The 57,671-nt window shown below is 61.0% G+C and carries 43 protein-coding genes (1 of these 43 running past the window's edge); 15 read left to right on the top strand and 28 right to left on the bottom strand.

All coding sequences use genetic code 11. The annotated features are described in order from the left end of the window. Window positions 1-473 carry the 5' portion of an epoxyqueuosine reductase QueH gene (locus DWX39_RS05515; protein ID WP_117758770.1) on the bottom strand. It extends 103 nt beyond the left edge of the window, so only the first 473 of its 576 coding nucleotides appear in the window; its start codon is at window positions 471-473; its stop codon lies off the left edge, out of view. A gap of 10 nt (window positions 474-483) precedes the next feature. Then, entirely contained in the window at window positions 484-1,050 is a 567-nt protein-coding gene (locus DWX39_RS05510; RefSeq protein WP_117758769.1) for a DUF3267 domain-containing protein, read from the bottom strand. 133 nt (window positions 1,051-1,183) lie between these two features. On the opposite strand from DWX39_RS05510, the gene DWX39_RS05505 reads away from it, so the two are divergent. Together DWX39_RS05505 and DWX39_RS05500 are read left to right on the top strand one after the other, a co-directional pair. Beyond that, window positions 1,184-3,334, top strand: coding sequence for a methionine--tRNA ligase (locus DWX39_RS05505; protein ID WP_117758768.1), 2,151 nt, complete (start codon window positions 1,184-1,186; stop codon window positions 3,332-3,334). A 36-nt stretch (window positions 3,335-3,370) separates the two neighbouring features. Beyond that, window positions 3,371-4,474 (top strand): RsmB/NOP family class I SAM-dependent RNA methyltransferase, encoded by a 1,104-nt coding sequence (locus tag DWX39_RS05500; protein WP_117758767.1) that lies wholly within the window; start codon window positions 3,371-3,373, stop codon window positions 4,472-4,474. A gap of 24 nt (window positions 4,475-4,498) precedes the next feature. Here the strand turns inward: DWX39_RS05500 and DWX39_RS10990 are convergent, their stop codons facing one another. After that, on the bottom strand, window positions 4,499-4,669 hold the full coding sequence (locus DWX39_RS10990) for a hypothetical protein (RefSeq protein ID WP_158557554.1): 171 nt from the start codon (window positions 4,667-4,669) through the stop codon (window positions 4,499-4,501). A 190-nt stretch (window positions 4,670-4,859) separates the two neighbouring features. On the opposite strand from DWX39_RS10990, the gene DWX39_RS05495 reads away from it, so the two are divergent. Next, on the top strand, window positions 4,860-5,951 hold the full coding sequence (locus DWX39_RS05495; RefSeq protein WP_117758766.1) for a hypothetical protein: 1,092 nt from the start codon (window positions 4,860-4,862) through the stop codon (window positions 5,949-5,951). Between the two features lie 82 nt (window positions 5,952-6,033). Here the strand turns inward: DWX39_RS05495 and DWX39_RS05490 are convergent, their stop codons facing one another. Beyond that, complete coding sequence (locus DWX39_RS05490; protein ID WP_117758765.1) at window positions 6,034-6,924, bottom strand: DegV family protein; 891 nt, start codon at window positions 6,922-6,924, stop codon at window positions 6,034-6,036. 319 nt (window positions 6,925-7,243) lie between these two features. Here DWX39_RS05490 and DWX39_RS05485 point away from each other — a divergent pair, with 319 nt between their 5' ends. The 3 genes from DWX39_RS05485 (at window position 7,244) to DWX39_RS05475 (ending at window position 10,260) form a co-directional block, all read left to right on the top strand. Continuing rightward, the gene (locus DWX39_RS05485; RefSeq protein WP_117758764.1) at window positions 7,244-9,160 is read left to right on the top strand and encodes a fructose-1,6-bisphosphatase; all 1,917 of its coding nucleotides are present in this window, start codon (window positions 7,244-7,246) and stop codon (window positions 9,158-9,160) included. A 78-nt stretch (window positions 9,161-9,238) separates the two neighbouring features. After that, window positions 9,239-9,634, top strand: coding sequence for a GtrA family protein (locus DWX39_RS05480; RefSeq protein ID WP_117758763.1), 396 nt, complete (start codon window positions 9,239-9,241; stop codon window positions 9,632-9,634). A 218-nt stretch (window positions 9,635-9,852) separates the two neighbouring features. Further along, a complete protein-coding gene (locus DWX39_RS05475) occupies window positions 9,853-10,260 on the top strand; it encodes a GtrA family protein (protein WP_022095123.1) in 408 nt (135 codons plus the stop codon). Between the two features lie 159 nt (window positions 10,261-10,419). On the opposite strand, the gene DWX39_RS05470 is transcribed toward DWX39_RS05475, so the two are convergent. From DWX39_RS05470 to DWX39_RS05440, 7 genes are all read right to left on the bottom strand, one after another. After that, window positions 10,420-11,304 (bottom strand): DUF4430 domain-containing protein, encoded by an 885-nt coding sequence (locus DWX39_RS05470; protein WP_233508891.1) that lies wholly within the window; start codon window positions 11,302-11,304, stop codon window positions 10,420-10,422. A 9-nt stretch (window positions 11,305-11,313) separates the two neighbouring features. Next, the gene (locus DWX39_RS05465) at window positions 11,314-15,096 is read right to left on the bottom strand and encodes a DUF4430 domain-containing protein (protein WP_158561621.1); all 3,783 of its coding nucleotides are present in this window, start codon (window positions 15,094-15,096) and stop codon (window positions 11,314-11,316) included. A 431-nt stretch (window positions 15,097-15,527) separates the two neighbouring features. After that, the gene (locus DWX39_RS05460; protein ID WP_117639742.1) at window positions 15,528-17,291 is read right to left on the bottom strand and encodes an AarF/ABC1/UbiB kinase family protein; all 1,764 of its coding nucleotides are present in this window, start codon (window positions 17,289-17,291) and stop codon (window positions 15,528-15,530) included. An 8-nt stretch (window positions 17,292-17,299) separates the two neighbouring features. Next, window positions 17,300-17,716: a hypothetical protein gene (locus DWX39_RS05455; RefSeq protein ID WP_117583986.1), complete on the bottom strand. Its 417-nt coding sequence runs from the start codon at window positions 17,714-17,716 to the stop codon at window positions 17,300-17,302. 99 nt (window positions 17,717-17,815) lie between these two features. After that, window positions 17,816-19,339: a C69 family dipeptidase gene (locus DWX39_RS05450; RefSeq protein ID WP_117758761.1), complete on the bottom strand. Its 1,524-nt coding sequence runs from the start codon at window positions 19,337-19,339 to the stop codon at window positions 17,816-17,818. 354 nt (window positions 19,340-19,693) lie between these two features. Beyond that, window positions 19,694-20,548 (bottom strand): bifunctional 5,10-methylenetetrahydrofolate dehydrogenase/5,10-methenyltetrahydrofolate cyclohydrolase, encoded by an 855-nt coding sequence (locus DWX39_RS05445; RefSeq protein ID WP_117564484.1) that lies wholly within the window; start codon window positions 20,546-20,548, stop codon window positions 19,694-19,696. 2 nt (window positions 20,549-20,550) lie between these two features. Then, window positions 20,551-21,183, bottom strand: a complete 633-nt coding sequence (locus DWX39_RS05440; RefSeq protein ID WP_158561620.1) for a cyclodeaminase/cyclohydrolase family protein — start codon at window positions 21,181-21,183, stop codon at window positions 20,551-20,553. A gap of 550 nt (window positions 21,184-21,733) precedes the next feature. On the opposite strand from DWX39_RS05440, the gene DWX39_RS05430 reads away from it, so the two are divergent. The 3 genes from DWX39_RS05430 (at window position 21,734) to DWX39_RS05420 (ending at window position 25,786) form a co-directional block, all read left to right on the top strand. Further along, on the top strand, window positions 21,734-22,162 hold the full coding sequence (locus tag DWX39_RS05430; protein ID WP_117758758.1) for a hypothetical protein: 429 nt from the start codon (window positions 21,734-21,736) through the stop codon (window positions 22,160-22,162). A gap of 240 nt (window positions 22,163-22,402) precedes the next feature. After that, a complete protein-coding gene (locus DWX39_RS05425; protein WP_117757781.1) occupies window positions 22,403-22,996 on the top strand; it encodes a hypothetical protein in 594 nt (197 codons plus the stop codon). 309 nt (window positions 22,997-23,305) lie between these two features. After that, window positions 23,306-25,786 (top strand): phosphatidylinositol-specific phospholipase C, encoded by a 2,481-nt coding sequence (locus DWX39_RS05420; RefSeq protein WP_117758757.1) that lies wholly within the window; start codon window positions 23,306-23,308, stop codon window positions 25,784-25,786. Window positions 25,787-25,878: 92 nt separating this feature from the next. Here DWX39_RS05420 and DWX39_RS05415 read toward each other — a convergent pair whose 3' ends face one another. After that, complete coding sequence (locus tag DWX39_RS05415; RefSeq protein WP_117758756.1) at window positions 25,879-26,148, bottom strand: hypothetical protein; 270 nt, start codon at window positions 26,146-26,148, stop codon at window positions 25,879-25,881. Between the two features lie 168 nt (window positions 26,149-26,316). Here DWX39_RS05415 and DWX39_RS05410 point away from each other — a divergent pair, with 168 nt between their 5' ends. From DWX39_RS05410 to DWX39_RS05400, 3 genes are all read left to right on the top strand, one after another. Further along, a complete protein-coding gene (locus DWX39_RS05410) occupies window positions 26,317-27,366 on the top strand; it encodes a YhcG family protein (RefSeq protein WP_117758755.1) in 1,050 nt (349 codons plus the stop codon). 63 nt (window positions 27,367-27,429) lie between these two features. Beyond that, window positions 27,430-28,218, top strand: coding sequence for an ADP-ribosylglycohydrolase family protein (locus tag DWX39_RS05405; RefSeq protein ID WP_117758754.1), 789 nt, complete (start codon window positions 27,430-27,432; stop codon window positions 28,216-28,218). Window positions 28,219-28,250: 32 nt separating this feature from the next. Next, window positions 28,251-28,472 (top strand): hypothetical protein, encoded by a 222-nt coding sequence (locus DWX39_RS05400; protein ID WP_117758753.1) that lies wholly within the window; start codon window positions 28,251-28,253, stop codon window positions 28,470-28,472. A 509-nt stretch (window positions 28,473-28,981) separates the two neighbouring features. Here DWX39_RS05400 and DWX39_RS11340 read toward each other — a convergent pair. From DWX39_RS11340 to DWX39_RS05390, 3 genes are all read right to left on the bottom strand, one after another. Then, complete coding sequence (locus tag DWX39_RS11340; RefSeq protein WP_089572150.1) at window positions 28,982-29,152, bottom strand: SHOCT domain-containing protein; 171 nt, start codon at window positions 29,150-29,152, stop codon at window positions 28,982-28,984. Further along, on the bottom strand, window positions 29,079-29,450 hold the full coding sequence (locus DWX39_RS10985; protein ID WP_147338930.1) for a DUF1499 domain-containing protein: 372 nt from the start codon (window positions 29,448-29,450) through the stop codon (window positions 29,079-29,081). Before DWX39_RS10985 ends, DWX39_RS11340 begins: the two co-directional genes overlap by 74 nt. Before the next feature lie 116 nt (window positions 29,451-29,566). Then, window positions 29,567-30,904, bottom strand: a complete 1,338-nt coding sequence (locus DWX39_RS05390; protein WP_117758752.1) for a hypothetical protein — start codon at window positions 30,902-30,904, stop codon at window positions 29,567-29,569. 218 nt (window positions 30,905-31,122) lie between these two features. Between DWX39_RS05390 and DWX39_RS05385 the strand changes: the two genes are divergently transcribed. Further along, on the top strand, window positions 31,123-32,304 hold the full coding sequence (locus DWX39_RS05385; protein ID WP_117758751.1) for a cation diffusion facilitator family transporter: 1,182 nt from the start codon (window positions 31,123-31,125) through the stop codon (window positions 32,302-32,304). A gap of 12 nt (window positions 32,305-32,316) precedes the next feature. Here the strand turns inward: DWX39_RS05385 and DWX39_RS05380 are convergent, their stop codons facing one another. The 12 genes from DWX39_RS05380 to DWX39_RS05325 all read right to left on the bottom strand — a co-directional run bounded on the left by DWX39_RS05380 (window position 32,317) and on the right by DWX39_RS05325 (window position 55,127). Beyond that, window positions 32,317-33,306: a hypothetical protein gene (locus tag DWX39_RS05380; RefSeq protein ID WP_117758750.1), complete on the bottom strand. Its 990-nt coding sequence runs from the start codon at window positions 33,304-33,306 to the stop codon at window positions 32,317-32,319. A gap of 179 nt (window positions 33,307-33,485) precedes the next feature. After that, window positions 33,486-35,153, bottom strand: a complete 1,668-nt coding sequence (locus DWX39_RS05375) for a formate--tetrahydrofolate ligase (RefSeq protein WP_117564492.1) — start codon at window positions 35,151-35,153, stop codon at window positions 33,486-33,488. A gap of 144 nt (window positions 35,154-35,297) precedes the next feature. Further along, the gene (gene ruvB, locus DWX39_RS05370; protein ID WP_117629582.1) at window positions 35,298-36,365 is read right to left on the bottom strand and encodes a Holliday junction branch migration DNA helicase RuvB; all 1,068 of its coding nucleotides are present in this window, start codon (window positions 36,363-36,365) and stop codon (window positions 35,298-35,300) included. Further along, window positions 36,365-36,985: a Holliday junction branch migration protein RuvA gene (gene ruvA, locus DWX39_RS05365; protein WP_117758749.1), complete on the bottom strand. Its 621-nt coding sequence runs from the start codon at window positions 36,983-36,985 to the stop codon at window positions 36,365-36,367. Before ruvA ends, ruvB begins: the two co-directional genes overlap by 1 nt. Further along, window positions 36,985-37,506: a crossover junction endodeoxyribonuclease RuvC gene (gene ruvC, locus DWX39_RS05360; protein WP_035137351.1), complete on the bottom strand. Its 522-nt coding sequence runs from the start codon at window positions 37,504-37,506 to the stop codon at window positions 36,985-36,987. The genes ruvA and ruvC overlap by 1 nt, the downstream gene beginning before the upstream one ends. A 280-nt stretch (window positions 37,507-37,786) precedes the next feature. After that, entirely contained in the window at window positions 37,787-39,772 is a 1,986-nt protein-coding gene (locus DWX39_RS05355; RefSeq protein WP_117637342.1) for a hypothetical protein, read from the bottom strand. Window positions 39,773-39,889: 117 nt separating this feature from the next. After that, complete coding sequence (locus DWX39_RS05350; protein ID WP_117758748.1) at window positions 39,890-40,252, bottom strand: desulfoferrodoxin family protein; 363 nt, start codon at window positions 40,250-40,252, stop codon at window positions 39,890-39,892. A 150-nt stretch (window positions 40,253-40,402) separates the two neighbouring features. Next, window positions 40,403-43,867: an SNF2-related protein gene (locus tag DWX39_RS05345; RefSeq protein ID WP_117758747.1), complete on the bottom strand. Its 3,465-nt coding sequence runs from the start codon at window positions 43,865-43,867 to the stop codon at window positions 40,403-40,405. Window positions 43,868-43,895: 28 nt separating this feature from the next. After that, the gene (gene dnaE / locus DWX39_RS05340) at window positions 43,896-47,699 is read right to left on the bottom strand and encodes a DNA polymerase III subunit alpha (RefSeq protein WP_117758746.1); all 3,804 of its coding nucleotides are present in this window, start codon (window positions 47,697-47,699) and stop codon (window positions 43,896-43,898) included. Between the two features lie 174 nt (window positions 47,700-47,873). Then, window positions 47,874-51,497 carry a UvrD-helicase domain-containing protein gene (locus tag DWX39_RS05335; RefSeq protein ID WP_117758745.1) on the bottom strand — a complete coding sequence of 1,208 codons (3,624 nt, stop codon included), beginning with the start codon at window positions 51,495-51,497 and terminating at the stop codon, window positions 47,874-47,876. Between the two features lie 3 nt (window positions 51,498-51,500). Further along, window positions 51,501-54,671 (bottom strand): PD-(D/E)XK nuclease family protein, encoded by a 3,171-nt coding sequence (locus DWX39_RS05330; RefSeq protein WP_117758744.1) that lies wholly within the window; start codon window positions 54,669-54,671, stop codon window positions 51,501-51,503. Between the two features lie 156 nt (window positions 54,672-54,827). Next, window positions 54,828-55,127: a YerC/YecD family TrpR-related protein gene (locus DWX39_RS05325; protein ID WP_022094855.1), complete on the bottom strand. Its 300-nt coding sequence runs from the start codon at window positions 55,125-55,127 to the stop codon at window positions 54,828-54,830. Window positions 55,128-55,451: 324 nt separating this feature from the next. On the opposite strand from DWX39_RS05325, the gene DWX39_RS05320 reads away from it, so the two are divergent. Continuing rightward, window positions 55,452-55,817, top strand: a complete 366-nt coding sequence (locus tag DWX39_RS05320; RefSeq protein ID WP_055250947.1) for a phage holin family protein — start codon at window positions 55,452-55,454, stop codon at window positions 55,815-55,817. A 142-nt stretch (window positions 55,818-55,959) separates the two neighbouring features. Here the strand turns inward: DWX39_RS05320 and DWX39_RS05315 are convergent, their stop codons facing one another. Then, on the bottom strand, window positions 55,960-56,388 hold the full coding sequence (locus DWX39_RS05315; protein WP_117564502.1) for an Rrf2 family transcriptional regulator: 429 nt from the start codon (window positions 56,386-56,388) through the stop codon (window positions 55,960-55,962). A gap of 253 nt (window positions 56,389-56,641) precedes the next feature. On the opposite strand from DWX39_RS05315, the gene cysK reads away from it, so the two are divergent. Then, window positions 56,642-57,580 carry a cysteine synthase A gene (gene cysK, locus DWX39_RS05310; RefSeq protein WP_117758743.1) on the top strand — a complete coding sequence of 313 codons (939 nt, stop codon included), beginning with the start codon at window positions 56,642-56,644 and terminating at the stop codon, window positions 57,578-57,580. The last annotated feature ends 91 nt before the right edge of the window (window positions 57,581-57,671 follow it).

Genomic DNA, 57,671 nt, shown 5'->3' with positions numbered 1-57,671 from the left:
AGCTCACGCGAACGACGCGTGGCCTCGGGATAATACGGGCGAAAATCGCGAATCACCGGGGTGAGACCGCGGGCGACAGCCAGACGCTCCAAAACATCATTGCAGGTATCGAACAGCTGATACGGCGAGACGGCGAGCGTCGTGCCCACAAACTCAAACCCGCGCTCCTGGGCCACGCGGCACGCCTCGGCCAAGCGCAGGGCATAGCACGCGCGACAGCGACGGGGTCGATCGGCGCCCAGCGGGGCCACGCCGGCCTCCCAGCGCTCGCGGTCCTCCCCCGCTTCGATGAGCTCGATGTCGCCATCGGCACACCACCGGCGTAGCTCGTCCAAGCGGCGCTGCCATTCATCGCGCGGCTGAATATTGGGGTTGGTCCAGCAAATCGTGGGTTCAAACCCCTCTTCGCGCAGCAAGCGAACCGGCTCAAGTGAGCACGGCGCACAGCAAGCGTGCAACAACAACGGCCTCATCAACATCTCCTCACCCGAAAAAGCGCACGCCAAAGGACGTATCCTCGCAGGCGACAATGCGGCGGTCGCGCAGGATGGTCCGCACGTAATACCAATCGCCCACGCAGCCCGACAAGTGCAGACCAGCCGCCAGGTAGCACAGCAGCGGATAGCCCGAGAACGCAAACCCCAGGGCAAACGCCACCGTCAAAACAACCGTCGGCGCCAGGCAAACCGCCATGTACCGCCGACGCGAATACACGACGCCCTCGGCGCAGGCATAGATCATCGCCGTCTCACGATTCGCGCCAAAGGTCACATGCGCGCCCGCAGGCGCCAGCAGCTTAAAAAACACCGCATGCACCAGCTCGTGCACGGCAAACGACGCTGCAGAAACCGCAGCCACACCGACCATCCAGCCCACGACGGTGGTCCAGCCGCCCGCCTCAGCCGCGTCCAAGTCCGCAGGCCCGCCCAACAGCATAAACACCGGCACCAGGCACACGGCAAACACCGCGATCACGGCCATCCCCCACACGAAGCAAGCGTGCAGAAAAACCTCGTCCTCAAACGCATGTATGTTGGAAATCTCATTCATAGCATCTTAGGATAGCGCCCCTGCCACGCACCCGCCCGCATGTGCGATAATGTCGAACGATATGCACGAATTGACCACCGCGCCGCCGAACCCCGTGCCCGGCCGCGCTCTTACCTATATGCGAAGGAGTCCCATGGCATCCAAATACTCCATGAACGACCGTCCCAGCTGGCCGCGCCGCGCCATCGTTACCGCCGGCGAGCCCTACGGCAACAAGGGTCTGCACTTTGGCCACGTCGGCGGCGTCTTTGTCCCGGCCGACTTCTTCGCCCGCTTCCTGCGCGACCGCCTGGGCCGCGAAAACGTCATCTTCACCTCGGGCACCGACTGCTACGGTTCGCCCATCATGGAGAGCTACCGCAAGCTCAAGGAGAACGAGGGCTACGACAAGTCCATCGGCGAGTATGTCGAGTCCAATCACTCCCGCCAGGCCGCGACCCTCAACAACTACAACATCAGCTGCGACATCTACGGCGGCTCGGGCCTTGAGCCGGCGGCCCAGATCCACAACGAGGTGACTGCCGAGATTATCGAGCGCCTGCACGAGCAGGGCACCATCTCCAAGCGCTCCACGCTGCAGTTCTACGATGCCAAGGCCGGCACGTTCCTCAACGGCCGCCAGGTCATCGGCCGCTGCCCCATCCAGGGCTGCAAGTCCGAGAAGGCTTATGCCGACGAGTGCGATCTGGGCCACCAGTTTGAGCCCGAGGAGCTCATCGCGCCCAAGAGCCAGCTCACCGGCGAGGTGCCCGAGCTGCGCCCGGTCGACAATCTCTACTTTGACCTGCCGGCCTACCTCGACTTTATGAAGACCTACACCGCCAAGCTCGCCCAGAACCCGCAGGTTCGCTCCGTGGTCTCCAAGACCATGGAGGAGTGGCTGCTGCCGGCTCAGCTCTACATCCAGAACAAGTTCCGCGAGGCCTTCGATGCCGTCGAGGACCAGCTCCCCGAGCACACCGTGCTGGAGCCCGAGGGCAACAAGAGCAGCTTTACCGTCACCTTCCCCAGCTGGAAGGAGCGCGACGACGCCCACGCGGTGCTCGCCAACGGTGGCGTGCGCTTCCGCAGCGGCAAGGCACTCGTGCCCTTCCGCATCACCGGCAACATCGACTGGGGCGTTCCGGTGCCCGAGGTCGATGGCGTCTCCGACGTCACCTGCTGGTGCTGGCCCGAGAGCCTGTGGGCGCCCATCAGCTATACGCGTACCGTGCTCGCGCGCGATGCCAAGGCCGCCGGCGTGACCGAGGGCGTCGCCGCCCAGGATGCCGCCCTCATGGGCGAGCCCGCCGCCGACTCCACGCAGGTGCCCGCACCCACCTACCAGCACAGCTCGCTCGACTGGCGCGACTGGTGGTGCTCTGACGACGCTCAGATTTACCAGTTCATCGGTCAGGACAACATCTATTTCTACTGCATCGCGCAGACCGCCATGTGGGAGGCCCTGGGCTGGGACCTCACGCAGAGCACCGTCAGCGCCTGCTACCACCTGCTCTACATGGGCAAAAAGGCCAGCTCGTCCTCGCAGACGCCTCCCCCGCCGGCAGACGACCTGCTCAACCACTACACCTGCGAGCAGATGCGCGCGCACTGGCTGTCGCTCGGCCTATCCGAAAAGCCGGTGAGCTTTAGCCCCAAGGCATACGACACGCGTGTGACCGGCAAGGACAAGGACGGCAACGAGGTACGCGCCTGCGACGACAAGCGCGTTATCGACCCGGCCCTTAAGGAGAGCGCGCTGCTGACCGGCGTGTTCAACCGTCTGGCCCGCAGCTGCTTCTACGGCGTCGCCGTCAAGGAAGGCGACGAGAGCCCCTACCGCAACGGCTGCATCCCCGCCGGTGCCGCTTCTGACACCGTGGTCGAAGCCGCCCAGCAGGCAGCCCTCGCCTTTGAGCAGGCCATGTACAAGTTCGAGACGCACCGCGCGCTTGCCGTGTGCGACGACTACCTGCGCGCCGCCAACAAGCGCTGGAGCGACGCTTCCAAGGCCGCCAACAAGCTCGAAGGCAAGCCAGCAAACGCCGCGATGACGCAGGCCCTCGTCGACGCCTTTACCGAGCTGCGCGTGGCGACCGTCCTGATGCACGGTATTGTGCCGGCCGGCTGCGAGCTCATCTGCGAGTACTTTGACTTCGACCCGGTCGCTTTCTTTAGCTGGGATAACATCTTTGCCTCCACGGATGAGTTTGTGGAGAGCCTGGGCGAGAAGCCCGGCGAGCACCGCGTAAAGCCGCTGCCCCCGCGCTTCGACTTCTTTAGCAAGCACGAGAGCCAGTACTAAACACTCGACATGTAATGGAATGGGAAGGAAAGACGGATGTCCAAGCCGCGTCGTCGTAAGCAGAAAAAGCAGGTCAAGGCCGAGCTCAAGCTCAGGCAGTTTGCCGCCACCGAGCTTTCCGACCAGCTTGCCGCCCTTCCTTGCGCCGCCGACCTGCCGCGCTTTATGGTCGACACGGTCGCCGGCGCCTATGCGCCCGCCGATGCCGAGCTCATGATCGAGGGCTTCGGCGCCGCGGCCACACGCCCGGTCACGCTGCGCGCTAACACGCTCAAGGCAACCGCCGAGGACATCGCTGCGGCGCTCGATGCCGCCGGCATCGCCCACAACCCCGTCACCTGGTACCCAGACGCCTTCGTCCTGCCCGAGGCACAGGTTTCCGACCTGTGGGACCTCGACATCTACCGCGACGGCAAGATCTACTTGCAAAGTCTGTCGTCCATGATGCCGCCGTTGGTCCTGGGCGCCCAGGCAGGCGAGGACATCCTGGACATGTGCGCAGCCCCTGGCGGCAAGACGACGCAGATCGCCGCCCTCACGCAGGGGCAGGCGCACCTTACCGCCTGCGAGATGAGCATTCCCCGCGCCGAGAAGCTCGAAGCCAACCTCCACCGCCAAGGCGCAAAAAACGTGCCCGTCATGCGCACCGACGCACGCGAGCTCGACGAGTTCTTCCGCTTTGACCGCATCCTGCTCGACGCTCCCTGCACCGGCACGGGCACCGTCGTCAGCGGCAACGAGAAAAGCCTGCGCGGCCTGACCGAGCAGTTGCTCGGCAAGTGCGCCCGCTCGCAGCGAGCACTTCTGGACCGCGCCATGGGAGCCCTCAAACCGGGCGGCACGCTCGTCTATTCGACTTGTTCGATCTTGCCGCAGGAAAACGAGGACGCCCTGCAAGAGGCCCTCGACAAGCATATGGACTGCGAGCTCATTCCCCTCGACGGCACGCCGAGCGAAAGCGAAGCGCGTCGCGCCCAGGATGCCGGTGAAGAGCCGCGCATCGAGTCCAACGCTCTCACCGAGGCAATCGCCGCGGGTCAGGTATCGGCCATCGCCAACGGCCTGCCCGGCACGCTCACCATTCCGCCCAGCCGCGAATTTGAGGGCTTCTACATTGCCCTGATCCGAAAACGCAGCTAGCGCACGGATCCAAAACTCAACAAGCTATCTCCGTGCGCGTTTGCCCTGCTGGTCGCGATGCTGTTTAAGCATCGCGCGCTCCTTGCGTTCGGCCCTTTTGCCTTTAATGGCCGTAACCACAAAGTAGATGACCGCGGCGGCTACGATTGCGCCCACGCATAGGCCAATCGAGCCCAACATTGCCGAAAATTCCATACCGCGTCACCTCTCTTTTAAACGGGACTTTCAAGATAGCACCTCGATCCCCGCCACCACAGCTCCTTCACGTTCGCCGCCCTTCGGTCTAACGGAGGACGCGGCGGGGAAAAATCAACTCGTCAAACGATTTAGCATTCGCAATTCCGGCTGCATCGCGCCGGCCGTCATCACATAGAATCGAGCTTCCATGGATACCCTCAACGATCTAAATGAGCGCGTCGACGCCTTCGTCGGCACCAGCTCCTTCGACACGCCTGCCGCGGCAAGCGACCAAGCCCCCATCGATGTGCCCGCCGAGGTTCACGAGGACATCGTCGCCTCGGTCGATTTCTCCGAGGTCGAGCTCGCAGACGAGTTCACCGAGCCCCAGGTAGCCGTGACCCCCAACGGACTGCTCCCCATGGAGCCGCTGCCCATCGACGGGCGTTTGCGCAAGGCGGCCCTTCGCATGCCTGACGAGATTGAGGAGGCCAGCGGCTTCACGCTCTTTGGCCGCCGCATCAAGTCGCTCATTTACACCACCGATGTCGCGGTTATCCGCAACTCCAACGCCGATGCCGTCTTTGCGGTCTACCCTTTCACGCCGCAGCCCGCCATTACGCAAGCGCTGCTGACCGTCGCCGAGTGCCCGGTCTTTGTAGGTGTGGGCGGTGGCACCACCACTGGTAAGCGCTCCGTGCAGATGGCAGCCGTCTCCGAGATGCAGGGCGCGGCGGGATGCGTGGTCAACTCCCCCGCCACCGCCGAGATGGTCGAGCACATCACCAACATCGCCGACATCCCCGTCATCGCTACGGTCGTTCGCTGCGACGACGATGTCCACGCCAAGGTGCGCGCTGGAGCCAAGATTCTCAACATCGCCGCCGGCAAGAACACGCCCCAGGTCCTACGCGAGCTGCGCAAGCACTATCCCAACCTGCCGCTCATCGCGCCGGGCGGCAAGACGCCAGAGAGCATCCGTGAAACCATCGCCGCCGGCGCCAACGCCATCATCTGGACGCCGCCTTCGGCCCAGCAGCTACAGACCGACATGATGCAGCGTTATCGCAAGATGAAGGAAGACGCCACACCTGTCATCTCGCACGACGATGTGCCCATTATCGACCAGGTCTCCGCCGCCGAGGTCAGCCAGGTCGAGAACATGAATCCCGACGTGCCGATTCCCGACGAAGTCATCGAGCGCGTCGCTTCGATCCACGAGCGCGTCGAGGAGCATCGCGCCAACCGCGGCCTCAAGCCGTCACTGCACGGCTTCTTCTTCCGCGGAAAGAAACGCTAACCCCCAACAGCAAGGCCCGCCCCACAAACGTGAGGCGGGCCGTTTTCGTTTGAGCAATCATGCAGCGATGTGATGGGGCAAACTAATCCACGCGCTTGTCGCCCATAAAGAAGAGCGCCACCGTACCAGGTCCGGTATGCGAGCCAATCAGAGTACCGATGTTATTGATCTCAATCTTGCCTTTAAGCTGCGGAATCTGTTCCTCGATCAGCGCCGCAACTGCTTCGGCATCCTCGCGGCACGCCGAGTGCGACATGATGCACTTACCCGAATAATCCGCACCGTCCTGCACGTGTGCCATCATGGTCTTAGCCATCTCGGAAATCGCGCGCTTCTTAGTGCGAATCTTCTCACGTGGCGACAGCCCACCTTCGCAATCGACCGTCATAAGCGGGCAAATCTTAAGCGCCGTGCCGATGATCGCGCTCGCAGCCGAAATGCGACCGCCGCGCAGGTAGCTCGACAGATCGGTCGAGAAGAACCAGTGGTGTAGGTTGAGCTTGTGCTCCTCAACCCAGGCAGCCGTCTCGTCGAGCGAAGCACCGCTATCGCGCACGTCGGCGGCATATTCCAGCAACAGGCCAAAGCCCGAAGACGCCGCCAGCGAATCGATGACGCGCACCTTGCCGCCCTGGGGATAGCGGTCCGCGAGCATCTGCGCCGCAACGCAGGCCGATCCATACGTGCCCGAAATACCCGACGACAAGGTCAGGTGCAGCACGTCTTTACCCCCGGCAACGAACGGTTCCCAAAACTCCTCGTACTCACCCACGCTCACCTGAGACGTCTTGGGCATGGCGCCCGCGGCAATCTGGGCAAAAAACTCGTCCGGCGCAATCGACTGATACAGATCGTCCGTATAGACAACATCGTCGATCTCGTAATGAAAACACACGACAGGGATATTGCGCGATTCAAAGAACTCGCGGGTTCGATCGGCGGCGGATTCACAGGTCAGGACAAAATCACTCATATGAGGCTCCTTACTCATTGCTGCGCAAATTATCGCACAGCAAATGTGAATACGGTACAAATGTCCACTATTTACCAAATTGAACCAAAGGTAGTGAACATCTTTACCGTCATCATCTCTATCGATCCCGGAGGCATGCGCCTGCAAAACGACCCCGCGTCTCCATTCAACCGCCATATCCACCTCGACTAAATCGATTTACCAAACCGTTCGGCCAACAATTCGACCTCCCATCTCCAATCGAAACAAAAGCGGCGCATACTGATAAACGTTTGACGCTGTTTTTATCAGTTTTAGCAACCACATCGGAAGGTGCCTCATGGTCGCATTCGATCGCAATCCGCAAGACTTCAAGTATCTGCGCCTGCTATCGAGACAGTTCCCTACCGAGCAATCCGCATTCACCGAGATCATCAACCTCTCGGCCATCCTCAACCTGCCCAAGGGCACCGAGCATTTTATGAGCGATGTGCATGGCGAGTACGAAGCCTTTATGCACATCCTCAACAACTGCTCGGGCGTCGTGCGCGAACATGTCGACGAAATCTTTGGCGACACGCTCTCCTTTGACGAAAAGGGCGAGCTGTGCACGCTCATCTACTATCCGCGCGAGAAGATCGATCTTGTCCGCAGCCGGCGTGAGGACTCGCCCACCTGGTACAAGACCATGCTCGACCGACTCATTGTGGTCGCCCGCTCGCTTTCGAGCCGCTATACCCGCTCCAAAGTGCGTAAGGCCATCCCGCGCGATTACGCCTACATCATCGACGAGTTGCTGCACACGCATCCGGATGAGAACAACTACCGCGTGCGTTATCACGAGCGCATTATCGAATCCATCTTGGAGACCGCCAGCGCCGACGACTTTATCGAGTCGCTCGCCTCACTCATCAAGCGCCTCGCCGTCGACCACCTGCACCTGGTGGGCGACATCTTCGACCGCGGTGGCGGCGCGGCCAAGATTATGGACCGCCTGCTTACCTATCATTCGCTCGACATTCAGTGGGGCAACCACGACCTGCTGTGGATGGGCGCCGCTGCCGGCGAGCCCGCCTGCATCGCCACGGTGCTGCGCAACAACCTGCGCTACGACAACTATGAGATTCTTGAGAACGACTATGGCATCTCGCTGCGCGAGCTTGTCGCCTTCGCCGACGCCACCTATACCGCCGGCGAGTCCATCAGCCCGCTCATCAAAGCCATTAACGTCCTGCTTTTTAAGCTCGAGGGCCAGATTATCCAGCGCCACCCCGAGTTCGACATGGCAGATCGCCTGCTGCTCGACAAGATCGATCACGACGCCAGCACGGTCACGCTTGCCGACGGCAGCGTATGGCCGCTCACGACCAACGACTTCCCCACCGTCGATCCGGCGGACCCCTACACGCTCATGCCCGAGGAGCAGCACATCATCGACAAGCTCGTGTCCGAGTTTGTCACCGCCGATCACCTGCATCGCCACATCGATTTCCTCTATACCCACGGCTCCCTGTATAAGGTCGCCAACGGCAACCTGCTCTTCCACGGCTGCGCGCCGCTCAACGAAGACGGCACCTTTAGCAGCATGAACTGCCTGGGCACCTGGCACGCCGGCCGCGATTATTTTGATTTCTGCGACCATATCGCCCGCCGCGCGTGGCGCGTTGGCGACCGCGATGCCCTCGACTGGATGTGGTACCTGTGGATCGGCTTTAACTCACCCGCCAGCGGACGCGTGGTGCGCACGTTCGAGCGCGCCTACCTCGCCGACAAGAGCACGTGGGTCGAGCCGATGGACCCGTACTATACGCTCACCACATCCTCGTCCGTTTGCGACGACATCATGCGCGAGTTTGGCGTCGCCCCCATGGCTTGCTCGCCGACGGGCCACATCATCAACGGCCATACGCCCGTTAAAACCACCAAGGGTGAGCAGCCCATCCGCGCCGAGGGCAAACTGCTGGTCATCGATGGCGGCTTCTGCCGCGCTTACCATCCCAAGACGGGTATCGCCGGCTATACGCTCATCTCGAGCTCGCGCGGCTGCCGCCTCAAGTCGCACCGGGCCTTTACGACGGTTGCCGAGGCACTCACGCGCAACGTGGACATCGAAAGCGAGACCAACCGTTTTGACCAAGCAGACCGTCGCCGCATGGTGAGCGACACCGATTCCGGAGCCAAGATCCGCAGCCAGATCCAAGACCTGCGCCAGCTGCTCGATGCATATAGAAACGGTGCTATCGAGGAGCGCGCCTAGCACCACCCGTGGGGATTGGCTAAACTTGCTGAGTTTGTCATCCCCGCGGCGCCCCGGCGCCACCATAAGGCAGGTACCATGCAAAAGCTCCTTGCGCAGATCATGAAATTTGGCGTCGTCGGTGTCATTGCCACGGTTATCGACTTTGGCATTATGAATCTGCTCCACTACGGTCTGGGCCTCAACATCCTAATCGCCAATACCAGCGGCTTTATCGTCTCACTCATCTTTAACTACCTCGCAAGCATGAAGTACGTGTTTGCGCACAAGGAAGGCATGAGCCGCCGCCGCGAGTTCATTATCTTTGTCGTGCTGTCCGTGATCGGCCTGGCACTCAACGACGGCATCGTGTTGACACTCAACGCCGGCCTGGGGCTCGAGGCCAATATCGCCAAGATTTGCGCCACCGCGCTTGTCATGGTCTACAACTTTGTGACCCGAAAGATCTTCCTGGAAGGCGATGAGACCAAGTAACTCGCAACCTTACAGCTTTACAATGCCCACGGATGACGCGCGTCGTGCGCTGTGTTGTTCGTGGGCATTGCTCGTTTACGGGCAAATTTTCAACGTTTGCGGATTAGCACTTGATAATTTGGCGAGTTCGTATAGTTCTTGGCAAAGACCTTACGTTTCCCTTGCAAAAGCTCTAAAGTATCCTCTGCTCGATTCATCAACGCATTGGATGTGATTACGTGCGCAAGGCACTGGCACAACCTCATACTAAGCAGTTCCTCAAGTTCGCTGTCGTGGGCCTTATCTCCTTTGGCATCGACTGGGGTATGCTCATTGCGCTCGTCGAGCTGTTCCACCTCGACTTTTTGATGAGCACCACGGTCTCGTTCATCACGTCCGTCGTGGTCAACTACTGGCTCAGCATGAAGTACGTGTTCGACCATCGCGAGGGCATGAGCCGCAAGCGCGAGTTCACGATCTTCACCATCCTGTCGGTGATCGGCCTGGGCCTCAACGACCTGTACATGTTTGTGGGCGTCACGTTTTTGAGCATCGGCTACCAGGCCATGAAAGCGATCGCTACGTTCCTCGTCACCTGGTACAACTACTTCAGCCGCCGCTTCTTCCTCGAGGGCGCACGGTCGTAGTCGATTCACTATTTGCTTGAATGTATAACCGGTTGGAATTCCCGTTCCAACCGGTTTTTTGTTTGCCGAGAGACCCGGCGACCCAGTCCTCTACGCATGAAAAACGGGTGGCCCGGATGCTTATCCGAACCGCCCGTTTGGTGCGATATGTCGAGGCCTCTAGCCTGTAACGTAATACCAGACCACGTTGTCGCCGTTGGAGAGAACGTAGTTGCTGCACGCCGTCATGGGCGTTGTGCCGTTGACGGAGTACATCCAGCCACTCGTGCCGCCGTACTGTTTCTCGGCCAAACCACCAATCGCGGAGACATACGTGCCGTACGACGAGCCACGTGCGTTGACAGAAAGGCCCAGCGCGTACAGGGCATCGTAGACGGTAGCGCCTTCGTTAAAGGTAAAGGTGCCACCAGAGGACACAGGATTGCCCACGGCGCTCGATGTAACCGAAACCGTCACTGTTACGTAGCTGGACTCCTGCGAGCCGCTCTGGCCGCCCGAGGGAGCGCTTCCGCCATTAGAGCTGGAGGCTCCATCAGACGACTGGCCGCCGCCCGAAGAAGCACCGCCAGACACATTGGAAGTATCGCCGGTTCCCGTATTCTGGGCAGCGGATTTATCTCCAGACTTCTTGCCGTCCTGACCATCGGACTTCTTGCTATCCGAGCTTTTATCCGATTCCTTGTTTGAAGACTCGGAATCGTCCTTGGACTCATCCTTTGCGTCATTCGATGACTTGGAATCCTTGGAACTGGCCTCGCCCGAAGTCGTAGTCGAGCCAGACGCCTTGGTGTCCTTGGTGACGACGCTCTCCCCCGTCACGGTCTGAATGATCCAGTCGATGGACCAGGCACCGCTTGTGGAAGGATGGACGAAGCCCAGCGAGACGACGATCAGAATGGTGCACGCGGCAGCCAGAACGCCAAGGAGCGCCTTGCGACGAGGGGCGGACGCCGCCGAAGCGGCGCCCTTTTGCTTTGCATCGTCGAACTGAATGAACGAGGAATCTGGTTGCTTGGGATCAGCGTCCTTGGATTTATTGGACACAGCCCTCACCTACCGACGTTTGGTGAACACGAACACGCCGACGATGGCGAGACCGATGACGCCGGCGGCAACGCCAACAATGGCGAGCGGGTTGATGCCAGTCTCCTGCTCGGAAGCGCTAGAGGACTTCTTAGCAGCGGTCGTGGAAACAGCACCCGTATCGGACTTGGAATCGGACTTCTTGTCGGACTTGCTGTCCTTCTTGCCAGACTTCTTGTCAGACTTCTTCTCGTCCTTCTTATCGGACTTATCGGAGTCTTTCTTGTCGGACTTGTTGTCCTTGGTCTCGGTCTTGGTCGACACCGTCGTCTTGGTCACCGGCTTCTTGCCCGGGGCAATAGCGCCGCCCTTCGAGCCGGAGCCAGAACCCGCGCCAGCGCCAGCACCGGAACCGTTGCCAGCGCCGCCGTTGCCACCATTAGTGCCAGAACCGCCATTACCGCCAGGGTTAACAGCATTCTTGGTCCACTTGGCATACAGCGTCAGATCGGCCGTCACCGGCGTGCTAAAGTCATACGCCTGCGTGCAAGCCTCATCGGTATACCAGCCAGCGAAGGTGTAGCCATCGCGCGTCGGATCGGCCGGCTTGACCAACTTGCCGTCGGCCGTAGCAACAAACTTAGTGTCGCAAGCAGACCCGCCGTTGGAATTAAAGGCGACCGTCCAAGACTCAACAGCCCCGAGTTTGAACAGCGTGCCCGAGTCATTGATGTAGTACAGGTTGCCAGATGCATCGGCAATGACCGGAGAGTCACAGTACTGGTAATGGCCAGCCGCATCATAAATCTGCGTCGCCTCTGCATCGCCGAGCGTATAGCGATACACGCCACCACCAGCAGAGTAGTTGACGTAATCCTTGCTATCCGCGCTGTTAACGGTGAAGTACACATAGGTCTTGCCGCCCTGAACACTCACCAGCGGAGTAGCAGCAATACCGTTGAGGCCAGCCGGCAGCGCCTTGCCGTCGGCAGCAGCGACCATCGTGGTCTTACCCGTCTTCAGGTTATAGAGAACCAGAGCAGAGCCAGTACCCGTCTGTCCGCCGACAATCAGATTGTCACCAGACACCGCAGGGGCGCTCAGATTATTCGTAAGGCCCAGATCAACCGTCTTCTGTTCACTCAACACGCCCGTCGCCGAAAGCAAAATCACATGGAGCTTTCCATCGTGCGTCATCTGATAAAAGGTCGAACCATTGGACGGATCGGCAATGCAATCGGCATTTGCGACAGCGCCGAGCTTCATGGTCGAAACGACATCGCCCGTCGTCTTATCAATGCACTTAAGCGTACCCGCGCTCGTAGGAACGATGGCATACTTATCCGTCAAAGCCGCACCAGTCCAGTAATAGCCCTCGGCAGGGTCGATGTTCTGCCAAGAAACTTCGCCCGTGGCAATCTTAATGCGCGCAAAGGAGCCGTTGCCGTAGGTCGCGTTGTAATTCTCGTCATACGAAATATCGACCGAGCCTACATAGACGTACTCGCCGTCCGAAACGACGGTGCAGGAGCTCTGCGTCAAGTCCGTCAAACCAGGCGTCAGCCACTTGCAGATCAGCTTGTCTGCAGTAATCGCCTGGACCGCACCGCCGTTGAGCGGAACGATGATAAGGCCATTGGTATAGATCGGACGAGAGGTATAGCTCACCTTGGAGGCAAGCGGCGCAGAGGCAACCTTTTTGCCCGTGGACGAATCGATCTTAATGAGCTCGTTCTCGGTCGCGATGTACACAAAGCCGTTGGCGATGACAGGTTCGCTGCAGTTGGCATACTGCTGACCAGACTCGGCCTTCCAATCGAAGGCCCACTTAAGACCGGCAGCCTGCGCAGGCGTCTTGGCATCCGTTACGGTCGAACCGTTGCCACTGTTGCCGTAGCCGGCCCACTCGGCATCCCAATCAGGAGCCGTCGCGCTCGGGTCCACGACAATCTTGTCGGGGTCGGGCATGGGCGAATTATCGGTGGTGTAGGCAAACGTAACCTTGTCGCCGCTCTTGAGCGTGACCTGGTTGGCGCAGAGAGATGTGAGCTCTCCGTTGATATACAGATGCCAATATCTATTGGTCGCACCATCCCAGCCATACGGCTTGTGATCGAACGGCGAAGTAATGGAATTAAGGAGCCAGTACTCACCACTCTGGGAGCCGTTATACGCAACGCTCTTGGCCTTCAGAAATGCCTCAATAAGGTTCTGGGCCGTGGAGCCTTCGGGCAAAGAAACATTGCTTGCCGAGCCCCAGCGAGTATTGTTGCCGTTGACATCGGGACCGATAACATCGACAGACCCAAGAACCTGGCCAGGAAGGGCATCGCTGTCGCCAGCATACATAAAGGTGACGGCGTCACCCTCTTGGAGCTCGTAGGCACCAGCGCCAACGTTCTTGAACTCGCCATTTACGTAGAAGCGCCAATAGCTATTGGTTGCAGCATCCCCGACATAGGGCTTACCGTCGACGTCGAACGGCGAATAAATGCCGTTGAGGAACCAGCCCCAAGACGATTCGCTAGAATCGAGCCTAAGACCAGTCTGCTCCAGCAAATCCTTGGCAGTAGAGCCCGCCTTGAGACCCGTCTGGCCCGTCGAGGCCCACACCTGCTGTTTGCCGTCCTTGTCCTTGCCAAGCACCTGAACGGAAGCATGGACGGAATCAGAGGGCAACTGGTCGCCCCAGCCACCGTAGAACCACGTAACGGTATCGCCGGCATGAATGGTGACATTGTCCGCCGTGTAGTCGCTCGACTTGCCGTTGATGAACAGCTGCCAAGAGGTCGAATAATCGAGCGGCGTACCCAGCTCAACGCCGTTGTACTTAAGGCTCAGAATGAAGGAGCCCGCAACAACGGCGTCAATATCATTCGCCTCGAGCGCGACCTTCGTAAGGTCAAGTGCGTTCGAGCCGGACGTCACCACATACTGCGCGTTATCGACCCAAGTCTGAGTCTTGCCCTGGGCATCGCGACCAATGACGGTCACATTTGCGGCAACCTGGTCCTTAACGACAGGGGACGAGCTACCAGCCGTATAGGCAAACTCAATCTTCTGCCCCTGGGTGAGCTTGACGCCGCTCGCGCCAACCGAGGAAGACGCGCCGTCGACAAACAGCTGCCAGTAGGCATAAGTCGCCGGATCGAAGGCAAGCGTGCGGCCATCGCTCGGGGACGTAATGCTTTCGAGGTAGAAACCGTATGCCGTGTTCGGATCGTATTTCGCCTTGAAGCCCACCTTCTGCTGCAGCTTAACGAAGGCGTCCGCAGCCGTCGAGCCCTCGTCGAGCTTAAGCTGCGTAGGTGCCACCCAGGTCTGAGCCTTGCCGTCGGCATCGGTGCCGATAATCGAGAACGAGACCTCGACTTGCTTCTTGGCGACATCGCCAGTTTCTGTCGGGCTCTCCGTCTGAACGGCAGCCGCGGCGGCAGATCCTGCTTGGCCAGTGGGCGCCGTCGAAGACTGCTCGCTCGTGGCAGGGCTCTCCCCCGTCGCCGAGCCTTCGTCGCCAGTTGCTGCCTCTGTTGTGGCGGCACTAGCCGCAGGCACGCCCTCGGAATCCGAAACCTCGGTGCCGCTCTGCTCAGTGGTACCGCCCGCAAGCGCTGCGTCCTCGCCCGGCGTCGCAGCCTGAGCCACGGCCTCGGCAATGCCCTCGGCGCCCTCGGCCCACAGCTGAGCCGGCGTGGTGCCAAAGGCCATCGCGAAGGCCAGGAATGCCACCAGGCCGCGCTTGGCTACGCCGCGTGCAATCGCGCCACGGCGATGCAGCGAGGCGCGCTCGCGCTCGTCCTCAAACATATCCATTTGTCCCCCATTGTCTGTACTTGGAGCATTGCCCAGCGGCTGCCCCACGTCATCGCGCATGTTACGCTCGAGTTCCCCCATCGGGGTCCCCCTTCCCTCCAGAGCCCTATGCACACCGGCGGCATACGCCGCAGCCGCATGCAAGATGGGAGGCGATCCGACTTAACCTTAACGGCTCAGGCGCGTCGTCCGATCTGCGACGCGAACATCCCGAGCCAAGAGGAATTACGGTTACTGGTACAGCCGGGGACTTGCACCCCGATTCTCCCAAACGCGCAGGAAAACCGCGCGTTCGTGCGTCTCCGCACCACCATCTAGGCCATCGATTATTATCGTCAAAATGGTATCACGCAAAAGGGCCCCGCACACAGGCGAAGCCCAAGGTAAAAGCTATTGTTTGCGATAGGAAAAAGCGGTGACGGTCGCAGCCTCTAGTGTTTGCCGCCGTGGCTGTTGAGCCAGATATTGCGGCCCAGCATAAGCGCCAGCACCAGCGCGCTCACGTAGCCCATAAAGCCAATGACCGGGATACCAAACACAACCGGCTCGATGCGTGCGTAGTACACCACCGACGAACCGATAAACAGGCCGGCGATAACGATAGCCATCGACATGCGGTCGATAATTCCGCCCAGCTGTCGCAGTGCCTTATCGCTGCTCATGATCTGCGTGTTCACCTTAAGCTGGCCGCGCGTAAGCATGCGCGAAGCCAGCCCCAGGTACTCAGCCGCCTCGAGTGAGCCCTTCGCCGCGCGATAGCTGCTCGCGGCAAGATCGCGCCCCATATCGCGCACACGCGCATAGGTGCTTTTCTCGTTTTTAATGTGCGTTTGGATGATCTGGATCATGTTGACGTTGGGCATGTACTCGGTCAGCAAACCCTCGAGCGTCACCATGCCGCGCGCGAACATCGTCACCACGCTCGGCAGCTCAACATCGTTTTTGCGCGCCAGGTTTAACAGCGAGGTCAAAAACTCGCCGATATCAAGATCCTTCAGGTCAAGGCCCGCAAAGTCAGCCACGATAAAGTCAAGGTCGGACAAAAACGCTGAATGATCGAGCTCGGCCGAATCGCCACGCGTCACGGCGAAGCGCATGAGCGAATCCTTGAGCTTGGGAACGTCACCCTCGGCCACGGCGAAAATCATGTCCTTTACGATACCGCGATCGTGACTCGACATGCGTCCGACCATGCCCAAGTCGATAAAGTAAACGATACCGTCCTTGAGAATGATGTTTCCCGCATGCGGGTCGGCATGGAAAAAGCCGTCGTCGAGCACCTGCGTCGAGTAGTCCTCGACGATCGCGGCACCGATCTTTTCCAAGTCATAGCCCTCGGCCACCAAGCGTTCAGGATCGGCGATCGAAATGCCGTCGACGTAATCCATGACCACCACGTGCTCGGTGCATAGGTCCAGATAGGATTTAGGGCACGTCACGCCATGAACGCTCTTATGGAACTCGTAGAAGTCGTTGAGGTTTTTGGCCTCGGCCAAAAAGTTGGTCTCCTCGCGAAACGAGGTCCACAACTCCTCGACTACGCCGTGCAGGTCAACGAATTGATCGGTGTTGACGAACTTGGAAACGATACGCACCACCGAGCGGATGATATCGATGTCCTGTGCCATAACCTGCTGCGCACCGGGGCGCTGCACCTTGACGGCCACGTCCTCGCCCGTCACCAGACGAGCGCGGTGCACCTGCGCGAGCGATGCGCTACCAAGCGGATTGGGGTCGATCGCATCGAACATCTCCCCCAGGCGCAGGCCGTATTCTTCTTCCAGACAACTGAGTACGACCTCGTACGGCACCGGCTCCACGTCGGAGCGCAGACGACGCAGCTCGTCGCAAAAGCGTTGCGGCAGAATCTCGGACCGGTTGGCCAGAATCTGCCCCATCTTGACGAACATGGGGCCGAGTTCCTCGAGCAGGCGGCGCAAACGAACCGGCGTGAGGTTATCCCACACGCGGTACTTTTTGACCAGACGAACAATCTGCCCGATGCGTTCGCGACGACCCGCCGGCGTGAGCTGGTATTCCTCGTCCGGCGCCATCGCGTCGGGCTCCTCGGGCACCATATCGACAGCACGCGGCTTCTTGCGAGCGCCCGAGACGGCGGCATCGACCTCATCGACAACCGCCGCCTCGTCACCCAGAGGATCTAGATTGTTGTAATCGGTGGTGGAATCTGCCATCTGCGCTGCTACTCGGCCTCTTCGGTATCCTTCGCATCGTCGGGCTCAACGGACTCGACGGGCACCGAGGTCACGTTGTCCTCGACTGAATCGACGATGTCGCGCACATGGGCTAGGAAGGCCGTGCGCTCGGGGGCGGTCATAACGCGGACGCGGGCAAGGATGAGCTCGTCGAGCACGCGCTGGGCCGCGGTCTCGCCCTGCATGCCCAAGCGCTCGGTCAGATCGGAGATGGTACCGCCGGCCTGCTCGAACATGTCGGACACACTGCGGGCGATATCGGGGGTGGCGGTGTCCTTGCGGACCTGCTCGCCCTTGGTGTTAAGGTCGTCGAGGACCTTCTTGCCGCCTTCGACAGCAACGGCGGCAGCGCCAAAGCCCACGTTAATGGCGCCGTTAACAAGCTGATCGAGTTTCATAACCATGGTTGTCTCCAATCACAAACAACTGCATTGGCGTTCTTGTACCCAAGATTGAGCGAAAGCGACAAAGCGTTTTAGCGCTATTCGATTGACGGGAAATCCCTACCTCACGTTGTCGTTCATCGCGAAAGAGTTCTTCATGGCGCAGCTCGTGGTGTAGAGCACCTTGCCCAGTAGAGCATCGGTCTCCACGCGAACACGCTCGGCAAAGGCCTCATTGGCGCGTGCAAGCTCGGCAGGCACTTCGGCCTCGGGCAGAACGGCTACGGCAGCGTCGATGTCATGGATCTGCTTGTGGCCCATGCCACCGACCTTCTCCTGATAATCCTCGACCGCGCGACCGCACTCATGGAAGCGGACGTCAGCCAGCGCGCCGATCAGGCGGTTGGCCCAGTAGAAGTTTTCGGACGTCACGCGAGCCTGCGTGTCGGCATAGTACTCGGGCATGGTCTCGACGTTGGCGTACAGCGGAACCAGCGCGTTAAACGAGTTGGAGCCAAACGCCATCCACTGCACGGCGCGATAGGCCGGCTGTGCATAGGGACGCAGCTGCAACACGGCGAGCTGGCTGTTGCGGTTGATGCCGATGGGGCGATAGGCGCCACGCGTAGCGGGCGTGCCCTTGCTACCGTAGCAATCGTACTCCGTGCCCTGGTAGTGGCTCGAGAGTACGTACTTGATGTCCTCGATGGTCACCTTGCGCTCGGGCACGCGGCTCCAGGGGATATCGTCGCTCTCGGGCGTGTAGTCGGCGTCGGGGCCATCCCACACGTCGCTGGGGTTGAGACAGCGCTGCATGTACCACGCGCGCGGCGTGTTGTAGACGTGGTCGCTGTCGCTGTGCGAGCCAAAGGCCTCGCGCGGGTTAAAGACCGCAGCCGGGCCGTCGCCCTCGACGCCCAGCGTCAGGTCCAGATGCCACTCGGCCATCCAGGCGCGCAAGTCGGCGGAGCACATGTGATCGGCCTGGGCGCCCTCGGCGTCATCCAGGTCAAAGCTGTCGATACCCAGCTGGTTGGGCATGGTCACATAGGCGTCATCGGGCACGCGCTTGGCGATCCAGTGGTGACCGCCGATGGTCTCGAGCCACCAGATCTCGTCCACGTCGCTAAAGGCGATGCCGTTGTTCTCGTAGGTGCCATAGCGCTCGAGCAGGTCACCCAGAATGCGTACGCCGTCGCGGGCGGATTTGGCATATGGCAGCACCAGGGTCACCATGTCCTCCTCGCCCAGACCGCCGGGCTGCGCCGGAACATAGCCGTCCTCGTCCTCGTTGCCCTTGGCGGGCACGTAGTCGACGAGCGGGTCGGCGCCGCGAACGCGCTCGTTGGTGGTGAGCGTCTCGGTTGCGGACATGCCCACATTGAGCTCGTTGAAACCGGCCTCGGCCCAGATGCCGTGGCCCGGGACAACATCGGGGACGCTCGTGTAGCGCATGGGGTTATCGGGCAGTTCAACGGTCAGGTGACTCAGGACGCTCGTGTAGACGCGCGGCTGCTCGTCGGGATGCACCACGCGCATACGCTTGGGCTCAAACACCCCGTTGGACGAGTCCTCGTTGCGGGCAACCAACGTCGACCCGTCGTAGCTCGCGTTCTTACCAACCAAAATCGTTGTGCACGGCATGCGCATCCTCCTTGAGCGAAGAAATCAAACGATAACAGTGTATCGCTTCGGCGCAGAAAGGGCGAAACCGCGGCGCTGGCAACCCCTGTGGTCAAAAAATGCCAAATGTGAGTACTGTCACCAATTTAGTAACATCAATTTTGCTACGTATGGGTGCCAAAAGTCTACATTTGTTCAAAAATTAGATGATGTAATTCCTCATAGGTCCAATAAAATAGGCTCTTTATCGATAATAAATATCGTTAGAGAGCCTATTTGACCTAAAGAATATGTGACTATCTTGGAAACAGTACTCATATTTGGCATTTTTTGTCCACGGGGTATAGAGCTAACCCCTCAAACAGCCCAAAACGCCTATTTCGATGCGCGCTCGGCCGCCTCGATCACGTGTTTGGCGAGGATCGCCGTCGTCACAGCGCCCACGCCGCCCGGCACGGGCGTGATGGCGTTAACGACCGGCTCCGCAGCATCAGAATCGACGTCACCCACCAACTTGCCAGCGGCCTCGTCCCAATTAATGCCAACATCAATGATCGTCTGGCCCTCTCGAACCGCATCCACGTCAATCGTACGCGCGCGTCCAACGGCGGCAACCACAATGTCGGCAGCACGGCACTCGGCAGCAAGGTCGTGCGTATGCGTATGGCACGTCGTCACTGTGGCATTGCGAGCCGTAAGCATGGCGGCAACGGGACGGCCAATCACCAGCGACCGACCAACGACCGCGACCTTGGCCCCATCCAGCTCAACGCCGTAATGATCCAGCAAAGCAAGCACGGCTTCGGCTGTGCAGGGGGCAAAACCCTCGCCGCGCCCCGAAAGCGTGGTGAGCAGCGAAGCCGGCGTCATGGAGTCAACGTCCTTGGCAGGATCGAGTGCCGCGGCAACCGCGTCCTCGTCAAGGCCGGCGGGCAGCGGGCGGAACATCAGGCAGCCATGAACAGACGAATCGGTATTGATGTCCTCGATGGCCGCCAACAGCTCGTCCTGCGAAACATCGGCGGGAAGCAAAACGCGGCGAGCCTCAATGCCAACCTTTTCGCAGCGCTTGAGCGCACCGCGCTCGTAGGATAGGTCGTCCTCGCGTTCACCCACGCGCACGATAGCCAGCGTCGGCACAACGCCGCGCTCGCGCAAAGCCACGCAGCGAGCAGCAAGTTCCTCAGTCAAAGCGCGAGCAACGGGGGCACCCTTCAGCAGTTCAGCCATGGCTATCCCCTCTTCCTTGCGGCGTCGGCGGCGCGGCGCGCCAGCGCATCGGCGCGCGGCAACCACATGTCGAGCAACTCATCACACGCCGTCTCGAGCTCCTCAGCACGAGCGCGATCCTTCATAGACGTGGCGTTCGCAAAGAGCGTCAAGCTCGCGCCCTGCATAGCGGAACGGCAGAACACGGCGCCGCACGCCACATCGGACAGCAGCTGACGCGAACCCTTGTCGGCCATGTCCTCGAGCAGCGCCAGCGCACGCCCGCAGGCATCCATAATGCGATACGGCGGCATAGCGGCCACATGCAGCGCATCCTGAATCGCGGTCGCTCGAGCCGGATCGTCACGCGGAATACCGTACGCCGCGGACACCTGCCCATAGGCACGAACGTCCTCGGCAACCAACTCGACAAGCTCCTGGGCCAGCTCATCAGCCTGGGCAAACGCGCGCGTCAGGTCATCCGCGCGATCGGCAAGCGCGGGGTTGGTCGCGCCGTAGCGCGCGACCATCCCGCACAGCGAGGCGCCCAGCGCACCCACAAAGGCGCTCGCGCTGCCGCCGCCGGGCACCGGCTCGCGCGCGGCAAGCGCCTCGGCAAACCCGCGGCAGGTCTTGTCCATCATCTCTTGGCTCATACGCATGCACCTTCAAGTCATATACATCGGTCGGGTGGCAACCGCCGACCGACCGCATCGATCACATAATGGTGCTAAGTCTAGCCCATAAGCACATGGGCGTCAGCGCACCTGGCCATCGCGGATTTCTATGACGAACGATAGGCCATGCCAACGCAAACATGGGACACATGGCCCACGTTTCGAGACTCCCGGGCAGCGGCAACTGGGGCATACATATAGGTAAGGAGCCCCATGTTGGGGCAACGCTCATCACGGCACCGGACGACGAATGGAGGAATCACCGCACAGCAAACAAAGTCATCATGTGCACGCGCAACCGCCGCCCCAGCGATCCGCGGCACACGATGTCCCTGGCAGACAAGGAGGACACCACCATGAAGAAAAAGACCCTATCGATCCTTTCCCTTTGCGTCGCCCTCTTTGCCGCATTTGCCCTTGTCGGCTGCGGCGGGAGCGCATCGGGCGGAGGCGGCAGCACCGCCAAGAGCGAAAGCAAGGAAAAGGCCCCGTCGCCAAGAAGACCGACTTTATCTGGTTTAAGGTCGAGATGCCCGAGGGCGTCGGCGTAAGCGACTCCGCCGGCAAGAATGCCGACAGGGTCCAGCTCACCTTCCCCGAAGACGAGAACGCCTCGGCCGATCGTTTTATCCCCGTTTGGAAAAAAGCGCTGACTGCCGAGGAATCCCACGCCGACCAGGCGGAAAAGAAGGGGGATACGTTCCAGTGGAAGGATGGCGGGTCCGTCGAGTATAACGGCAGGACGTGGCTCGTCGGAACGTACGAGGACAACAGTGGCATCACAACCCTCCTCTTTACCGACGTTGAGCCGGGAAGCGTCTACGTCCTCATCTCGAACTTCGACCAGCACAAGAAAGAAGCCGAGGCGCTCCTCAACTCCATCGAGTTCCCCGATGACATGGCAGAGGCAGTTTCCGAGGCACGCGAAGTCGAGATTTCGAGCATCGAGATCAAGTAACGGGACACCCGCACGCGCCTACGCGCACCAGCGCGCATGCGCCCATTAAAACAACGGGCGCCCAACCCGGGGAGGGCCGACAGCATCGGCCCTCCCCTCTTTTGGACCCGCGCATATTGCCACTTGTCGGCGCAATTCCAGCCCTCAGAATGGGACACATGGCCCACCCTAGCGAGCCGTCCACGCGTACAGTAAAGGCAGGTAATCCATGGGCGGTTACAGATCGAGGAGGACACGACCATGAAAAAGAAGGCCTTTGCGATTCTCACCCTCTGCATCAGTCTCTTTGCCGCAGTTGCCCTGGTGGGCTGCGGTGGCAGCGGTGGCGCTACCGGCAGTGGCGGTGGCGGCGGAGCAGAAAAGCCAGCCGTGGATATGAGGACCGACTTCATTTGGTTTAAGGTCGAGGTTCCCGAGGGCGTCGAGATCACCGACGTTGCCGGCGACACCGCCGACAGGGCCCAGTTTAAGTTCACCGAGAGCGAGCATGCGAGCGACCGCTTCATACCCATCTTCGACCCCGATAAGAACGCCGACGAACTGTTCGACTACGAGGCAAAGTGGAAGGCCAACTCCGGATGGACCGAGAGCGACCCCGTTAAATACAACGGCAAGACCTGGCGCAGTGCTTACTTTACGCACTCGGGCGGCGTAACGACCGAGTGCTTTACCGACGTTGAAGGCGGCAGCGTTTACGTGCGCATCGACAACGTCGAGGAGCACAAGGACGCCGTCGAGACCATGATGAAGTCCCTGGAATTTGCCGATGATATCGCCAAGGCCAAGACCGAGGCCATGGACGTCAAGCTCGAGGATATCGAGATCAAGCGCTAAGCGACTGGCGAGCGCAGCGGGAAACACGAGCGCAGCGCAAACAAGCGACGGTACCCCAGCGCTTCGTACTAAGGGAGGGCCGGTAAACCGACCCTCCCTTTCTTATGCCGGCAGCCGACGAACGCGAAGATGCCGGGCGGCAAAACCGCCCCCCCCCAGCGCGGTAACGGCACAACATGAACAAGCACCCCAGCACGTCCGCTCGCCGATTTATAGCGCCGCGCAGACAATTGAGCCGACACCTTTAAACATCCGGGCAGTAAAGTGACCAAAATAAGTGCATAACCGCACCCTGCGAATGGAGGAGTTATGACCGAACATCATGCCATCAGTCGCCGAGCGTTTACGCTGGGCCTTGGACTCGCGGCGTTGTCGCCACTTGCAAGCCTGCCCGAAACCGCCACGCTGGGCATTAGCCCGCGGACAGCCTTTGCGGACGGCACGGCCGAGTCAGCGGCCACCCTCGACAATTTCGTCATTCGCCTTCGCCCCGCGGGCTATTTTCGCACCGCGAGCGTCAACGAAGACGGCAACGTCATCGGCAACGTCTGCCACCTGTTTAATGACGGCACGTCCAGCAAGCTCATCCTTGAGCACGTAGGGACCGATGCGGACGGCACAAACTGGTATGCCATCCGCACCCTGCTCAATTTCGAAGAGCACAAGAAGACGGGCTACAGCATTTGGTCGGTCGATGGCGACTCGGACAAAGATGGAAAGGTCATCCACGTATGGAGTGGCGAGTACGACCATAAGGACAGCCGCGCCTATACGTTCGACCGCCAGTTCGACGGAACTTATATTATTCGAGACCGCATATACACGAAAAACGGTATTAACTACCTGGCCATAGAATCGAAAGGCAAAGACCAAGACAACAACAAGATTTGCCAAAAGAAATATTCCATTCCGTGGGAGCTCGAGCTTGTCGGCTACAGCATGGACAAGACCAATGCCACAGTTAGCAGCATCGACTGGACCACGTATAGCAGCTACGTCGACGGACCATGTTGGATGAGCCACGTCGAAGGCAACAAGTACCTCGACGAGCTGAGCATCCCGGGCACGCACGATTCGGGAACTTGCAGCGTGGACAACGACACCGAACCCCAATCCTCGCAAGCAAAGTGCCAGCAGGACTACATCCCCACGCAGTTGCTCGAAGGCATTCGCTATTTTGATATCCGACTCGGAAAAGGCGACGACCCCGGCATCGACCATGGAAGTTGCTACCTGCTCAAAAAAGACGGGCACTTCATGCATCTCTCCGATGTCGTTGGCTACTTCAAAAAGTTTTTGAACGAAAATCCGTCAGAAGCTCTCATCATGCTTGTATCCCGAGGCAACAACGAGGCTACTGACGAGAGCCTTACGACGGCTTTCGCCAAGGTTTTGGACGACAACCCCAAACTGTTCTATACGTCGAGCCGCGTTCCCACACTGAACGAGGTGCGCGGAAAGATCGTCCTGCTGCGCCGATTTGGACTCGCCGGCGACAGCGTAAGCGGCCACACGTGGGGCCTCGACCTAACCGAATGGGACAGCAAAATCGCAGCACACCCCAGCAGCTCCTCTATGTGTCTCGTCCAAAACGCGCAAGGCTTTGAAGCCGCAGGGGAAACAGGCGACAAAAAAGCCTATTGCACCAAGGTATATGCCCAGGACCATTACGAATGCACCGGAACCGACAAGATCAGCTGGGTCGATATGGCCCTGCAGGAGACGGCTAAGCTCACCCGCAACGAGGTAGATGTCGAGGACGATAACGGGGCCAAGGAGCAAGTCCTGGAGCGCTGCTGGTCTATCAACTACACCAGCTGCACGAATCACAAGCAAGGAAGCAACCCATTTACCGCAGCGCGAGTAGTCAACGAGCATCTGTACAAGAGCCCGTACATCAACCCCAGCGACAACGAGGAAACAAAGTCAGATTACCTCAAGCACATTGGCATCATCGCATCCGACTTTGTTGATGCGGCGCTGGCCCGGAGCATCTACCAGCGCAATTACGATTACGATACACAGCACAAGCAGACAGCTTCGTACTACCTCCCGAGCCGCATGCGCATGACGTACGGCGACTCGCTGAGCGATGCCTCGCTCCAGGATGGCAAGACCGTTGGCGAGGGCCATTTCCGCCTTGTCGACAGCAGCAACGTACTCAACGTGACGGCTTCGGGCCATGCGTTTGCCATCGAATATGTGGATGTCGACGCCTTGGGCAACGAGACCGTTACGGAGCTGCGGGGCTCCGTGCCCATCGATATCGATCCACGCGCGCTGACACCCCACTTTGAGGGGCTCGAAGGCCTTAAGGCCGGCGAGGACGTGCGCGCCAAGATTGCGGCATCACTCGAGGGCAAGCTCGAAACCGATGCCTGCACGGCCCAGCTCGAGTTTGTGCACGACGCGAACGGCGCTCCGGGCACGGCAATGGCCGAGGGCGAAACATTTGCCGCAGGGACGTACTGGGTGCGCGCGAAAGGCCTTTTGGGCGACGCGGCACAGAACTACACGCTCGCCAGCGATGGAGCCGCAAGCTTTACCGTAGCGGCCTCGGGCAGTGCAGGCGGCACCGGCAGCGGCACGGGTTCCAACGCAGGCGGCGCCGACAAGAACGGCAAGGGCAACAAGAGCGACCAGGGCAAGAACTCGGCCGGAAAACTCGCCGACACGGGCGACGGCTCCGGCATTGCCGCCGGGCTCGCCGCTGCCGCCGTGGCGACAACGGTCGCTGGCGCTGCAATGCTTGCCAGTGACCGCGACAATACCGAGGACGTTAACGAATAGGCAAGCCAGTCTTTTGGGCGCATTAACTCAATCGGGGCGCAGAATACCGTTCTGCGCCCCGATTTTTACCTTGGCCCGAACGCCGCTATCGGCTACATCACCATGTTCAGAGCTTTCACAAATTCCTGGGCCTTCGCACGGCTACTCAGGCTAAAGACGCAAGCGGTCAACAGCCTGTTACGCAGGAAAACGTCGCGACCCTTGATCCTGTTGACCCCCGTGATGTCCTTAAGGTAGACAATCTCGGTGTGCCTGTCGCCAAAAGTGCCCTTCTTGAGCACCTCGATACGATTGGGGTAGATCTTAACGTCTTTAAACCTACCCGAACCTTTGTCCTGGAATAGCAGCGTGTTGTTGTCCATACGTGTCACTCCCGTGGGGTTCGCTAAAACTGTCTCTATTGCCACATTTTAGTCACCGCAAGGCTCCCATGCGAAGGTGCCAGACAGCACAGCAATTCGTGTCCGCGCGAGGCTTTAAACTAGATGCGATATAGATGCATTCCACAAGAGGAAAGTGGGGCGACAGTGATGGGCGAACTGGTAAACCGCGGGGAATCGACAATCGTGCCAGAAGTTTTTTACAAGCAGGTTTCCTCGATCCTCAACGCCGCTCGCGACAAGGCCTATACCGCCGTTAACTTTGCGATGGTTGAGGCATATTGGGAGATCGGCAAGAGTATTGTTGATGAGCAGGGCGGAGAGGAGCGCGCCAAGTATGGAGAGGCGCTGCTCAAGGCCCTCGCAATCAGACTTACCAAAGATTTTGGTAAAGGTTTTGAAGCAAGAGAGCTGCGTAAAATGCGTCAGTTCCATCTTGCATTTCCAATTCGGGACTCACTGCGTCCCGAATTGAGCTGGACACATTACCGCAGGTTAATACGCATTCCTGACCCCGAAACTCGAACATGGTACATGAACGAATGCGCCGATTCTCGCTGGAGCACGCGTCAGCTCGAACGCCAGATCAACACCATGTTCCGAGAGCGCCTACTTGCCAGCAAGGACAAGGAGGTCGTCACCCAGGAAATCCAAAAGAGCACCCCGGCTCATCGTCCCGAGGATATCATCCGCGACCCATATGTGCTGGAGTTTTTAGGTTTCTCGGACGATACTGCGTTTCGCGAGAGCGATCTAGAGCAGGCGCTCATCACACATCTTCAGAAGTTCCTGCTGGAGCTTGGCCGTGGCTTCGCTTTCGAGGCGCGCCAAAAGCGCATCACCTTTGATGGGCGCCATTTCTATATTGACCTTGTTTTTTACAACTATCTGATGCGCTGCTTCGTGCTCATCGACCTTAAGACCGATGACCTTACGCATCAGGACCTGGGCCAGATGCAAATGTATGTGAACTACTACACGCGTGAGCTCATGAACGAAGGCGACAATCCGCCCATAGGCATCGTGCTCTGCGCGGACAAAAGCGATTCGATCGTCGAGTATACGCTGCCCGAAGACAACGACCAAGTGTTTGCCGCCAAATACCTGCCGTATCTTCCAAGCAAGGAAGAGCTGGCGCGCGAGCTGAGTGCCGAGTACCGCGCCATCAACGAAGCGACTAATGGCGAAGCGCAAGGGTAGCAGCACGTTGCGACCGATACCCCCGACGGAGTTTCATATCCCCCGACATAAGAGGAGCGCTCCATGACAGGCAGACCGAAAACAACACTGCGCGGCTGCATCTATGGGCTTGCCGTCGGCGACGCGCTGGGTGTTCCCTACGAGTTCAGGCCCCGCGGCACGTTCGAATGCGCGGACATGATCGGCTACGGCACGCATGGGCAGCCCGCCGGCACCTGGAGCGACGACACATCTATGACGCTTGCTACCTGCGACTCGATTAGGGAGCTCGGGCATATCGACACCGCGGACATGAGCGACAAGTTTGTGAGCTGGATTGCCCGTGGCGAGTATACGGTCGACGGCGTTTTCGATTACGGCGGTACGACCGCTCGCGCCCTGCGCACCGGCAAAGGAGGCTCCGGCGAGCGCGACAACGGCAACGGCTCGCTCATGCGCATCGCGCCCCTGGCGTTCACCGATGCGACAGACGAAGAGATCAGCGAGGTCTCCGCGATTACGCATGCCCACAGAACGTCAACCGACGCATGTATCATATTTGTCGAGCTGATAAGAGACGTGATGAACGACGTGCTCCCCTCGTGGGCGCTTCACCTGAAAGGCGCGCCCGAGCACGAAATCAGGTCTGGCGGCTTCGTGCTTGACACGCTTAAGGCTGCCACCTGGTGCTTTGTGAACACCAACAGCTACGATGAATGCGTGCTTGCCGCCGTCAACCTAGGCGACGACGCCGACACCACCGCAGCCGTCGCCGGCGCCCTCGCCGGCACGGTATACGGTATCGAGGCCATCCCGCAGGAGTGGGTCGACACCCTGCGCGGTAAAGAGTTGATTGAGAGCTGCCTGTTTTAGGGCGCCATTCAAGAAATAAGGCAGGAGGCATCATGGAGAGGAAGGTCGCAAATATAGACGAGTTCCAAGTGGACGAAAACGGGATTCCGCTATTTCCAGTAGGACTGAAGGAAGAAGCCAGCCTCTATATCCTCCCCGACGGGCGTTACCTCCCCTGCGGGGTCTACAGGACCGCGGACGGCGGTTCGATCATTTATGAGCCATCCGAACTAAGCTTCTTCGGACAGATGCTTGCTCAATTCAAAGAGTACTAGAGGTTTGATCGCCCGTTAGATCGACACTGCTCAAAACCAGGGGGCAGGCTATCCTCCACCGCGGCCCGTGAGGTAGAATTATGCCTGCCGCGGAATCCGCCTGCGGGCAACGCTCTAATCTCTGATTGGGGTGAAGCCTATGAACTTGTTTCTTGAAATCCTGCGCCTCTCGATGTATGTAACCGGCATCGTCCGGAACCTCTACTCGATCTGGCGGGAATATAAGCAGTAACGGATAGCGAAGGGAGTCATGCAAAGGGCCGGTTGCACCCGGCCCTTTAGACGATAATACCTGCGTTGCCCGCGCTTCCAAAGTTGACCGACTGAGGAGCGGGTTCCGCGGCACATCCTGATTTTACCCAGTGGCAAGGCTCTTTTACAGCCGTTCCACCGTTTATTTACATCTGCCAATCAAGACGAGACTACTACGCACCTTTATTACACACGATATTTTCAGCCTGGTATAACCAAGTTCAATAATAGAATGCAAATCCAACCACCGTGTCTGATTACAAAAAGATTTTTGCCTTTTCTGCAGCAAACTCTTCCTCGGTAAGCACTCCACTATCACGCAGCGTTGCAAGCCTCTCAAGCCTTGCAACTACATCAATCACTATCCGCCAGCGTCTCAATAGTCTGTGAAACCTGCGGATACCGCTCAAGCTCCTTCGATAGGGCATCGACTATCTCGGCAATATTCTTTGCATTTTTGCCCCCGTTTAATACGTTTGCCCTGACCTTAGATGACGACTTGACAGTAACGCCAGATCCGCCTTCAACTGGAACAACCGAAATACTGATATTTTCGCCCCAAGACCAAAGGCTCATACCAATCTCGGCTGCAACTGTTCTTGTTGTGGGCGATGCACTATCAACTTTTACTTTAGGCAGCTTTTCCATAGCTGCCTTCAAGGCATTAAACGTGTCGTCAGGAGAATACGGTACCTGAAGCTGAAGCTGCTGATCCGCAAAACCCATAATCTGGCCTCCGCTTCTTACAAGATTAAGGCTATCGGCAATGGTAGCACGTTCCCAGCAGTCTTAAGTTCGTCTCATGACCTTGCGATGCAGCCCGACGCCCCGGCACCACTCCCCTACTTACCAAAAATCGCAGCGAACAATCCCTTGCGTTTGGGCTTTTCTTCTCGGTAGGAACCCTCAGCTGCCGCTGCAACCTGGCGCGGTTGCTCACCACCTCCACGGCGCACGATCTGGTATAGGAAGGGCGATTTAACGTATTTGACCTCGATGGGCGTGGCGTGCACGGTGCTCTCGCCGGACAGATGCAGGCTCGGGTTGAGCGGCGCCACGATATGCGTTTCGCGCTTGTCGCTAAACACCACCGCGGCCGCACGACCCGTCTGGCCGTTTACGGCGATGCGCACCTGCTCGCCGTCGCGGCTGTCCGTTGCCGGACGGTCGACAAAGTAAACCGGCACCATCACCAGGCCGTCCTTATGCTTGCGGGCCTTGCGCGCCCAAGTGCGGATGCTCTTTTTATTGAGCCCCAGCACCGCCTCGGCATCGTTGCCGGCAATGTCGAGCGCCAACTTATCAATGACCACCTGGTCCTTGGTAGACGCATCGACGGAGACAACGCGAAAGTCACCTTCCTGCATGGCCGGGTCAAACGGCCCAACCTTGGCAAAGTCCCACGGCTCCAAAATGCCCATAAGGCGAACATCCAGATAGTTTGCCCGCGGATACGCCCAGTCGAGCACCTCGTAGTACACCAGGGTTTCCTTGCTCAGGCCCTTGCCCGGGAAGCTCGCCATCATACGCAGGTCCGCCAGCGCCATGGGGAAATAGAAGAGCATCATGTCGTTTTGGATCGCGTCTTCCACGTCGTGCCCGGCAAAGGCATCCGGGTACTGGCGCACCAGCTGCAGCGCGTTGGCACGTGCCTGCTGCGGCGAAATTTCGCAGGGAATACCCTGCTCCGGCACATACTCCGCACCCACGCCCATGGTCAGACGTTTGCTAAACGTACCGGGCTTGAGCAGGTCGGCAATGCCGATCTTGTTGCCGCAGGACGGGCACTCAAACACACGCTGCGTTGACTCGCCCTCAAAGGACGCTCCGCAGAAGGGGCAGGGAATGCTCACGTGCGTCGCTTCTTGGAACTCCTGCGCCGTGCCGCGGTCCTCCCACAGCAGATGTTCCAGGACCGACTGATTGCGCCAGTGCGAATTGAAGAAATACCAGTCCGGGTCCTCCGGGCGCTCGAGTTGCGACACATGCGTGAGCTTGAGCAGTCCATCCACTACCGTCAACGGCGTATGGCGAATGCCCAAAGCGCTCTTGGGCTCTCCGGCGTCCGCCTGCCACGGAATGACCGCACCGCAATAAGCGCACTCAAAGCTGCGCTTAGCTTGGTGCGAGTACATAGGGCCGCCGCAGTTTTGACATTTAATGGCAAACATCTCGTCCATGGAAACGTCCTCCTTTGCACAGGGGCTGTCGACATAAAGTATGTCGAGCAAACAGGCACATGCCCATACCCATGTGGCCCAAAATGGACCACCCAGGCAGACGAGAAGGCTCGCTCGTTAGCACCGGCAGACCATTACTGCATTTTCTGAGCATCGGTGCACAGCGCCTCCGCGCGAGCTACACTATCCCCTTAAACATGATTGTGAGGACGACCGCTATGCTATTTGTAAATCGGCTGGTACATACGCTTGTTCCCGGCAGCGAGGGCGAGCCGGTCGATACCTCCTGCCGCACCAACGCGGGCTTCGCCGCAAGCCTCATCTGCATTGGCCTCAACATCACTCTGTGCCTGGCCAAGGGCATCGCGGGCCTGCTCGCCGGCTCCGTCTCCCTCATCGCCGACGCTTTCAACAACCTCTCCGATGCCTCGAGCAACATCGTAAGCCTGCTCGGGTTCCGCCTTGCCAGCCGCCCGGCAGACGAAGGCCACCCCTATGGCCACGGCCGCTACGAGTACCTAGCCGGTCTGTTCGTCGCCGTCCTGGTTTGCGCCGTCGGCATCAACCTGATCCTCGAGTCGGTCACCAAGATCATCAAGCCCTCCCCCACCGCCTACACGCCGGTCTCCCTAGCCGCTCTCGTCTTGTCCATGCTCGTCAAATTCTGGATGGCCGCATTCAACCGCGCGCTGGGCAACCGTATCGATTCCGAAACACTCATTGCCACAGCGCAGGACTCCAAAAACGACGTCATCACCTCGGGTTCGGTCTTGATGGCGGCGCTTATTTCGCAGACGACCGGCTTTGACCTCGATGGCTGGGCAGGCCTGGGTGTGGGCATCTTCATCTGCATCAGCGGCATGGGTCTAGTGCGCGACGCCATCAGCCCGTTGCTGGGACAAGCGCCCGACCCCAAGCTCGTTCAGGCAATCCGCGACAAGATCATGTCCTATCCGCAGGTCTTGGGCACACACGACCTGATGGTGCACGACTACGGCCCCGGTCGTCAGTTTGCCAGCGCCCACGTGGAGATGCCCGGCGAGGGCGACGCATTTGAGCACCACGAGATTTTGGACACCATCGAGCACGACATCAAGCGCCAGATGGGCATCGGCATCACGTTGCACTGTGACCCCATCGCCACCACCGGCGACGACCTGCGCGGCTGGGTCAAGCGCGGCATCATGCAGATCGACCCCGCGCTCTCCATCCACGACCTGCACGAGCACGACGGGTTCGTTTCGTTTGACCTTGTGCGTCCCGACGGCTTTGACATATCCGACGAGGAGCTGCTGGAGCTCGTCACGCGCATCGTGCACGAGCGCCGACCCAATGCCTCATGCGTCGTTACGTTTGACTCGGGCTTTAGCTCGCCCGACCGTCCGGCCGAGCAGCTGTAGCCCGCTTAACAGCTAGTTTCCCTGAGCGCCCGAGATGCCGTTTTGCAGAGCGTTCCAGGCATCCGTCGCCATGCCGCCCAAGTTCTGAGCGGTGTCGCCCAGGTTCTGGGCCGTGTCGCCCAGCTCTTGGGCCTTATCCCCAAGCTCCTGTGCCTTGTTGCTCAAGTCCTCCAGCGTATTGGAACTCGAGCTGTCGGTACCGCTTTGGCCGTCGGGCGAGTTGCCCGAGCTATTCTTGTGCGTGAGTTGAATTTCGAGGTTGCCGCTGTCGTTATAGTAAGCAGAAGTAACGACCCAGTTGGCATCGATGACGGGCGTTGAGCCATCATCAGTCAGGACCACGGCATTCGAAAGATTGGCGCCGCGCGACTTGAGAAGTTTCTTGGCGTTGGACCAGTACTGCCCCGGGATATCGCTCAGATCGACGGTGCTAGACGAGGCGGACTCGGTTTGCTCGGCAGCGGTATCGGCCGTTGAACTCCCTCGTTTGTTGAGCATGCCCGACACAATGGCAAACACAACCGACAGCGCAAAGAAGATCGCCAGCACGATGAGGATCTTCTTGATCACGCTCGACGAACGCGACGGCTTCTTCTCCTCGTCCTCGCCATATTGCGGAATCGACTTGGGGTACTCGCGATACGGCTCGCGCGACTCGTAGCGAGACTGCGCCGTGCGAGGCATATACGTCGTCTGCTGAGGCTGCGGAATGGGATTTTGTGGCAGGTCATCATAGGGATTCGGCGTCGAGGCGGCATAAGAATCCTGCGGCACGTAATCAAACGGGTCCGGAGCTGCGTTGCCATAGGGGCCTTGCGAAGATGCAGCGTAAGAATCCTGCGCCGTGTCGCCATAGCCCATAACCCGGGTGGGCTCGACCGAAGGCTGCGTCGCGGCAGGGTCGGTATAACCGGGGTTGGGAACAACGCGGGTCGCATCGGCGCTATCGCCAGCCTGCGCGGAACCGTAGCCGCCCATCACGGTTGTCTTGTCCTGATCCATGCAACGATTCCTTTCCGTCGCGCGTGAGCCTCAAGTTATCCATGCATTCTACCCGCGCAAAAGCCTATGATGGGCAGAGTCCGTCGGTATCTACAAGACATGCGCGGGCCTAAGGATAAAAAAGCCCCGCCGGGCCTTGGGGGCACGGCGGGGCGGACAAGCAGCTATGGGCAGCAGGCTTAGAACAGGCCGGTGATGTTGCCGTCGTTGTCGACGTCGATGTTCTCGGCCGCAGGGACCTTGGGCAGGCCCGGCATGGTCAGAACACTGCCAGTCAGTGCGACCACAAAGTGGGCACCGGCGGAAACCTTGAGCTCGCGCACCGTGATGCGGAAGTTCTCGGGAGCGCCCAGGGCCTTGGCGTTGTCGCTAAAGCTGTACTGCGTCTTGGCCACGCACACCGGCAGGTTGCCAAAGCCGTTCTCGCGCAGCTCGGCGAGCTGGCGCTTGGCGGCCGGCGTAAAGTCGACGCCGTCGGCGCGGTAGACCTTGGTGGCAATGGCCTCAAGAGCGTCGGCCACATCGGCGCCGTCCTCATAGGCAAACTTGAGCTCGCTCGGCTGCTCAATCAGACGCATGACCTCATCGGCAAGCTCGAGCGCGCCCTCGCCGCCCTTGGCCCAGACCTCGGAAAGCTTAACGTTGACGCCGAGCTTCTGACACTCGGACTCGATGAGCGCAAGCTCGGCCTCGGTGTCCGTCGGGAAGCGGTTGATGGCGACTACGCAGGGCAGACCATAAACGTTCTGGATGTTGTCGACGTGACGCAGCAGGTTGGGCATGCCGGCCTTGAGTGCCTCGAGGTTCTCCTCGTTGAGGTCGGCCTTGGCGACGCCACCGTTGTACTTCAGCGCACGAGCGGTCGCGACGACCACGACGGCGCTGGGGCGAACGCCCGTCATGCGGCACTTGATGTCGAGGAACTTCTCGGCACCCAGATCGGCACCGAAGCCGGCCTCGGTAATGGCGACATCGCCAAAGCGCATCGCCATACGCGTGGCCATGATGGAGTTGCAGCCGTGGGCAATATTGGCGAAGGGACCGCCGTGGACAAACGCGGGCGTACCCTCAAGCGTCTGCACCAGATTGGGCTTGAGCGCATCCTTGAGCAGTGCGGCCATAGCTCCTTGGGCCTTAAGGTCGCGTGCGCGGACGGGCTCGCCGGCATAGCTGTAGCCGACAACGATCTCGCCCAAGCGCTCCTTAAGATCGTTGATGCTCGTGGACAGGCACAGGATCGCCATGACCTCGGAGGCAACGGTAATGTCAAAGCCATCCTCGCGCGGCACGCCCTGGGCCTTGCCGCCAATGCCGTCGATGACATGGCGCAGCTGACGGTCGTTCATGTCGACAACGCGCTTCCAGGTGATGCGCTTAACATCGATACCGAGCTGGTTGCCCTGCTGAATATGGTTGTCGAGCATGGCGGCCAGCAGGTTGTTGGCGGCACCAATAGCATGGAAGTCACCAGTAAAGTGCAGGTTGATGTCCTCCATGGGGATGACCTGCGCCCAGCCACCGCCGGCGGCACCGCCCTTGACGCCGAAGACGGGACCGAGCGAAGGCTCACGAAGGGCCACGGCGCTCTTGACACCGCGACGGCGCAGGCCATCGGCCAGACCGATGGTCGTAGTGGTCTTACCCTCGCCGGCGGGCGTGGGGTTGATAGCGGTCACGAGGACGAGCTTGGCCTGGTGATCAGTCGGCTCGTTGAGCAGTGAATAGTCGACCTTAGCCTTGTCGAAGCCGTACGGAATAAGGTGCTTAACGTCGACGCCGGCGTTCTTGGCCACCTCGGTAATAGGCAGCGGCGTAACAGAACGTGCGATTTCGATGTCAGTAGGCATGGGCGGTCCTTTCGTTACCGGATGAGAAAAAGACCAATCCAGCATAGCACGGGCGTGCAATAGTAAAACACCCGCAACCGACAAACGGCGATCTGTTTATCCAATGCTCAGCGATAGCTTAACAACCCGCCAAAACAAAGCGCCCTAAATGGTAGGTTCAATCCCCAGGTGCTCAAAGGTGCGAAGGGTTGCCTGACGGCCCTGCGGCGTACGAATCATCAACCCGCACTGCAGCAGATACGGCTCATAGACATCCTCGAGCGTGCCCGGGTCCTCGCCCACCGCGCTGGCAAGGGTCGTAAGTCCCACGGCACGACCGGAGAACGTCTTGGCAAGCGTCTCCAAGATACGAATATCCATCCAGTCCAGGCCGAGCTCGTCGATCTCAAAGAACTCGAGTGCCTGACGGCAAATATCGAGCTCGATGGGGCCGTTGCCACGCACCTGCGCATAGTCGCGCACGCGCTTGAGCAAACGATTAGCCAAGCGCGGCGTGCCACGCGAGCGTGAGCCGATCTCGAGCGCGCTCGGATGGTCTATTGTCACACCCAGGATGGACGCCGAGCGCGTCACAATCTGCGCGAGTTCTTCGACCGTGTAGTAATCCAGGCGATATGAAATGCCAAAGCGGTCGCGCAGCGGGCCAGTCAGCATACCCGAGCGGGTCGTTGCCGCCACCAGCGTAAACTTGGGGATATCCAGGCGAATCGATCGTGCGGCCGGGCCTTTACCGATCACGATATCGAGGGCAAAGTCCTCCATCGCGGGGTACAGGACCTCCTCGACCGAACGGTTGAGGCGGTGGATCTCGTCAATAAACAGCACATCACCCGGCTGCAGGTTGGTAAGGATAGCCGCCAGGTCACCGGTGCGCGCGATGGCAGGGCCACTCGTGGTCTTGATCTGAGCGCCCAGCTCGTTGGCGATAACGGTGGCCAGCGTGGTCTTGCCCAGGCCCGGAGGACCCGAGAAAATCACGTGGTCGAGCGTCTCGCCACGGCTCTGCGCCGCTTCGATCAACACGCGCAGGCTCTGCTTGATGTGCTCCTGGCCACAGTAGTCGTCCAGGCGCTGGGGGCGCAAAGTGCGGTCGACATCGAGGTCCTCGGCCGTCAGCTCCGAGCCCACCATGCGCTCGCCGTGCGCCATGGATGCCGCCGGCGAGTTGCCGGGCGTCGCCCACAGGTCCTGAGAGTCATCGGCTTCCCACATCACGCATCCATTCCGAGTCGCTTAAGCGCCGCGCCGAGCAGATCCTCGACACGCATATCCTGCCCATCATACCCGCTCAGAGCGACATCGGTCTCCTGCGGGCTAAAGCCCATGGAAAGGAGTGCCGCACGAGCATCATCAATGGCCGAGGGAGCGGCAGCGGGCACGGGCATCGCAACCTGTCCGGGAATCACGTCGACCGGCACAAAGCCCTTATCCTTGGCAAAGGTGCTCTTGAGCTCCAGGATCAGACGCTGCGCGGTCTTTTTGCCCACACCGGGCACCTTGGCCATGCCCTTGTCGTCCTCGGCCATCACCAGCGAATACAACTGGCCCACGGTATAGGTGGAGAGCACGGCAAGCGCCAGGCGCGGACCGACGCCCGAGACGGACACGAGCCGGTCGAACATCGTACGCTCATCCTTAGAGGAAAAACCGAAAAGTGTCATGGCGTCCTCGCGCACCTGCATGCGCGTGTAGAGGCGGACCTCGCCGCCGGGCGTCGGCAACGTGGCCGCAGTGCCGCCCGAGATGCCGAGCTCAAAGCCAACGCCCGACACGTCGACGACGGCCGAGCTCATCGTGGCCTCGACAAGCGTTCCATGGAGCTGGGAAATCATCAGTATCCGGTTCCTCTCTGTTGATAGAACTCGCCACCGGTAAGGGCACGGGTGCGGCTGAGGTTTACGTGGCAGATGGCGCAAGCCAGGGCATCGGCGGCATGGTCGGGATGCGGGTCGTGGTCGAGCTGCGTGAGCGTACGAACCATATACGCGACCTGCCGTTTGTCCGCGGCTCCGGTGCCCACAACAGCCTGCTTAATCTGCATAGGCGTGTACTCGCCAATCTCGAGCGCGCATTCCGAAAGCGCCACGAGCGCGGCACCGCGGGCATGCGCCGTAGGGATGGCCGAGCGAACGTTGGCGCCAAAGTAAATGCTCTCGATGGCAGCGGTATCGGGTCGATAACGCTCCACGACGCCCTTGAGGTCGCGGGCGATATGCGACAGGCGCACCGCGAGCGGACTACCCGCGCTGGTCTCGATGCAGCCATAGGCACGGCAGCGAACCTCGCCACGCCGCTCCTCGATAATCCCCCAACCCGTATGAGCCAAACCGGGGTCAATGCCCAAGATAACCAAGCCAACCTCCCCTCGCCACAAGCGCAGCGCAAGACAAGGCCCCGCGCATCATTCACGAACGTCTGTTCTAGAATAACACAATAGCGGCCGCATCTAGCAAGCAAGGTTGAACCATAGGTTGAGCATAAGTCAGCGAGCGAGTCCCTGCCGTGGCAAGGTGTCGCGAAAGAGGAGCGCCGCGTACTTTTGTACGCAAGCGACGGTTTGAGCGGCAGATTGCCCGGCAGGGGCTCGCGCAGCGTCGACTCGTTACGCGGTTTGGCAAAACCGCGTAACCTTTTTAGTTCTGCGAGAAGAACGGGAACTGTCGGGGATCAACCGGCGGATGCGGCATCGGGCCACCCTGGGGCCCACCCTGCGGGCCACCCTGGCCGCCCATCATCTTATCGATGGCGTCCTGAACCTCGCCCTCGAACTTTTTCATTCCCTCGTGTAAACGACGCTGACCGTCTTCAGAGCGCAACTCCTCCATTTGTTCGGGCGAAATACCCAGTAGCTCGCCCAGCACGCCCATCATCTCGTTTCGCACGCGCTCACTAGTATCCTCGTCAGCAAAACGGCGCACCTCGGCGCGCGCCAGCGAATCGACCGTCATACGCTCCTTGCCGTTAAGCCCCAGGTCGGACCACGCGAGCATGTACGGCCAGGAGCGCTCGGCAAACGAACGGGACGAAACGATCGGCGCCGTCGGCAACATGCGGCGGGCAGCCTCACCCTGTCGAACGAGCATCAGCAGCAGCGAGCAGGCCTCAGGCTTGCCAGCGGCCATCGGGATGTCGTCGAAAGATCGATTGCGGTCCACGTGCGCCTCAAGCGCGCCATCGATCTCACCCGGCTCGACCCCGCCGAGCAGCTGTGCCGCGCGGTCGAGCATATCGACCGGACCGTCGAGCGTCGAGAGCGCCTGCGCCAGCACTCGCTCCATACAATCTTCCACCGCGTTGAGCGTCACGAGCTCTTGGGGCACCACGGCAGACGTGCGGTTGCGCACGCGCGCCACAAACTCAAGCGTCGACAGGTACACATCGCCAAAGGGCGCATAATCGCCCTGGTAGCCGCCGCAAAGCGCCGGCGCCGCCAGTGCGTACTCGGTTTTGGACAGCGGGCTCAGCGCCATCGCACCCAACTCGAGCGCCGTGTCCTCCAGCATGAGGCCCAGCGTGCGAGAGCGCAGGCGCTCGGCGTCGCCCGCCGACACATCGCGGTCGAGCACGCGCGCGGCATCCGGCGCATCGCGCTCAACCGTGCGAATATGCAGGCGCTCGGCAATGGCGCGAACGGCGGCACAGCGAGCAGCCTCGGCCTCCTCCTGCGCCGGCGTAAAGATGCGGTTGCGCCCCAGCACCAGGCCAATCACATTACGTGGGCCCAGAGCGTCGACGGCCAGCGCCGCCAGCAGGGACGACGGCAAGTCGCCCTCGAGTGCCACCACGGCGCGCGACGCACCGTGGGCCCGGGCGTTGTCGCGCACGGCGAGCACCAGCGCCTGCCACAGCCACTCCTCGGAACGGAACTCGGGCAGTTCGTGATCTTCCAGGGCATCGAGCATCACGCCGCGCTGAATCTCCTGAACCAGCAGGCTCTCCTCAAAACACGGCGCTTGGGCCACCACGCGACCGCAGTCGTCGAGCACAAACGAACCGCCGGTATACACCGACTCGTCATAGGCACCGACCGGCGCCATACAGGCAAACCACACACTGCGCTTGGATGCGATCTTGCGGTAGGCGCCGCTGCGAACGGCGGCAATGGCGGCAGTCTCGCGGTCGGTCATGTCAAACGCATTGAATTGGAAATACGCAATGAGGTCAACACCGGTCGGCAACATCTCGAGTTCGCGGTCCAAGTCAAAAATCACGGCGATGCGCACGCCGTCCACGTCGAACACCGGCGGCGCCCAACGCGTGTCGTTGTTCTCGCCACGCTGCAGGGCAATGCTCGAACGCGCCGGCACCACATGACCGTCCTTGAGCATCATGTAGTCGAGCAGCGGCTGGCCCTCAAACGAAACCGCCGCGGGCACGATGCAGATCATGTCAAGCTCCTGGATACGCTCGGCGACACCAGTCAAGCCGGCAAGCATGTCGTGCTCAAAGTCGGCAGTGCCCACCAGGCCCCCGGGCATGGCGCCCATAAAGAGCGGAGCCGGCACGCACAGCACGCGTGCCCCGCGCTCGTGGGCCAGACGAGCCTGGTCCTCGATGCGGCCGCAAATGCCCTCAATATCACCCAGGCGCATATCGATCTGTGCAAGTGCGAGCTTCATGGCTCAGCCCTTTCCGTCGTAAACCATCGTTGTCGTAGTAAAAGCGCCGGCCGCATGATGCAGTCGGCGCTCGCATGTGCATATGCTAGCTATGATACCCCGAGCGGGGACGCGCTCCTAGAACGTCGCGGACCACAGCCCATGCAGGTTGCAATAGGCATAGACGGTGCCGGTCTTGGAGCCGCCGGCAAAAAACGTCGCGGGCTTCATGCCGGGCTGGAGGTAATGGACCTCCAGACGGCCCTCGGCCTCAAGGGCGATCCACTCGATGTAGTGCTCGGGCAGGCTGGGGTGCTCGACCGAGCCAACGCGTGCGCGAATCACGTGACCGTCGCGCTCGGTCTCGACAACAGGCACGTGCTTCTCGTGCGCCGCGTCCTCAGTGTTTGCGGTCAGTTCCGTGCAACCGGCAGGGGTTGCAACGTCGTTGCCAAGGGCGGCAATGAGCTTGCCGTCGGGGTCCTTATAGAATTTCGCCATGATGTTCTCCTTTGCTGATGTGCCGATGTTCTCGATGCTTCTTATGCCCAAAGGCGCGCGAACCATCCACGGCATCGCAAATGAACACATAACGAGCGGGGACGATGGGGCAACGTGCGCTATCCGCCCTGGCGGCCCCACCCGAGCGGGTTAGCGCCCGTCGCCGCCGAGCAGTGCCAGAACATCCTCGCGGGTAAACAGCGCCGAGGAGATGCCGTCGCCGCCGAGCACGCTGTTGACCAGGTCGCGTTTGGACTCTTGCATCTGCATGATGCGCTCCTCGATCGTGTCCTTGGCGATGAGCTTGTACACGGTCACGGTATGTTGCTGGCCAATACGGTGCGCACGGTCGGTCGCCTGGTCCTGCGCGGCCACGTTCCACCACGGGTCGTAATGGATGACCACGTCGGCAGCCGTCAGGTTAAGGCCCACGCCACCCGCCTTGAGCGAAATCAAGAACACCGGCACCTCGCCCGCTTGGAACTGCGCGACCATCTTGGCGCGGCTCTCCTTAGACGAAGCGCCCGTGAGCTTAAGAAAGCCGACGTCCTCCTTGGCCAAGCGCTTGCCGATAATATCGAGCATGCCCGTGAACTGGCTGAACAGCAGAATGTGGTGCCCGCCGTCGAGCGCACCGTGCACGAGCTCCATACAAGCGTCGAGCTTGGCGCTCCCCGCCTTGTAGTCCTCGTAGTGCAGGTGTGGGTCACAGCAGATCTGGCGCAGTTTGGTGAGCTCGGCGAGCACCTTGAGCTTGTCCTTCTTAAACTCGGATGCCTCACGATGCTGCACCTGCTGGGCGATGCGGTCCTGGTTGGCCAGGTAGAGCTTGCGCTGCTCGCCGGTGAGCTGTGCCATGACGGTGTCCTCGATCTTCTCGGGCAGGTCGGCCACCACGTCTTCCTTAACACGGCGCAGCACAAACGGCGACACGAGCGACTGTAGGCGAGCGGCGCTATCGCCCTCGGCATGCTCGACGGGGCTCTCAAAGCGCTTGGCAAACGACTCGCGCGTCCCCAAAAGGCCCGGCATCAAGAAGTCGAAGATGCTCCAGAGCTCGGACAGGCGGTTTTCGATGGGCGTGCCCGTCAGGGCAAAGCGCACGCCGGCCGGCAAGCGCTTGGCAGCGCACGCCACCTGCGTGAGCGGGTTTTTAATGTACTGGGCCTCGTCGAGCACGACGCGGGCAAAGTCCTGCTCGGCATACTCGTCGATATCGCGGCGCATGAGGTCGTATGACGTCACGACCACGTTATGCTCGGCCACGCCGGCGATCTGCACGCGGCGTTGAGCCTTGGCGTCCACAATGGCGCACACGTCGAGCGAAGGCGCGAAGCGCTCCAGCTCGGCAGTCCAGTTATACACGAGCGACGCGGGGCATACCACGAGCGTGGGCTTGGCGTCTCCCGCTTCCACGCGCGCCAGGATATGCGCGATCATCTGCAGGGTTTTGCCCAGGCCCATGTCGTCGGCCAAAATGCCGCCGAGGCCCAGGTGCTCGAGCGAGCCGAGCCACTGGTAGCCATCGACCTGGTAGCCACGTAGCGTGGCCTTGAGAGATGCCGGCACCGTAAAGTCCATCTTGCCGAGCGTATCCAGGCGCTCGACGGTGCGGCGGAACGCAGCGTCGCGATCGGCTTCGAGCGCGGGCGTGCGCGCGAGCATGCTGTCGACGAACAGGGTACTCGACGCGGGAAGCGACACGCCATCGAGCAGATCGACGGCATCGACACCCAGGTCCTCGGCAAGACCAAACGCGGCGCGCGCCCCCTCATCCAGGCGTACGATGTCGCCGGACGTCAGGCGCGCAAACGTCTGATGACGCTTGTAGGAGTCGAGATAGATGGCAAGATCTGCCGCCGAAAGACCGCTCGCGCCCAGTTCGACATCGAGCAGGTTGCTCTTGACGGTCGCGCGCACCGAAAGCTTGGGCGCAGGGCGCACCGAGATCTGGCGCAGGCGGTCGCTGAGCATGACCTCGCCCAGCTCGGACAGGGCAGACAGGCCCTCGGTAAGCAGGCAGAACAGGCTCTCGTCATCGCGTTCCTCAAACGCCAGGCCGCCCTCGTGGAAATCGAAGTACATGGCAGCCGTGTCCATAACGCGAAACTCTGCCACCTCGTCGCGCGGCGGCACGCCCGGGCGCTGGTCTTCGAAGGGGCTTCCCGGAGCGCCCAGGCCAAAGAGATCTGCCGACCAGTCGCCGTAGGTAACCGTAATTTTGCAGGTCACGAGCCCGTCGTCGACACCGATTGACATGGCAAAGCTCGGCTCGGGCGCCACGGTATCGAGCGCGGCGGGCGCGGTGAGGTCGGTGTAGTCGCGCAAAATGGGCAGCGCCATGCGGCAGAACTCACCCACCTGCTCGACGGCGATATGGACCGGCGTGCGACAGGGCAGCAGACGCGACAGAAACGGTGCGGCATGCTGGGCAAACGCCGCATCGGCGCGGCGCGCGCGGTGCGTGTCAACCAGATAGGCAACGTCGCCCGAGACAAAGCAGTACATATCGGCGGGCAGACGCAGGTCGTAGCTGCCACCGGCCGCCGGCGCGATCTTGGCGGCAAGGAGCGGCGGTTGTTTTGCCGAGGCCTCGTCCTCCCCCACCGGCGACAACTCAACCGCTACCTCATAGGAACGATGCGTTGTCGTTCCCCGCGACCAGGCGGGCTCAAAGGAAATGGTCCGGCCAGGTAGCAAGTCCAGCATGTATACGATGTCATGCTCGGACAGCGGCAGCTGGCGCTCGGCGACAAAGCCGCTGCGTGCAAAATCGTACGACGCCGAACGCGAACTCGTGATGTCGCTCAGATACACAACCGTTGCCACAACAAGGTCGAGCAGGCGCACCGAAACCTCGTCAAAGGCTTCGGGCGTATGGACAAACGTGAGCTTCTTGCCGTACGAGAAGGTGCCGCCTCGGACATAGGCATCGGCCATGCCGTCGATATCCTTGACCACGTAGGAGACCGATCCACAGCGAATGCGGAACTCGAGCGCCCAGCTAAAGCGGTCAGCGAACAGCGGATTGTAGTACGGCACCAACGAGGGCTCCAATGCCGCTTTGGGGGCGTCGGGATCAACGGCACCGGCAAGCTTGCGGCGCATGCTCGCCAGCTCATCCATGCGCGCGTCCAAAAGATCGGAGAGCGCCGCCACAAGGCTCGGGCTCGTGGGGACGGGCGCCGGGAAGGGAAAGTTGGGGTTGACGGCCGGCGCGGCGGACATGGCGCGCGCGGGCTGTTTCGGCTGCGCCGTAAACGTGCGAACCGGCGTGCGCAAACCTTCGACGGGCTCGGCGCCGCTGGCATCCAAATACGCCAGCGCCGTGGCAATAGCGTGCTTACACATACCGGGATAGCGGTATGCGGCGGGGCAGTCGCAGTCGTAGTCGATAACCTCGTGCTCGTCCATGTCGAGCGCCACGTGCGTCTTGTACAGGTAACCGCGCGAGCCGCGCACCGCGCCCTCGACCGTCACGTTTTTGGAGAAGCGCGAGCCGCTGTCCTCGATCGACAGCACGGCACCGTTGAGCATGAGCGAACGCCCCTTCATAAAGGTGCCGCTCAACGCCGCCTCTTTGCGAAGCGCCTGCACAAACGTCCCCTGCGCCATCACTTCCTCCAATCTCACCCGGGGTAGCTTAGATCACCGTCACGCGGCCCTGGTTACCCACAATGGCCTTGGCCTCGGCCAGCAGCGGAATCGAACGCGCGTTGACCTTGGCAGGTACCTCGGCACGCAGCACGCGCCCGTCCACCTGCTCGATAAAGATCTCCACGCGGTCGCCGCCCGGGCTAGCGGTGAGCACCGTGGCCAGGCGCGCCATATTGCCCTGGCTAAAGCGGCTGTTGGGCACCATGACCTCAAACACCTTGGGCTTGTTGTTCTCCTCGTTGAGCTCGAGCGGCACGATCTCCTGCGCGATGATCTGGTCGCCGCGGTCCGAGCGCTCGAGCTTGCCCTTAATGCGCACAAAGGCATCGGACAGCTGCGCGCCGGTCTCGGGATCGACCTCGCCGTACAGGTACCCCTCGGCCTCCTTGTAGGTCTTGGGGAACACGACGACGGTGGCCTCGCCTTCCATGTCCTCGAGCTGCACGATGCCCATGGGGTCACCGTTTTTGGTCACGCGCTTGGACACGCTCGAGACCATGCCGGCCCACCACAGCGCCTTGCCCTCGGGAATTTCCTGGTTGATGGTGCCGCCCGTAGGATTCTGAACTTCGTAGCCGGTGTCGATCTGCGAGAACGAGAAGTCACGCGCCTTGGCTAGTGCATACTCAAACGGGCGTAGCGGGTGGTCCGAGACATAGATGCCCAGAACCTCCTTCTCCTGACTCAACTTAAGGTGGCGGTCCCATTCCTGGCCATCCGGATCGGGCACGCTCACCTCAAAGCCCGAGCCCTCAACGTCGCCAAACATATCGAAGAACGACGTCTGGCCGCTCGCGCGATCCTTCTGGCGCTTTACCGCGGCATCGATGATGTTCTCGGGGTTGTTCTTGTCCACAAAGTGCATCATCTGGCGACGCGGATACCCCGTGGAGTCGAAGGCGCCTGCCTTGATGAGCGATTCGATCACGCGGCGGTTGGCCTGGCTGGAGTCCACGCGCTCGACAAAGTCGTGCAGCGTTTTAAACGGGCCGCCCGCCTCGCGCTCGGCGATGATCGCCTGCGCCACGCCGGTGCCCACGCCGCGGATGCCGGCCAGACCAAAACGCACGCCTTCCTTGGTAGCCGTGAACTCGGTGCCGGACTCGTTGACGTCTGGCGACAGCACGGGAATGCCATCGTGACGGCACGCCGAGACGTAGTGAACGATCTTGTCGGTCTTGCCCGTATAGGACGTCAGAACGGCCGCCATGTACTCATGCGGATAGTGTGCCTTGAGCCACGCCGTCTGCATAACCAGGATGGCGTAGCCGGCGGAGTGCGACTTGTTGAAGGCGTAGGACGCGAACTCGAGAACATCGTCCCAAATCTTCTGGGCGACCTCGCGCGTGTAGTTGTTCTTGATAGCGCCGTTCATCCAGTGGTCGTAGGTGGTCTCGTCCGAGCCATCCTCCCAGTGCAGCACCGTCGACGTGAGCAGCTTGATCTTTTTCTTAGCCACGGGTTTACGGATACGCGAGTCCGATTCGCCCTTGGAGAAACCGCACATCTCGACGGAGATGAGCATAACCTGCTCCTGGTAGACCATGGTGCCGTAGGTTTCGCCCAGGATGTCGTCCAGGCGGTCGTCGTAGGAGACGGCCGGCTCCTTGCCGTTCATACGGTTGATGTAGGACGAGACCATGCCGGCGCCCAGCGGGCCCGGGCGGTACAGGGCGATCAATGCCACGACGTGCTTGTACTCGGTGGGCTTCATGTTCTTGATCGTGGCCGTCATGCCGGCGGACTCGACCTGGAAGACGCCGGCAGTGTGACCGGAGCCCATGAGCTTAAAGATCTCGGGATCGTCAAAGGGGATCTCTTCCTCTTTGATGTCGATACCGAAGTTCTTTTTGATGTTTGCCTTGGCCTTGGAGATAACCGTCAGCGTGCGCAGGCCCAAGAAGTCCATCTTGAGCAGGCCCATGTCGGCAACGGTATGGCCCTCGTACTGGGTAATCTCGACGCCGCCCTTGGTGTCGAGCTTGGTGGGCACATGTTCGTTGACGGGGTCGCGGCAGATCAGAACGGCGCACGCGTGCACGCCCTCGCCACGGGTGAGGCCCTCAATCGAGAGCGCCGTGTCGATGATGCGGCGGGCGTCGTCGTCCTTTTTATAGGCCTCGGCAAAGTCGGGGTTAAACAGATCCTCTTTGCCGGGTTGTTTTTCGAGTACCTGCTTGAGCTTGACCTTGGGGTCGCTCGAGACCATCTTGGACAGGCGCTGGCCCATGTAGACCGGGTAGTCCAGAACGCGCGCGGCATCGTTGATGGCCTGCTTGGCCTTAATGGTCGAGTAGGTGATGACGTGGGTGACCTTCTCGGGGCCGTAGAGCTGGCGAACGTGCTCCACGACCTCGAGGCGCCGCTCATCGTCGAAGTCCATATCGATATCGGGCATCTCGGTACGCTGCGGGGACAGGAACCTCTCGAACATCAGGCCGTTCTCGAGCGGGTCGAACGCGGTGATGTTCATGGCGTAGGCGACGATAGCGCCGGCGGCCGAGCCACGGCCGGGGCCGACGCCGATGCCGTTGTCCTTGGCCCATTGCACGTACTCGGCGACGATGAGGAAGTAGGCGGCAAAGCCCTTGTCGCAAATGACCTTGTATTCGTACTCAAAGCGGTCTTTGATGTTGACGCCACCGATCTCGCGCGTGGCCCAGTCGTCACCATAGTGCTGGCGCAGGCCCTTCTCGCACTCGCGGCGGAACTGGCTCTCGTGCGTCTCGCCGGGATCGAGCAGCGGGAAGCGCGGCAGGATGATGGAGTCCCAGTCCAGCTCTACGTAGCACTTGTCGGCGATCTCGAGCGTGTTGTCGCAGGCCTCGGGGCAATACGGGAACATCGCCCGCATCTCCTCCTCGGTCTTCATATAAAACTCCGAGCCGGTCATGCGCATGCGGTTGGGGTCGTCGACCTTGGCGTTCATGCCAATGCACATGATGACGTCCTGCACCGGCGCGTCCTCGCGGCGCAGGTAGTGGAAGTCGTTGGTGGCAATGACTTTGACGCCCACCTGCTTGGCGATATCGATGAGCGTGCGGTCCATCTGCTCGTCGGTCAGGCCGTTGTCGGTGGTGATGCCGTGTTCCTGGATCTCGATATAAAAGTCGCCGGGTTCGAAGGTATCGCGGAAGGTCTCGGCCCACTTGATGGCGCCCTCCATGTCACCGCGGTCGATGTATTTGGGAATGATGCCCGCGATGCAGGCGCTCGTGCAGATCATGCCCTTGGCATGGCGGCGCAGGTTGTCGAGCGTCACGCGGGGCTTGTAGTAAAAGCCCTGCACGGCGGCCTCGGAAACCGTCTGCATCAGGTTGACGTAGCCCTCCTGGTCCTTGGCCAGGAGGATCATGTGGTAGAGCTCGGGCTTGTGGTCGCGGGCAAGGGTCTCGTCCGGCGTAAAGTAGACCTCGCAGCCAAAGATGGGCTTGATGACCAGGGGCGGCTTGAGCTCGTCGATGTTGCCCTTCTCATCCCACATGGCCATGTCCTTCACATACTGGGCATGCTCGCGCGGGTTTGCCTCGGGATCGGGCTCCACCAGCTCGTCGCGGCGATCCTTTTCCAAGAAGGCCTTGTCGTGGCTCCAGGTTTTGTACTCGGGTGTGTTGTGGTTGACGGCGTCGCAGGCCAGCGCCAGATCGGGCACGCCGTACATGTAACCGTGGTCGGTAATGGCCACGGCGGGCATGCCAAGCTCAACGGCACGGTTGACCATATCCTGGATACGGGTTGCGCCGTCGAGCATGGAGAAAACAGTGTGATTGTGCAGATGGACGAATGCCATGTGATGAGCTCCGATGCGGGTTCGTGTTCTGACTGAACGATTTTACCCCACGGCACGGACAGCACCCGAACCTAGCCAAACCCACACGGCTCCTATTGAGTTGCGGTGAAATACGGACTGTTTGCCGGCTTTTTTGGCCAAAACAGTCCGTATTCCACCGCAAGTTATTGAGGGCTAGAGGCTGTAGGTGACCACCTGAGGCTCGCACGGGTTGGCGAGGTCGACTTGCTCCACGCGGACGAACTTGACGGTCACGGCCTCAAAGCCCGCCTTGTGCAAAACATCAGCGTAGACGCGCGCCTGCAGGGCGTGCTTCTCCTGCAGCTGTTCCGGCGTCTCGTCCGGCGTGCCGCCCGTCTTGTAGTCGATGACCAGCGCGCATGACGAATCCGCCGGGTTCGTCGCCAAAGCATCGATGGCGCCCTCGGCATATGCACCGTAGCGAGCGATGTCTTCATCCTCGCAGCCCAGCGAAAAGAACGGCACCTCGGCGCGAACGCACGGCCAGGCAAGTAGCTCGGCACGGACCGCCGACTTGAGCCAGCGATCCAGGGCAACGTCGAAGCGTTCGCGCTGTTCCGGCGTCAGGCGCCACAGGCGAGCCAGGGCGTCGGCACGCTCGGCGGGCAGCTCATCGGCACCCATCTCGATCAGCCACTGGCAGGCGGCATGGAAGGCCGAACCCAAGGCCATGGGATTGCCGGCGGGCTCGACAGCGGCCACGTCCGCATCCGTCATTTCCGAGCCATCCGACTCGGCATCATCGCCAGCCTCGTCCATGGGCACGCGCGCCTCGGCGGCACGGTCCTCGGCCTCGGCATGCAGCGCCGCGGCAATTGACGAGTAGCTGTACGAATCGCGCACCGGATACGGGCAGGCGCCCATGCGCACGCCCACCGTCTGGGGATACACGAGCTCAAACGCATCGGGCTCGGGGTCGGCAGGGCCGGGAACGGCGGCGCGGGCATCCGCACCGGCGCCCCCCGGCTCCGCATCGCCGCGGACAAGCCTGCCCTCGGCATCCAGAGAAGCATTGGCCTCAAACGCCTGCTCGCCAAACGTAAAGTCCGCCAGCGAGATGAGCTCGTAGTCGCCCGGCTTGGAGTTGTCGAACACCAGGCGGTCGGCATCGAGCTGCGGCATGTCCAGAGCGTCGGTAGGCAGAATACGACGCAGCACGTCATAGGTCAGATCGGTCTCGACGTCGAAGGTCGGCGCCGTCACCTTGCCGCGGCTCACGCCGGCATCCATCGCCAGAATGACCAGCTCTCGCGCACGCGTCATGGCGACATAGAGCAAGCGAGCCCGCTCCTCGAGCGAAAGCTGCAGGTCGTCGTTACGCAGGCGGGCAAATGCCTCGGCGGGAGAGCCCGTCGCACAGACGTCCTCCATGAGCTCTGGCGGCAGCCACAGCGACGTGCCCTTGCCCTTAAACGCGTGCTCAAACTGTTTTTTGACGTCATCGCCCTTCACGAACGTGCCGTCCGCGAGTTTAACGCCGTCGAAGCGCGCCGGCAGCGCCACGACCTGCGCTCCGCCCTCGACACGCCCCATCTGAGCCGCACCCGAGGACTTACGCACGCCAAAGCACTCCGCAACCGCCACGACCGGATACTCCAGGCCCTTGGAGGCATGCACCGTCATGATGCGCACCGCGCCGTCGCCCTCCTCGTTGAGGGCACCTGGGGCCTCCTTGCCCGCCAAGAAGCGGTCGAAGGCAAGCGCAATGGAACGCGGCGAGTTACCGAACTCGGCCTCCGCCTCGGCCACGGCATCGAGCGCCTTAAGCACGTTGGCGGCAATGGCCCTGCCCTCGGGACCACGCTGTGCCAGACGCACAAACCAGCCGGAGGCGTTGACAGTATCGCGCGCGATGGCGGCGAACGAATCGCGCCCCACACGGCGAAGCGCGTAGCGCAGCACCTCGCGGGCGCGCGTCACGAGCGGCAAGTCTTGCAAACCCGGCACATCGAAATCGCTCATGATACCCGCATCGATGTTGCGGCGCGAGGTCTCCCCCGTCTGGTCGTCCAGCTTGGTCGCCAGCGCCAGGAACTCCTGGGCGCCGAGCGCAAACATCGGCGAGGCGAGCAGCGGCATAAGGCCCTGCGCCGTATCGGCCGGATTGGCGAGTGCGCAGACCAGGGCACGCACCGTCTGCACCTCGGCTGCCTGGGCAAAGACCGAGCCGCCTGCGATCACGCAGTCGAGCCCCTGGTCGCGGAAGGCCTGCGCATAGACATCGGCGTTGGTCATGCGGCCCAGCAGCAGGACCATGCTGCCCTGGGGCTGGCCCGCTTTAACGAGTGCTTGGAATCGCTCCGCAATCGCGCGAGCTTTCGCCTGCGTTCGCTCCTGCGTACTGCCACCGGCAACGAGCAGCGCCTGGCGGCGCGATGCCTTCGCCTTGAGCTTGTCCTCGCGTTCGTCGCTCGGTTCAAGATCCAAGAACCCCTGCATCAAACCACCGGTGTCGCCGTCAAAGACGCGCGCCACATAGCGCAGCACCTCGTCGTGGCTGCGGAAGTTGCGTACAAGCTTGACGAGCTCGCCGGCGGGGGCATCGGACGTGGCGACCGTCTCGGGCGCCGTCGTCGAACCCACCTTGCGCTCCTGGCGACGGAACACCTCGACCTCGGCACCACGGAAGCGGTAGATCGACTGCTGCGCATCGCCTACGGTGCACAGTGCGCGCTCCCCCGCGCCCGTCAGGTAACGGATCAAATCGACCTGCATCTGGTCGGTATCCTGGAACTCATCGATCATGACCATCTTAAAGCGACCCTCATAGGCCGCTCGAATAGCCGGGTAGTCGCGCAGCGCCTCGTACGCCATACGCAGTAGGTCGTTGTTATCGAGCGCGGACTGGCCGGCCTTCAGCGCGCGATACTCAGCCTCCACGGAACGGGCCAGGCCCACCAGCGCATCGAGCGCGGGACCACCGCAGGCCAGCACGATATTGATAAACGCATCGGCAGCCTCGGCCTTGAGCAGCTCCACCTGCTCCTTAGGAAACGCCTTGCTCGCCCGAGGCATGCTGCACGACATCATGAGTCGCGCTGCATCCTCCATGGTTTTGCCGCTCGCCTCAAACGCGTCGATGGCATCGAGTGCCACCTGCGCTTTCTCGGTCGCGGCCTTGCTCGCACCCAACGCCGCGCGATAGGCGTCGGCAAGCGCAGAGGTGTCGGCCTGGCCGCGCGCCACGCACACATCGTCCATGCCGCCCGGCAGCTGGCTCGATAGCTCCAGCAGGTCGCGCACCAGACCTTTGATGGTGGTACCGGCGCCAAACGGCCCGCCCTCGCCCGCCATGGGATACCAAGCGTAGAGGGCCTTAAGCGAGGCGGCGAGCTCAGGCGCGGCATCGGGCGCCGTCGCGCGCCCCAGCACATGCTCGACAGCCTGATCCATAAGCTCATCGGTATCGGTAAGCACCGTGAACTCGGGATCGATGCCCAGCTCCAACGCATGCGCGCGCAGGATGCGCGAACACATACCGTGAATGGTCGAGATCCAAGCGTCGTCGACGGTCAGGGCCTCCTCGTCCATACCCTCTTCGATAAGCGCGCGACGCACGCGGTCGCGAATCTCGGCCGCGGCATCTTTGGTAAAGGTAATGGCGAGCACCTGGTCCAGATGCTCGACAAACGGACCGGATTCGGGCGAGAGCGCGTAGACGATGCGGCGCGTGAGGGTAAAGGTCTTGCCCGAACCGGCACCCGCCGAGACAAACAGCGGACGGTCGAGCGTTTTGACGATCTGCAGCTGTTGCGGCATCAAAGTCGAAAGATCCATGGTCTACACGTCCCTCCTTACAAACGTTCCTTCGTGGTTATACGAGCAGCGCGCATGCGCGGCCTGAGCCGACGTCGGGTCGACGGCGGCAACGTCGCCTGCCTCGAGTTCGTGCAGGCGCTCGGCGATGCCGGCCTCCACGCGATCGAGCAGGGCGTCGAAGTCCATGCTGCCACCCTCGCCGGGAAAGCCCTTCTTAAGCCCCGGGATGCGGCCGTCACCACGCTCCTCCTCGAGCAGCTCGGCACTCGCGGCGCCGCGCAGCGCCGGTTTGCCGCCCTTGGTCGAAAAATAGAGCGCCGCACGGGCATCCAGATCCAGCGCCCGGCGCATGGCCTGGGCGTAGATGAGTGTCTGGGTATGGGGCGGCAGCCAGCGCGGGTCGTCGATGGGGGCCTCGCCCGACTCCTCGTCGCGCACCGTAGGATCGGCGAGCTTAAACTCCTCGACACCCGAACGATGCTTGTAGTCGATTACCACGGCGCGATTCTCGGCATCCACATCCACGCGGTCGATGCGCCCGCCGAGCGGCCAACCGGCATACTCGACCTGGAGCTCGTTGAACGCAAACTCCAGATAGCGCGGCGCGAAGGGCGCGAGCGCCTCGGACTCGTAGGCGAGCACGCCTTCCAACTGCGGCAGAATCTCGGCCACCTGACGCTCCTCCACCGGGGAGAGCGGCACCACCGGGCCCTCGGTACCGCGCTTGCCGGCGTGCTCGGCCAGGGTCTCGGCAAAGACCTCGTGCAGCAGCTCCTTCGCGCGCGGCAGATTCATGGGCGTCACGCGCTCCATGCCCTCCTGCGGAAGACGCGCATGCAAGTGCTCCAGCACGTCATGGACAAAGTTGCCCTTCTCCATGTTGCCAAAGCCCGCATCGATGGACTGGGGCTTGATGCGATACGACACGAACCAGCACAGCGGGCAGGTGGAGTAGGCCTCGATCTGCGAGGCGGACGTCAGGCGCGGCACGAGCGGCGCGTCCTCGCCCTCGTCGTCGCGACGATGCAGGACCAAATACGGCACGGCCTCGGCACTCAGATGCTGAGGGGCTTCACAGGTCACGCGCTCGCGCTTGAGACCTTCGCCTGCCGCGGGATCGAAGTCCCTTACGATATCGCCCTCACCCACACACTTCGCCTTGTCGGCGCCAACGGCCTTAGCGTCGTCAGCGGCCTTGTCGGCGTCAGCGGCCTTGTCGGCGTCAGCGGCCTTAGCATCGTTAGTGGCCTCGGCATGCGCCCGCAACTTGGTCCACACGGCAGCCGGGTAGCACTCGCGCGCCTGGCGATCGTGCGTCACGCGGGCAAGCGCAACCGGACCACGCGACGCTTGTATCGCGCGGCCAAAGCGTGCGCGCAGCAAGGCCGCAGGCTCAAGCGTCACACCGCTGCGATCTAACTCTGCCGTCAGCGTGGCCAGCGGACCCTCCTCATGCGAGAGCGGATAGCTGTCCAGATCGACATCGGCAAACAGGACGGCATCATAGCTACCGGGGCGCAGAGCTGCTGCATCGGCAAGCGATGCAAAGCGCACCTGGGCGCGCGGCGCACGGTCGACCTCAAATGTCTCGTAGTCATATGCCGTACTGCGCTTGTCCACCTTGGTTCGAACGCCATCGAGCACGGGCACGGCCGCGGCCTGCGACACGTCGAGCGCGCGGGCGCCATTCATAAGGATGTCGATGGCGTGGCGCAGCAGGGCCACCTCCGTCTGGCGACGGGCTTGGCCATCCAAGCTGCCCAGCGAGCGATCGGGCAACGCCTCGACAACGGCAAGCATGGCCTTGAGCGCCGTCACGGGCTTGTCACGCCACAGCGCCTGGAACACGTCCGAGACCACGCACGGAACGTTCTTAAACCAGTTCTCGTCGCTCGCCGCTTTACGCGCGCCCCTCACCTGGCCCTGCACGCTCTGCAGCAGGCTCTTGACGCCCGCAGTGGTCTTGCTGCGCGACAGTCGCATATTCTTGTCGAACGTGCGCGCGCTGGCGGCATCAGCGCCCGAAAGCGGACTGTAGATCCAGTCGGTAAGCTCCGGCGCGGGCCACCACTCGGTCTTTGACGCCATGCCCTCGTCGGCGGCCTTCATGCGCTCGATCAGGCCGGCGAGCGCCGCAAACTGCCTGCCCGCAATGGATTGGGAAAACGCCGTGAACTCAACTGTCTCGGCAGCGATATGACGAGCCGCCAGACGAGAGGCGAGCTCACCGAACAGCTGGGGTGCCCGGGCAGAAACAACGAGCACGCGCGCGGGGTCGGCAGAGGCGCCGGCGGCGCCGTTGACCTCGGAACCCCGGCACGTTTTTACCAGATCATCAATTGCGTCCGCATAGACATGAGCACGGGCATGGGGACCGGCGACCTCAATAAAGACTGGCTGAGCGGCAGTCCCGCAAGCGACATCAGACGCGACGGCGTCCTCCCCCAGCGGCGCGGCCTCAAACAGCACGCCGCGGGCATCAAATGCCGCGGCAAGCTCCTCACGCATCGCCGCCTGCTCGCGGGCAAGCAGCACGACGACCTCTCCCCCATTGTTCGCCACGGCAGACAGCAGCTCGAGCAGGCCGTGCGTAAACGACGTGACACCGCGCACGCATACGGCGCGGGTGCACGCCGGCAGGTTATCGGCCAGGGCACCGGCCATAATGTCGGCCGCCTCGCAGGGCTCGACCATATCTCGACGGTCCAAACCGCGCGCATAGGCGCACAAAAGTTCAAACACGCGAGCCTCGGCGTCGCTTCTGGGCTTGGGCTTGCAAACGTTGTCGCAGCAACGCTCGGCACCTGTCCCTGCCACACCCGGCAGCACATCGCGAGCCATACGCGCGAGCATACGCACCGTGCCCTGGCTGCGCGAAAGCGGCTGCAGGTCGGCGTCGTCGAGACGCGCTACCATGTCCGAAAACAGCATCTGGCGCTGCAGGTTGTCGACGAAACCGCGCCCGTCGCCCAAAAGCTCCCAAAGCGAGCGAAGCCACGACGAAGGGGTCTTGTAATCGATACCCAGTGAAACCCCAACTTCCGCCGCATCATGACGGCACAGATCGAGCTCGGCAAACGTAGGCGCCAGCAAAACGGCACGCCCGTGGCGGGCAACCAGGTCGGCGAGCAGCGCCGCCTCGGCATCGCTCAAATCCGCGCCGGCGTTGGTGGTATAGATTCGAACAGGCATGGTCCTCCACTCAAACCGTTCGCAATAATCAGTGCTTCCATCCTACCCGCCCGCGCGGACACATTTGCCCCACGCCAACAGATTTCCTCCGTCCCCAAGGGATCAAAAAACCGCCCCCGAAGGGACGGTTCTGCGCAATTCGTTTTTGTCGCTGGCCTACTCGCCATCCTCCAGCTTGATGAGGATCTTGCGATAGCCGCCGTACTCGCCGTTGAGTGCCTTGGACACGCGGCTCACCGTAGTGGACGAAGCGCCGGTGCGGGCCTGAACCTCAACATAAGGCTCGCCCTCATCCAGATAACGCGCAACCTGCAGACGTTGCGAAAGATCGCAGATCTCGCGCGGCGTGCAGATATCGGTCAAAAACGCCTGGATATCCTTCTCGTCATCCAAAAGACTAAATGCGTGGACCAGCTGCTTGACATCAGGCTTGTCAAACATGTTCTCGATATTCATCGATCACCGCCAAACCCGCCATAAGGCATCGAAGTTGATACTGACATCGGGCATCGTTCGCCCGTTCTATGCAATAGGGCAACGCCTGTGGCTTTTGCCCGTAGCAGTGTAGCACACCACCAAACTAAAGCGACAAGACTCTCTGCCAGCGGCGCGTTTTTCAGGACGAACGCCGTTTTGAAACCGAATGCGCACGTAAGCTCCACGAATATCTGAGACAATGGGCGGCCGAACAAGGCGGCACACCCGAGCGGCCGTCCAAGCCGCCGCAGCAAACCGCTTCACGCGACACCGACGCACCCTGCGCAAGAAAGGATTCACACCATGCGCTTTATGCTTAACTGGCTCTTTACCTCGATCGCCATCGCGATTGCCACGTTCCTCGTCCCCGGCATCCAGCCCTTCGGTTTTGCCGAGGCCTGGGTCTGTTTCGCCTTCGTGGGACTGTTCCTGAACATCGTCGATTCGCTCGTCAAGCCGTTTCTGACGGTTATCTCGCTGCCGCTCACGATCATTACGCTGGGTATTTTTCAGCTCGTAGTCAACAGCTTTATGCTCGAGCTGGCCAGCTATCTGTCGGTCAATCTGCTGGGCGCGGGTATCTCCATCGCCAGCTTTGGATCGGCCTTTATGGGCAGCATCCTGGTGTCCATCATGCGCAGCATCCTCGACAGCATCGCCGAGGGCTAAAACGGCCATTCCGGCCGCGCCCGTCTCAACAGCCCAAAACGAAGGCCGCCCATCACAAAAATGGGCGGCCTTCTTATTTGCCAAGTCTCAAAGGGCGAGAGAATCTGCCATTTCCACCCCGTCCCCAAATGGCAGGTGTGGGTTAGATGACGTAATCGTAGCCTTCGTTGGGAGCGACAAGTTGATCGAGCGTCACGCCATCGAGGTAGTCGTTGATGAGCTTGTCCAGGTTCTTCCACACATCGAGTGTGGGACACTCATCCGAACGCGAACAGCCCTTGCAGTCGCCGTCCAGGCATGCGACCGGTGCCAGACTACCCTCGGTCAGGCGCAGAATCTCGCCCACCGTGTACTGCTCGGGCGGGCGCGTGAGCACATAGCCGCCGCCCTTGCCGCGCATGCCCGAGAGCATATTGGCGCGCACGAGCGTAGCCAGAATATTCTCGAGGTACTTCTCCGAAATACCCTGACGCGCCGCAATCTCTTTAAGCGGGATACGGCCTGTCGCCTGGTGCTCGGCCAGGTCGACCATAACGCGCAGGGCGTACCTGCCCTTAGTAGAAACCAACATATATAGTGCTGCCTTTCGGTCTTTTAGTCCGTTGAAATTCTAGCCGAAAAATTGACTTTGAAAATACCCGTTCCGGTCAAGATGGTTAATCAACTTGCAATAATCTCCTATTTCCTATTGCATTACTAGGCTTTAGTGTCTACTATGCTTCCCAACAGCTAAACGAACAACCTATAAGGTTTGTGGGTTTCGCTGCTAGAAACACCGTAAAACCACACGGTATCCAGTCATTTGAACACTTTGGAGGTTCACCATGAGCAATGTTTACACGTCCATCGATCAGCTTATCGGCCACACCCCGCTTCTGGAGCTCACCCACTTTGAGGCCGACGAGGACCTCAGGGCCCGCGTGCTCGTCAAACTGGAATACTTCAACCCCGCCGGGTCCGTTAAAGACCGCGTCGCCAAGAACATGATTGACGAGGCCGAGAAGGCCGGCAAGCTCGTGCGTGGCGGCGACTACACCATCATCGAGCCCACGAGCGGCAACACCGGCGTCGGCATCGCCTCGGTGGCGGCGGCCCGCGGCTACAAGGTGATCATCACCATGCCCGAGACCATGTCCGTCGAGCGCCGCAAGCTGATGCAGGCATACGGTGCGCAGCTCGTGCTCACCGACGGCTCCAAGGGCATGAAGGGCGCTATCGCCAAGGCGGAGGAGCTGCAGAAGGAGACTCCCAACAGCATCATCGCCGGCCAGTTTGTGAACCCCGCGAACCCGGCCATTCACAAGGCCACGACTGGCCCCGAGATCTGGGACGACACCGACGGCAAGGTCGACATCTTCGTCGCCGGCGTTGGCACCGGCGGCACCGTGACCGGCGTGGGCGAGTTCCTCAAGGAGCAGAACCCCGAGATTAAGGTCGTCGCCGTCGAGCCCGCCACCTCCCCGGTGCTCTCCAAGGGCCAGGCAGGCCCGCACAAGATCCAGGGTATCGGCGCCGGCTTTGTGCCCGACGTCCTCGACACCCAGGTCTACGACGAGATCATCCCCGTCGAGAACGAGGACGCCTTTGCCACCGGCCGCGCCGTGGGCCACAAGGAGGGCGTGCTCGTGGGCATTTCGTCCGGTGCCGCCGTGTGGGCCGCACTGCAGCTGGCCAAGCGCCCCGAGAACGAGGGCAAGACCATCGTGGCGCTGCTCGCCGACACCGGCGAGCGCTACCTGTCCACGGCGCTCTTCCAGGACTAAGGGCCCGTCACTTGTCGATAGGCCCAAGGCACGCCGTTCTTCCCTCTCTTCTGGCAGCGGTTGATTTCCGATCTCAGCCGAACACATTGAG

Source organism: Collinsella sp. AF19-1LB, from assembly GCF_003459655.1.
Taxonomy (GTDB): Bacteria; Actinomycetota; Coriobacteriia; order Coriobacteriales; family Coriobacteriaceae; genus Collinsella.
The sequence above is the reverse complement of the archived record's forward strand: the minus strand, read 5'-3'. Positions and strand labels throughout refer to the sequence as shown.

Bases quoted from the DNA above. Each gene is read 5' to 3' on its own strand.
- DWX39_RS05510 (WP_117758769.1), bottom strand. From the start codon at position 1,050: ATGAATGAGATTTCCAACATACATGCGTTTGAGGACGAGGTTTTTCTG.
- DWX39_RS05505 (WP_117758768.1), top strand. From the start codon at position 1,184: ATGGCATCCAAATACTCCATGAACGACCGTCCCAGCTGGCCGCGCCGC.
- DWX39_RS05500 (WP_117758767.1), top strand. From the start codon at position 3,371: ATGTCCAAGCCGCGTCGTCGTAAGCAGAAAAAGCAGGTCAAGGCCGAG.
- DWX39_RS10990 (WP_158557554.1), bottom strand. From the start codon at position 4,669: ATGGAATTTTCGGCAATGTTGGGCTCGATTGGCCTATGCGTGGGCGCA.
- DWX39_RS05495 (WP_117758766.1), top strand. From the start codon at position 4,860: ATGGATACCCTCAACGATCTAAATGAGCGCGTCGACGCCTTCGTCGGC.
- DWX39_RS05490 (WP_117758765.1), bottom strand. From the start codon at position 6,924: ATGAGTGATTTTGTCCTGACCTGTGAATCCGCCGCCGATCGAACCCGC.
- DWX39_RS05485 (WP_117758764.1), top strand. From the start codon at position 7,244: ATGGTCGCATTCGATCGCAATCCGCAAGACTTCAAGTATCTGCGCCTG.
- DWX39_RS05480 (WP_117758763.1), top strand. From the start codon at position 9,239: ATGCAAAAGCTCCTTGCGCAGATCATGAAATTTGGCGTCGTCGGTGTC.
- DWX39_RS05465 (WP_158561621.1), bottom strand. From the start codon at position 15,096: ATGGATATGTTTGAGGACGAGCGCGAGCGCGCCTCGCTGCATCGCCGT.
- DWX39_RS05460 (WP_117639742.1), bottom strand. From the start codon at position 17,291: ATGGCAGATTCCACCACCGATTACAACAATCTAGATCCTCTGGGTGAC.
- DWX39_RS05455 (WP_117583986.1), bottom strand. From the start codon at position 17,716: ATGGTTATGAAACTCGATCAGCTTGTTAACGGCGCCATTAACGTGGGC.
- DWX39_RS05450 (WP_117758761.1), bottom strand. From the start codon at position 19,339: ATGCCGTGCACAACGATTTTGGTTGGTAAGAACGCGAGCTACGACGGG.
- DWX39_RS05445 (WP_117564484.1), bottom strand. From the start codon at position 20,548: ATGGCTGAACTGCTGAAGGGTGCCCCCGTTGCTCGCGCTTTGACTGAG.
- DWX39_RS05440 (WP_158561620.1), bottom strand. From the start codon at position 21,183: ATGAGCCAAGAGATGATGGACAAGACCTGCCGCGGGTTTGCCGAGGCG.
- DWX39_RS05430 (WP_117758758.1), top strand. From the start codon at position 21,734: ATGCCCGAGGGCGTCGGCGTAAGCGACTCCGCCGGCAAGAATGCCGAC.
- DWX39_RS05425 (WP_117757781.1), top strand. From the start codon at position 22,403: ATGAAAAAGAAGGCCTTTGCGATTCTCACCCTCTGCATCAGTCTCTTT.
- DWX39_RS05420 (WP_117758757.1), top strand. From the start codon at position 23,306: ATGACCGAACATCATGCCATCAGTCGCCGAGCGTTTACGCTGGGCCTT.
- DWX39_RS05415 (WP_117758756.1), bottom strand. From the start codon at position 26,148: ATGGACAACAACACGCTGCTATTCCAGGACAAAGGTTCGGGTAGGTTT.
- DWX39_RS05410 (WP_117758755.1), top strand. From the start codon at position 26,317: ATGGGCGAACTGGTAAACCGCGGGGAATCGACAATCGTGCCAGAAGTT.
- DWX39_RS05405 (WP_117758754.1), top strand. From the start codon at position 27,430: ATGACAGGCAGACCGAAAACAACACTGCGCGGCTGCATCTATGGGCTT.
- DWX39_RS05400 (WP_117758753.1), top strand. From the start codon at position 28,251: ATGGAGAGGAAGGTCGCAAATATAGACGAGTTCCAAGTGGACGAAAAC.
- DWX39_RS11340 (WP_089572150.1), bottom strand. From the start codon at position 29,152: ATGCCCTATCGAAGGAGCTTGAGCGGTATCCGCAGGTTTCACAGACTA.
- DWX39_RS10985 (WP_147338930.1), bottom strand. From the start codon at position 29,450: ATGGGTTTTGCGGATCAGCAGCTTCAGCTTCAGGTACCGTATTCTCCT.
- DWX39_RS05390 (WP_117758752.1), bottom strand. From the start codon at position 30,904: ATGGACGAGATGTTTGCCATTAAATGTCAAAACTGCGGCGGCCCTATG.
- DWX39_RS05385 (WP_117758751.1), top strand. From the start codon at position 31,123: ATGCTATTTGTAAATCGGCTGGTACATACGCTTGTTCCCGGCAGCGAG.
- DWX39_RS05380 (WP_117758750.1), bottom strand. From the start codon at position 33,306: ATGGATCAGGACAAGACAACCGTGATGGGCGGCTACGGTTCCGCGCAG.
- DWX39_RS05375 (WP_117564492.1), bottom strand. From the start codon at position 35,153: ATGCCTACTGACATCGAAATCGCACGTTCTGTTACGCCGCTGCCTATT.
- ruvB (WP_117629582.1), bottom strand. From the start codon at position 36,365: ATGTGGGAAGCCGATGACTCTCAGGACCTGTGGGCGACGCCCGGCAAC.
- ruvA (WP_117758749.1), bottom strand. From the start codon at position 36,985: ATGATTTCCCAGCTCCATGGAACGCTTGTCGAGGCCACGATGAGCTCG.
- DWX39_RS05355 (WP_117637342.1), bottom strand. From the start codon at position 39,772: ATGAAGCTCGCACTTGCACAGATCGATATGCGCCTGGGTGATATTGAG.
- DWX39_RS05350 (WP_117758748.1), bottom strand. From the start codon at position 40,252: ATGGCGAAATTCTATAAGGACCCCGACGGCAAGCTCATTGCCGCCCTT.
- DWX39_RS05345 (WP_117758747.1), bottom strand. From the start codon at position 43,867: ATGGCGCAGGGGACGTTTGTGCAGGCGCTTCGCAAAGAGGCGGCGTTG.
- dnaE (WP_117758746.1), bottom strand. From the start codon at position 47,699: ATGGCATTCGTCCATCTGCACAATCACACTGTTTTCTCCATGCTCGAC.
- DWX39_RS05335 (WP_117758745.1), bottom strand. From the start codon at position 51,497: ATGGATCTTTCGACTTTGATGCCGCAACAGCTGCAGATCGTCAAAACG.
- DWX39_RS05330 (WP_117758744.1), bottom strand. From the start codon at position 54,671: ATGCCTGTTCGAATCTATACCACCAACGCCGGCGCGGATTTGAGCGAT.
- DWX39_RS05325 (WP_022094855.1), bottom strand. From the start codon at position 55,127: ATGAATATCGAGAACATGTTTGACAAGCCTGATGTCAAGCAGCTGGTC.
- DWX39_RS05320 (WP_055250947.1), top strand. From the start codon at position 55,452: ATGCGCTTTATGCTTAACTGGCTCTTTACCTCGATCGCCATCGCGATT.
- DWX39_RS05315 (WP_117564502.1), bottom strand. From the start codon at position 56,388: ATGTTGGTTTCTACTAAGGGCAGGTACGCCCTGCGCGTTATGGTCGAC.
- cysK (WP_117758743.1), top strand. From the start codon at position 56,642: ATGAGCAATGTTTACACGTCCATCGATCAGCTTATCGGCCACACCCCG.